General features: G+C 70.0%; 51 protein-coding genes, 1 tRNA gene, 1 other RNA gene and 2 pseudogenes (2 of these 55 only partly in view). 23 read left to right on the top strand and 32 right to left on the bottom strand.

Annotation, left to right across the window (positions count from 1 at the left end; genetic code table 11):
• From EL493_RS05205 to EL493_RS05185, 5 genes are all read left to right on the top strand, one after another.
• A protein-coding gene (locus tag EL493_RS05205) for an EamA family transporter (RefSeq protein WP_019044539.1) crosses the window boundary here: on the top strand, nt 1-883 show its 3' portion. It extends 47 nt beyond the left edge of the window; 883 of the gene's 930 nt are visible here — the last part of the coding sequence; the start codon falls outside the window, past its left edge; it ends in the stop codon at nt 881-883.
• 188 nt (nt 884-1071) lie between these two features.
• Nucleotides 1072-2832, top strand: coding sequence for a hydroxysqualene dehydroxylase (locus EL493_RS05200; RefSeq protein WP_030201841.1), 1761 nt, complete (start codon nt 1072-1074; stop codon nt 2830-2832).
• 97 nt (nt 2833-2929) lie between these two features.
• Nucleotides 2930-3559, top strand: coding sequence for a hypothetical protein (locus EL493_RS05195; RefSeq protein WP_019044537.1), 630 nt, complete (start codon nt 2930-2932; stop codon nt 3557-3559).
• A 102-nt stretch (nt 3560-3661) separates the two neighbouring features.
• Complete coding sequence (locus EL493_RS05190) at nt 3662-4897, top strand: MurT ligase domain-containing protein (protein WP_022566483.1); 1236 nt, start codon at nt 3662-3664, stop codon at nt 4895-4897.
• Nucleotides 4894-5610: a type 1 glutamine amidotransferase gene (locus EL493_RS05185; protein WP_022566484.1), complete on the top strand. Its 717-nt coding sequence runs from the start codon at nt 4894-4896 to the stop codon at nt 5608-5610. The genes EL493_RS05190 and EL493_RS05185 overlap by 4 nt, the downstream gene beginning before the upstream one ends.
• Here the strand turns inward: EL493_RS05185 and EL493_RS05180 are convergent.
• From EL493_RS05180 to EL493_RS33825, 8 genes and pseudogenes are all read right to left on the bottom strand, one after another.
• Nucleotides 5607-5981 (bottom strand): type II toxin-antitoxin system VapC family toxin, encoded by a 375-nt coding sequence (locus tag EL493_RS05180; protein ID WP_019044534.1) that lies wholly within the window; start codon nt 5979-5981, stop codon nt 5607-5609. The two genes, EL493_RS05185 and EL493_RS05180, sit on opposite strands and share 4 nt — an antisense overlap.
• Nucleotides 5978-6229 (bottom strand): type II toxin-antitoxin system Phd/YefM family antitoxin, encoded by a 252-nt coding sequence (locus EL493_RS05175; protein WP_019044533.1) that lies wholly within the window; start codon nt 6227-6229, stop codon nt 5978-5980. The genes EL493_RS05180 and EL493_RS05175 overlap by 4 nt, the downstream gene beginning before the upstream one ends.
• 56 nt (nt 6230-6285) lie before the next feature.
• Nucleotides 6286-7170, bottom strand: coding sequence for a bile acid:sodium symporter family protein (locus EL493_RS05170; protein ID WP_019044532.1), 885 nt, complete (start codon nt 7168-7170; stop codon nt 6286-6288).
• A 115-nt stretch (nt 7171-7285) separates the two neighbouring features.
• Nucleotides 7286-8356, bottom strand: coding sequence for a zinc-binding metallopeptidase family protein (locus EL493_RS05165; RefSeq protein WP_019044531.1), 1071 nt, complete (start codon nt 8354-8356; stop codon nt 7286-7288).
• Nucleotides 8357-8360: 4 nt separating this feature from the next.
• Nucleotides 8361-9257 carry a transglutaminase family protein gene (locus EL493_RS05160; protein ID WP_022566485.1) on the bottom strand — a complete coding sequence of 299 codons (897 nt, stop codon included), beginning with the start codon at nt 9255-9257 and terminating at the stop codon, nt 8361-8363.
• Nucleotides 9254-12358 carry a circularly permuted type 2 ATP-grasp protein gene (locus EL493_RS32910; RefSeq protein ID WP_019044529.1) on the bottom strand — a complete coding sequence of 1035 codons (3105 nt, stop codon included), beginning with the start codon at nt 12356-12358 and terminating at the stop codon, nt 9254-9256. The genes EL493_RS05160 and EL493_RS32910 overlap by 4 nt, the downstream gene beginning before the upstream one ends.
• Nucleotides 12359-12484: 126 nt before the next feature.
• Nucleotides 12485-15982, bottom strand: a complete 3498-nt coding sequence (locus tag EL493_RS33830) for a transglutaminase family protein (RefSeq protein WP_407938939.1) — start codon at nt 15980-15982, stop codon at nt 12485-12487.
• Nucleotides 15983-16207: 225 nt separating this feature from the next.
• A pseudogene (locus tag EL493_RS33825) lies at nt 16208-16393 on the bottom strand (transglutaminase N-terminal domain-containing protein); the annotation flags it as partial.
• A gap of 136 nt (nt 16394-16529) precedes the next feature.
• Here EL493_RS33825 and EL493_RS05140 point away from each other — a divergent pair.
• Nucleotides 16530-17171, top strand: coding sequence for a hypothetical protein (locus EL493_RS05140; RefSeq protein WP_019044527.1), 642 nt, complete (start codon nt 16530-16532; stop codon nt 17169-17171).
• On the opposite strand, the gene recR is transcribed toward EL493_RS05140, so the two are convergent.
• Nucleotides 17168-17776, bottom strand: coding sequence for a recombination mediator RecR (gene recR / locus EL493_RS05135; protein WP_019044526.1), 609 nt, complete (start codon nt 17774-17776; stop codon nt 17168-17170). The two genes, EL493_RS05140 and recR, sit on opposite strands and share 4 nt — an antisense overlap.
• On the bottom strand, nt 17776-18093 hold the full coding sequence (locus tag EL493_RS05130) for a YbaB/EbfC family nucleoid-associated protein (RefSeq protein ID WP_019044525.1): 318 nt from the start codon (nt 18091-18093) through the stop codon (nt 17776-17778). Before EL493_RS05130 ends, recR begins: the two co-directional genes overlap by 1 nt.
• A 250-nt stretch (nt 18094-18343) precedes the next feature.
• Between EL493_RS05130 and EL493_RS05125 the strand changes: the two genes are divergently transcribed.
• From EL493_RS05125 to EL493_RS05115, 3 genes are read left to right on the top strand one after another with little or no spacing between them, the layout of a single operon-like run.
• Nucleotides 18344-18901, top strand: a complete 558-nt coding sequence (locus EL493_RS05125; RefSeq protein ID WP_019044524.1) for a hypothetical protein — start codon at nt 18344-18346, stop codon at nt 18899-18901.
• A 42-nt stretch (nt 18902-18943) separates the two neighbouring features.
• Nucleotides 18944-19774: a MerR family transcriptional regulator gene (locus EL493_RS05120; RefSeq protein ID WP_019044523.1), complete on the top strand. Its 831-nt coding sequence runs from the start codon at nt 18944-18946 to the stop codon at nt 19772-19774.
• Entirely contained in the window at nt 19771-20124 is a 354-nt protein-coding gene (locus tag EL493_RS05115; RefSeq protein ID WP_019044522.1) for a VOC family protein, read from the top strand. Before EL493_RS05120 ends, EL493_RS05115 begins: the two co-directional genes overlap by 4 nt.
• Before the next feature lie 62 nt (nt 20125-20186).
• On the opposite strand, the gene EL493_RS05110 is transcribed toward EL493_RS05115, so the two are convergent.
• Nucleotides 20187-20621, bottom strand: coding sequence for an SRPBCC family protein (locus EL493_RS05110; protein WP_019044521.1), 435 nt, complete (start codon nt 20619-20621; stop codon nt 20187-20189).
• Nucleotides 20622-20796: 175 nt separating this feature from the next.
• On the opposite strand from EL493_RS05110, the gene EL493_RS05105 reads away from it, so the two are divergent.
• Both EL493_RS05105 and EL493_RS05100 read left to right on the top strand, forming a co-directional pair.
• Nucleotides 20797-22233, top strand: coding sequence for an FAD-binding oxidoreductase (locus EL493_RS05105; protein ID WP_022566488.1), 1437 nt, complete (start codon nt 20797-20799; stop codon nt 22231-22233).
• A complete protein-coding gene (locus EL493_RS05100; RefSeq protein WP_019044519.1) occupies nt 22230-23546 on the top strand; it encodes a class I SAM-dependent methyltransferase in 1317 nt (438 codons plus the stop codon). The genes EL493_RS05105 and EL493_RS05100 overlap by 4 nt, the downstream gene beginning before the upstream one ends.
• A 42-nt stretch (nt 23547-23588) precedes the next feature.
• Here the strand turns inward: EL493_RS05100 and EL493_RS05095 are convergent, their stop codons facing one another.
• Nucleotides 23589-27104, bottom strand: coding sequence for a serine/threonine-protein kinase (locus EL493_RS05095; protein WP_019044518.1), 3516 nt, complete (start codon nt 27102-27104; stop codon nt 23589-23591).
• 225 nt (nt 27105-27329) lie between these two features.
• On the opposite strand from EL493_RS05095, the gene EL493_RS05090 reads away from it, so the two are divergent.
• Nucleotides 27330-28205, top strand: a complete 876-nt coding sequence (locus EL493_RS05090) for an exodeoxyribonuclease III (protein WP_019044517.1) — start codon at nt 27330-27332, stop codon at nt 28203-28205.
• Nucleotides 28206-28323: 118 nt separating this feature from the next.
• Entirely contained in the window at nt 28324-28785 is a 462-nt protein-coding gene (locus tag EL493_RS05085; protein WP_126405568.1) for a hypothetical protein, read from the top strand.
• A 72-nt stretch (nt 28786-28857) separates the two neighbouring features.
• Here EL493_RS05085 and EL493_RS05080 read toward each other — a convergent pair whose 3' ends face one another.
• The 4 genes and pseudogenes from EL493_RS05080 to EL493_RS05065 all read right to left on the bottom strand — a co-directional run.
• Nucleotides 28858-31008, bottom strand: coding sequence for a 3-hydroxyacyl-CoA dehydrogenase NAD-binding domain-containing protein (locus EL493_RS05080; RefSeq protein WP_019044515.1), 2151 nt, complete (start codon nt 31006-31008; stop codon nt 28858-28860).
• Between the two features lie 39 nt (nt 31009-31047).
• Entirely contained in the window at nt 31048-32262 is a 1215-nt protein-coding gene (locus EL493_RS05075) for an acetyl-CoA C-acetyltransferase (RefSeq protein ID WP_019044514.1), read from the bottom strand.
• 189 nt (nt 32263-32451) lie between these two features.
• Nucleotides 32452-34149 (bottom strand): hypothetical protein, encoded by a 1698-nt coding sequence (locus EL493_RS05070; RefSeq protein WP_040872699.1) that lies wholly within the window; start codon nt 34147-34149, stop codon nt 32452-32454.
• Between the two features lie 350 nt (nt 34150-34499).
• Nucleotides 34500-35927 (bottom strand): annotated as a pseudogene (locus tag EL493_RS05065) (DNA polymerase III subunit gamma and tau); the annotation flags it as partial.
• 440 nt (nt 35928-36367) lie between these two features.
• On the opposite strand from EL493_RS05065, the gene EL493_RS05060 reads away from it, so the two are divergent.
• Both EL493_RS05060 and EL493_RS05055 read left to right on the top strand, forming a co-directional pair.
• Nucleotides 36368-37192, top strand: a complete 825-nt coding sequence (locus EL493_RS05060) for a hypothetical protein (RefSeq protein WP_019044513.1) — start codon at nt 36368-36370, stop codon at nt 37190-37192.
• A 76-nt stretch (nt 37193-37268) separates the two neighbouring features.
• Entirely contained in the window at nt 37269-38549 is a 1281-nt protein-coding gene (locus tag EL493_RS05055; protein WP_022566493.1) for an ammonium transporter, read from the top strand.
• A 3-nt stretch (nt 38550-38552) separates the two neighbouring features.
• Here EL493_RS05055 and EL493_RS32900 read toward each other — a convergent pair whose 3' ends face one another.
• Together EL493_RS32900 and EL493_RS05045 are read right to left on the bottom strand one after the other, a co-directional pair.
• Nucleotides 38553-39659 carry a neutral zinc metallopeptidase gene (locus EL493_RS32900; RefSeq protein ID WP_198040885.1) on the bottom strand — a complete coding sequence of 369 codons (1107 nt, stop codon included), beginning with the start codon at nt 39657-39659 and terminating at the stop codon, nt 38553-38555.
• Between the two features lie 52 nt (nt 39660-39711).
• A complete protein-coding gene (locus tag EL493_RS05045) occupies nt 39712-40623 on the bottom strand; it encodes a neutral zinc metallopeptidase (RefSeq protein ID WP_019044510.1) in 912 nt (303 codons plus the stop codon).
• Between the two features lie 277 nt (nt 40624-40900).
• Between EL493_RS05045 and EL493_RS05040 the strand changes: the two genes are divergently transcribed.
• The gene (locus EL493_RS05040) at nt 40901-42526 is read left to right on the top strand and encodes a DUF2207 family protein (protein WP_022566495.1); all 1626 of its coding nucleotides are present in this window, start codon (nt 40901-40903) and stop codon (nt 42524-42526) included.
• Nucleotides 42527-42571: 45 nt separating this feature from the next.
• Here EL493_RS05040 and EL493_RS05035 read toward each other — a convergent pair whose 3' ends face one another.
• The 7 genes from EL493_RS05035 to EL493_RS05005 all read right to left on the bottom strand — a co-directional run bounded on the left by EL493_RS05035 (nt 42572) and on the right by EL493_RS05005 (nt 47232).
• Nucleotides 42572-43003 (bottom strand): hypothetical protein, encoded by a 432-nt coding sequence (locus tag EL493_RS05035; RefSeq protein WP_019044508.1) that lies wholly within the window; start codon nt 43001-43003, stop codon nt 42572-42574.
• 74 nt (nt 43004-43077) lie between these two features.
• Nucleotides 43078-43296: a hypothetical protein gene (locus EL493_RS05030; protein ID WP_019044507.1), complete on the bottom strand. Its 219-nt coding sequence runs from the start codon at nt 43294-43296 to the stop codon at nt 43078-43080.
• Nucleotides 43293-43949: an RNA polymerase sigma factor gene (locus tag EL493_RS05025; protein WP_019044506.1), complete on the bottom strand. Its 657-nt coding sequence runs from the start codon at nt 43947-43949 to the stop codon at nt 43293-43295. Before EL493_RS05025 ends, EL493_RS05030 begins: the two co-directional genes overlap by 4 nt.
• Complete coding sequence (locus EL493_RS05020) at nt 43946-44182, bottom strand: hypothetical protein (RefSeq protein WP_022566496.1); 237 nt, start codon at nt 44180-44182, stop codon at nt 43946-43948. Before EL493_RS05020 ends, EL493_RS05025 begins: the two co-directional genes overlap by 4 nt.
• Before the next feature lie 30 nt (nt 44183-44212).
• Entirely contained in the window at nt 44213-45496 is a 1284-nt protein-coding gene (locus EL493_RS05015) for an ROK family transcriptional regulator (RefSeq protein ID WP_019044504.1), read from the bottom strand.
• 338 nt (nt 45497-45834) lie between these two features.
• A complete protein-coding gene (locus EL493_RS05010; protein WP_019044503.1) occupies nt 45835-46545 on the bottom strand; it encodes a hypothetical protein in 711 nt (236 codons plus the stop codon).
• Nucleotides 46546-46653: 108 nt separating this feature from the next.
• A complete protein-coding gene (locus EL493_RS05005) occupies nt 46654-47232 on the bottom strand; it encodes an HhH-GPD-type base excision DNA repair protein (RefSeq protein WP_019044502.1) in 579 nt (192 codons plus the stop codon).
• Nucleotides 47233-47309: 77 nt separating this feature from the next.
• Here EL493_RS05005 and EL493_RS05000 point away from each other — a divergent pair, with 77 nt between their 5' ends.
• Nucleotides 47310-48116: a methyltransferase domain-containing protein gene (locus EL493_RS05000; protein WP_019044501.1), complete on the top strand. Its 807-nt coding sequence runs from the start codon at nt 47310-47312 to the stop codon at nt 48114-48116.
• Nucleotides 48117-48156: 40 nt separating this feature from the next.
• Here EL493_RS05000 and EL493_RS04995 read toward each other — a convergent pair whose 3' ends face one another.
• The 3 genes from EL493_RS04995 to EL493_RS04985 form a co-directional block, all read right to left on the bottom strand.
• Nucleotides 48157-49449: an aminotransferase class I/II-fold pyridoxal phosphate-dependent enzyme gene (locus EL493_RS04995; protein ID WP_022566497.1), complete on the bottom strand. Its 1293-nt coding sequence runs from the start codon at nt 49447-49449 to the stop codon at nt 48157-48159.
• 165 nt (nt 49450-49614) lie between these two features.
• Nucleotides 49615-49709: signal recognition particle sRNA small type (ffs, locus tag EL493_RS04990), an RNA gene on the bottom strand.
• Nucleotides 49710-49735: 26 nt separating this feature from the next.
• Entirely contained in the window at nt 49736-50308 is a 573-nt protein-coding gene (locus tag EL493_RS04985) for a TetR/AcrR family transcriptional regulator (RefSeq protein WP_019044499.1), read from the bottom strand.
• Nucleotides 50309-50526: 218 nt separating this feature from the next.
• Between EL493_RS04985 and EL493_RS04980 the strand changes: the two genes are divergently transcribed.
• The 3 genes from EL493_RS04980 (at nt 50527) to EL493_RS04970 (ending at nt 52285) form a co-directional block, all read left to right on the top strand.
• Complete coding sequence (locus EL493_RS04980) at nt 50527-51438, top strand: hypothetical protein (RefSeq protein ID WP_019044498.1); 912 nt, start codon at nt 50527-50529, stop codon at nt 51436-51438.
• 67 nt (nt 51439-51505) lie between these two features.
• A tRNA-Ser gene (locus EL493_RS04975) sits at nt 51506-51593 on the top strand.
• A gap of 266 nt (nt 51594-51859) precedes the next feature.
• Entirely contained in the window at nt 51860-52285 is a 426-nt protein-coding gene (locus EL493_RS04970; protein ID WP_019044497.1) for a DUF5994 family protein, read from the top strand.
• Nucleotide 52286: 1 nt separating this feature from the next.
• Here EL493_RS04970 and EL493_RS04965 read toward each other — a convergent pair whose 3' ends face one another.
• Both EL493_RS04965 and EL493_RS33485 read right to left on the bottom strand, forming a co-directional pair.
• Nucleotides 52287-53735 carry a threonine/serine exporter family protein gene (locus tag EL493_RS04965; RefSeq protein ID WP_019044496.1) on the bottom strand — a complete coding sequence of 483 codons (1449 nt, stop codon included), beginning with the start codon at nt 53733-53735 and terminating at the stop codon, nt 52287-52289.
• 82 nt (nt 53736-53817) lie between these two features.
• Nucleotides 53818-53949 carry a hypothetical protein gene (locus EL493_RS33485; protein WP_019044495.1) on the bottom strand — a complete coding sequence of 44 codons (132 nt, stop codon included), beginning with the start codon at nt 53947-53949 and terminating at the stop codon, nt 53818-53820.
• A gap of 129 nt (nt 53950-54078) precedes the next feature.
• Between EL493_RS33485 and EL493_RS32185 the strand changes: the two genes are divergently transcribed.
• The gene (locus tag EL493_RS32185) at nt 54079-54723 is read left to right on the top strand and encodes a helix-turn-helix domain-containing protein (RefSeq protein ID WP_019044494.1); all 645 of its coding nucleotides are present in this window, start codon (nt 54079-54081) and stop codon (nt 54721-54723) included.
• A 265-nt stretch (nt 54724-54988) separates the two neighbouring features.
• The gene (locus tag EL493_RS04955; protein ID WP_019044493.1) at nt 54989-55453 is read left to right on the top strand and encodes a helix-turn-helix domain-containing protein; all 465 of its coding nucleotides are present in this window, start codon (nt 54989-54991) and stop codon (nt 55451-55453) included.
• A gap of 37 nt (nt 55454-55490) precedes the next feature.
• On the opposite strand, the gene EL493_RS04950 is transcribed toward EL493_RS04955, so the two are convergent.
• Together EL493_RS04950 and EL493_RS04945 are read right to left on the bottom strand one after the other, a co-directional pair.
• Nucleotides 55491-56954: a wax ester/triacylglycerol synthase domain-containing protein gene (locus EL493_RS04950; RefSeq protein WP_022566501.1), complete on the bottom strand. Its 1464-nt coding sequence runs from the start codon at nt 56952-56954 to the stop codon at nt 55491-55493.
• Between the two features lie 86 nt (nt 56955-57040).
• A complete protein-coding gene (locus EL493_RS04945; RefSeq protein ID WP_022566502.1) occupies nt 57041-57250 on the bottom strand; it encodes a DUF397 domain-containing protein in 210 nt (69 codons plus the stop codon).
• 419 nt (nt 57251-57669) lie between these two features.
• Here EL493_RS04945 and EL493_RS04940 point away from each other — a divergent pair, with 419 nt between their 5' ends.
• A protein-coding gene (locus tag EL493_RS04940) for a DUF309 domain-containing protein (RefSeq protein ID WP_019044490.1) crosses the window boundary here: on the top strand, nt 57670-57671 show a 2-nt sliver of it. It continues 484 nt past the right edge of the window; just 2 of its 486 coding nucleotides fall inside the window; the start codon is cut by the window's right edge — 2 of its three bases fall inside, at nt 57670-57671; the stop codon falls past the right edge of the window.

Below are 57671 nucleotides of genomic sequence, written 5' to 3'. Positions count from 1 at the left end.
GGGCTTGAACTTCCTGGCCATCCGGATCGGCCTGGACCATTTCCCGGCCTTCTTCTTCGCCGCGCTGCGCTTCGCCGTGATCGCGGTGCCGGTGCTGGTGTTCGTGCCCCGCCCGGCCGTGCGCACCCGGTGGCTGCTGCTCTACGGCACCGGGTTCGGCATCCTGCAGTTCGCCTTCCTGTTCACCGCGATGCGGACCGGCATGCCGACCGGGCTGGCCTCGCTGGTGCTGCAATCCTCGGCGCCGTTCACGGTGGTGCTGGGCGCGGTGCTGCTGCGGGAGCGGTTGCGGCCGGTGCAGATCGGCGGGCTCGCGGTCGCGGTGCTCGGCATGGTCGTCATCGGGGTGGACCGGCTGGCCACCGCGACCCTGCTGCCGGTCCTGCTGACCCTGGCGGGCGGGCTGGGCTGGGCGTTCGGCAATATCGGCGCGCGCCAGGCGGGCGCCGACTCACCCGGCTTCGATCCACTGCACCTGACGCTGTGGATGTCGGTGGTCCCGGTGCTGCCGCTGCTGGCGCTGTCGATGGCTGTCGAGGGGCCTGACACCGGATTCCGCGCGCTCGGCGCGGCCGTCTCCTCGGCCGACGGACTGCCCGCGCTGGGCGCGCTCGCCTACATCGCGATCCTGGCGACGGTGTGCGGATCGGGCCTGTGGACGTATCTGATGAGCCGCTACCCGGCGGGCACGGTGGCGCCGTTGTCGCTGCTCGTCCCGGTCGTCGGCATCGCGGCGGCGTGGGCGGTGCTGGGTGAGCGGCCGTCGGCGGCGGCGGTGTTCGGCGGGGTCGTCGTGATCGCGGGCGCGTTCGCCGCCACGACCACCCGGCGGTTCCGGCGCCCGTCCGCCCCGGTTGCCGAGCGCGGTCTCGTCCAGGTCTAGCGTCCAAATCGACCTCCGGGCAGGAAGGCTGTGGCTAGCATGTGACCGGTCGTGCGATGCGTTTCCCGCGTGACCGGTCGGTTTCGAGCTCGGCGAACGACATGCAGGTCGCATCAGCCAGGTCTTCGCCGCGCTCTAGAGTGAGAGCAAACAGCAGGCAAAACTCGAGCAAGGCAGCTGAACAACTTATGGCGGAACAGCGGTGTCCCGTTTCGCGGAGAACCTTTCTTCGCGGCACTGTCGCAGCGGGAGTGGCATCGGCGGGGGCCGTGGCGGGAGTGCCCGGCGTCGCGCTGAGCGCCCCGTCCGGGCGGCGGGTCGCGGTCCTCGGCGGCGGCGTCGCCGGGCTCACCGCCGCGCACGAGCTGGCCGAACGTGGCTTCGAGGTAACCGTCTACGAGGCGCGGGCCTTCGGCGGCAAGGCGCGCAGCATCCCGGTGCCGGGCACCGGCCGCGACGGCAGGCCCGATCTGCCCGGTGAACACGGCTTCCGCTTCTTCCCCGGCTTCTATCAGAACCTGCCCGACACCATGCGCCGCATTCCGGTCGCGGGCAACCCCGACGGCGTGTGGAACAACCTGCTCACCGTGCCCGAAGCCAGGTTCTCCCGCCGCGACACCGACGACATCCTGCTCGCGCTCCCCGACGGCTTCACCAACCCGACCACCCACCCCGACGCCATCCGCGAGACGCTGGCCGCCACCATCTCGACCATGTCGAAGATGCCGCCCGCCGAGGCCGTCTACTTCGCCAACCGGCTGCTGGTGTTCAACAGCAGCTGCGAGGCCCGGCGCTTCGGCCAGTGGGAACACACCTCCTGGCAGGACTTCGTGCGCGGTCACGAACGCTCGCACGAGTTCCGCGCGATCGTGTCCCGTTCGCTCACCAGCATCATGGTCGCGGCCAAGGAGGATCTGGCCAGCACCCGCACCATCGGCGGCATGGGCGAGCAGTTCCTGGGCAATCCGCTCGGCCTAGGCAACGACGGCGGCCTGGACCGGGTGCTGAACAACGCCACCAACATCGCCTGGATCAACCCGTGGGTGCAGCACCTGCAAGGCCTCGGTGTGCGGCTCGAACTCGGTGCCAGGGTCGAGGAACTCGTGGTGCGCGACAAGCGGATCGGCGCGGCCCGGATCACCGACGCGACTGGCAGCCGCACCGTGGAGGCCGACTACTTCGTCACCGCCATGCCGGTCGAGCAGGCCCGGAAACTGTGGTCGCCGGCCGTGCTCGCGCTCTGGCCGGAACTGGCCGCCACCGAGCGCCTGTTCACCGACTGGATGAACGGCATCCAGATCTATTTCCGCACCCCGCTCGGGATCTCGCGCGGGCACACCGCGTTCGTCGATTCGCCGTGGTCGCTGACCTCGATCAGCCAGAACCAGCTGTGGGCCAACAAGCTGTCGTCCTTCGGCGACGGCACGGTGGCCGACTGCCTTTCCATCGACATCTCCGACTGGAACTCCCCCGGCGTGCTCTACGGCAAGCCCGCCACGGCGTGCACGCACGAGGAGATCTACCGCGAGGTGTGGGCGCAGCTGTCAGCCCACCTGAACGACCGCGAACAACTGCTGCGGCCCGCCGATGTGCATTCGTGGTTCCTCGATCCGGGGATCACCTGGCAGGGCAGCCGGAACGCGAATGCCGATCCGTTGCTCATCAATACCGCGGGCTCGTGGGACGCCCGTCCTAACGCGCACGGATCGATCGAAAACCTGTTCCTGGCAGGCGATTACGTACGCACCGATATCGACCTCGCGACAATGGAAGGCGCGAACGAATCCGCGCGCGCCGCGGTGAACGCGCTGCTCGACGTCGCGGGCTCATCGGCCCAGCGCTGCCGCACTTTCCGGCTGCGCCGCACCCCCGAATTGGAGCCGTTGCGGCTGATCGACGCCGACCGGTACGCCAGAGGATTACCCAATATGTTCGACGACCCGATGTGATCCGGTGGAAACGAACAGAGCCACATTGCTTCTCGGTCCGGTTGGCCGCACAATAGCCAGCGACTGTTGAAACTTGGCGATAGCGGGGGGATTTCCGGTGATTCTGCGTGGGTGGCGCACGGCTGGCCCGATCGCCGCGGCGGCGGTGGCATTGAGCGCGTGCGGACCGGTCGGGCCGCCCGCGATCGACTTCGGTGACGCGGCACCCGCGGCCGCGCCGCTCGCCGCGACACTGCCCGCCACCGTCGAGAACTGGCCCGACGCCTGCGCCGTGCTCACCGACGCCGAGATCACCGCGATCCTGCCGCAGGCCACCGGCCTCACCCGGACCCCGCAGACCGTGCAGATCGTCGACGAATCGGTGCGCAATATCGCCCAGGGCGGCTGCCAGTTCGCCTTCGACCTCCCCGACCTGCGCGAGTCGGCGGGCAATACCAAGATCACCCTGACGTTCTCCCGGGTCGGCGAGGAGAACGCCGTCGCGGCCTACTACGCCGACATGAAGCGCTTCAGCGGCGACCCGGTGGCGCCCGCGGCGTGGGGCGCCACCGAGTGCACCTACGGCAAGATCATCGAGTCCTCGGTGGCCTGCTACCACCGCAACTTCGCCTTCACCGTCACCGGCGACTCCACCGTGGGCGGCCTGGACAGTCCGGCCCGCTTCCAGATCTGGCGCGACGAGGTCACCGCCGAAGTGGTGCGCACCCTGGTCTCGCGGATGGGCTGACACAGCCCGGCGGTGCGGCTTACGTCCCCGGTGCGGCTGGGCGGACACAGCTCACACCGCTCCCGCACGCGCCGCGCCAGGGCACGCACATAGACTCGCGGCGTGGCAGACATCTCGGTGCGTGGGCGCCTGGCTTTGCGAGCGGCGGCGGCAGCGTCGTGGGCATCGCAGAAGGCGGGCCGCGGCAAGGGTTCGATGATCGGCGGCCTGATCGCGTTGAAGATCGATCCGACGATCATGACGCAGCTCGGGCGCGGCAGGCGGACGGTGCTGATCACCGGCACCAATGGCAAGTCCACCACCACCAGGATGACCACCGCGGCGCTCGGTTCGCTGGGGCAGGTCGCCACCCAGGCCGACGGCGCCAATATGGACGCGGGCATCGTCGCGGCGCTGAGCGTGCACCAGGGCGTGCCGCTGGCCGCGATCGAGGTCGACGAGCTGCACCTGCCGCATGTGAGCGACGCGCTCGACCCGGCCGCCGTCGTGCTGCTGAACCTGAGCCGCGACCAGCTCGACCGCGTCGGCGAGATCAACATGATCGAGCGCAAGCTGCGCGCCGGGCTGGCCCGTCACCCGGACACCGTCGTCATCGCCAACTGCGACGACGTGCTGGTCGCCTCCATCGCCTACGACCACCCGAACGTCGTGTGGGTGTCGGCGGGCAGCGGCTGGGCGGTCGACTCCACCAGCTGTCCGCGCAGCGGCGAGCCGATCATCTGGGAGGGCGAGAACTGGCGCTCCACCGGCGCCGATTTCCATCGCCCCCAGCCCGATTGGTGGCTCGAGGGCGAAGACCTCTGCGGCCCCGACGGTTTCCGCGCCCCCCTGCACCTGGCGCTGCCGGGCCGGGCCAATCGCGGCAACGCGGCCCAGGCCGTCGCCGCGGCGGTGGCGCTGGGCGCCGAACCGGCCAAGGCGACCGATGCCACCGGCACCGTGCGCGAGATCGCGGGCCGGTACCGCACCGTCACCGTGGGCGAGCACGACGCGCGCCTGCTGCTGGCCAAGAACCCGGCCGGCTGGCAGGAGGCGCTGTCGATGATCGAGCCGACCTCGGCCGGACTGGTCATCGCGGTGAACGGGCAGGTGCCCGACGGCGAGGACCTGTCCTGGTTGTGGGACGTGCGATTCGAGCACTTCGAGGGCGTGCAGGTGGTGGCCGCCGGCGAACGCGCCACCGACCTGGCGGTGCGCCTCACCTACGCCGGGGTGGAGCACACGCTGATCCCCGACCCGCTGCGCGCGATCGCCTCCTGCCCCGCCGGGCACGTCGAGGTGCTGGCCAACTACACCGCGTTCCGCGATCTCAACCGCGACCTGGAGGGACGCGCATGAGCGAGTCGACTATTCGTATCGGCCTGGTCCTGCCCGACGTGATGGGCACCTACGGCGACGGCGGGAACGCGCTGGTGCTGCGGCAGCGGCTGCGTATGCGCGGCTACGACGCCGAGATCGTCGACATCACCCTGGCCGACCCGGTCCCGGACTCGTTCGACATCTACACCCTCGGCGGCGCCGAGGACTCGGCCCAGCGCCTGGCCACCCGGCACCTGCAGAAGTACCCCGGCCTGCAGCAGGCCGCCGCCAAGGGCGCGCCGGTGCTGGCGATCTGCGCGGCCATCCAGGTGCTCGGCAACTGGTACGAGACCTCGGCGGGCGAGAAGGTCGACGGCGTCGGCCTGTTCGACGTCACCACCTCGCCCCAGGCCACCCGCGCCATCGGCGAGGTGACCACCGCGCCCGTGCTGGCCGGCCTGTCGGCCCCGCTCACCGGTTTCGAGAACCACCGCGGCGGCACCCGCCTCGGCCCCGACGCCGCCCCGCTGGCCAAGGTGACCCGCGGCGTCGGCAACGGCGTCGGCGACGGTACCGAGGGCGTCGTCCAGGGCTCGGTCATCGGCACCTACCTGCACGGTCCCGCCCTGGCCCGCAACCCCGAACTCGCCGACCACCTCATCGCCCGCGCCCTCGGCATCCCCGCCACCGACCTCACCCCCCTCGACCTCCCCGAGGTCGACCGCCTCCGCCGCGAACGCCTCCGCGCCTAGAGCTCCAGCACGGCGACGTCGTAGCGCAGGCAATAAGGATCCCGGGTGACGAGCGTCAGCTCCTCACACCGGGCCTGCGCCACCAGGATCCGGTCGAACGGATCGCGATGGATCGACGGCAGCCGCGCGGCTTCGATGGTGTGCCGCGCGTCGATGGGCAACGGCAGGAACCCACTGCCGACCACTCGCTCGGGCAGGTCGGCCGGACCCGCCAGCTTGCCCGATGCCTGCTTCATCGCGATCTCCCAGATCGAGGCCGAGCTGACGTAGACATCCGGGTCGTGGTCGAGCCGATCGCGCAGGTCCGCGCCGAGGGCCGGATCGTCGGTGAGCCACCACAGGATGACGTGGGTGTCCAGCAGCAGGCTCATGCGTCGAAGTCGCGCGCGATCTCGGCGTCGGCCTCGGGCGAATCCCAGCCCGGGGACAACTCCAGCCGACCGCGCAACGAGCCGCGGCCCGTCCGGTTCACCCGACGCGTCAACGGCACCACTCTGGCCACCGGCGTTCCGGCACGACTGATCACAATTTCCTCCCCCTGCTCCACCCGCTCGATGATGCGCGACAGGTTCGTCTTCGCGTCGTGAATATTGAACTGCTCCGCCGCGTTACCTGCCATGACGCCTCCTTAGCTAAGAGGTTAGTCCGGTGTTTCGGGGCTGTCCACCGGCAAATTCACTCCGTCGCGGCGACCGTGGTTCGGGTGGGTCCGCGGGTGATGAGGAAGCCGAAGGCGGCGGCGAGGGGGAACATGAGCATGCCGTAGATGGCGGCGGGGACGGCCATCTCGGTGCTGTCGAGGACGCTCACCGCGATGGTGATGGCGATGGTGCTGTTGTGGATGCCGACCTCCATGGAGCAGGCGATGGACTGGCGGTCCGGTACGCCGAGCAGGCGGGGCAGGAAGTAGCCGACAGTCAGGCTGAGCACGCAGAACACCGCGGTGATGCCGCCGACCTGCACGAACGAGTCGGTGAGGGTGTCGGCTTCGGTGGCGACGGTCCCGAGGATCACCAGCAGCAGGGTCACCGCCGAGCCGATCCGCACCGGGCGGTCCATCCGGTCGGCGAAGGCGGCCGAGGCGCGCCGCACCAGCATGCCGATCGCGACCGGGACCAGCACGATCGCGAACACCTGCAGCACCTTGCCGAATTGCAGGCCGAGCGAGTCGCCCCCTTCGGCCGGATCGAAGTAGCCGATCGCGAAGTTGGTCACCAGCGGCACGGTGACCACGGCGATGACCGAGTTCACCGCCGTCAGCGAGACATTCAGCGCCACATCGCCCCGGAACAGGTGGCTGAACAGATTCGCCGTGGTCCCGCCCGGCGACGAGGCCAGCAGCAGCATCCCGACCGCGAGGATCGCGGGCAGATCGAACAGCAGCACCAGCCCGAACGCGACGATCGGCAGCGCGACCACCTGGCACAGCAGCGCGATCGCGACGATGCGCGGACTCTTCGCGATCCGGGTGAAGTCGGCGACGGTGAGCGAGAGTCCCAAGCCGAACATGATCACGGCCAGGGCCAGCGGCAGTCCGACGGAAACCAGGGGTGAGTTCATAGCCATCCTCATCGAGCGGCCCGGCGGCACCGGGTTTGAGACGCGCTGGTCTCAAAGAGAGAGGATAGGCAGGTGTGACCCAGATCGCAGCGAAATCGGGCGAATCGGGCGGCGGCTATCCGGCGATCGACACCGACTGCGCCGCCGAGTCGCTGCGTTCACACAGCTCGTGCACGAACCGCATCTTCTCCAGGACATGATCGGGCAGTACGAAGGGATACAGATCGTCGTGTCCCATCGAGCGGTTGACCATGTTCAGCGACCAGGCCAGCGGCAGCCACAACTCGATGATCTTGTCGAACCCGGCCCGTCCGACCTGCGGCCGATCCAGCGTGGCGCCGGCGGGCGCGAAGCCGAAGGCCGCCGCGGTGTCGAGGGTGTCGCGGATGTGCAGGTAGTGGGCGAAGGTCTCGGCCCAATCCTCGGCGGCGTGCATGGTGGCGTAGGAGGAGACGTAGTCGCCCTCCCAACCGGGCGGCGCACCGTCGGAGTAGTGCCGGTTCAGCGCGTCCTGGTAGTCGGCGAAGGGGTCGCCGAACAGGTCGCGGAAACGGCTCATCGCGTCGTCGCCGGTGACCAGCACGGTGAAGTAGTAGTGCCCGATCTCGTGCCGGAAATGCCCCAGCAGCGTGCGATACGGCTCGGCCATCTCGATGCGCAACTGCTCGCGGTGCGGGTCGTCGGCCTCGGCCAGGTCGAGGGTGACGACGCCGTCGATGTGGCCGGTGAGTACCCCGTCGGTGCGGCTGGACAGCAGATCGAAGGCCAGGCCGTGAGTGGGGTCGACATCGCGGCCGACGATCGGTAATCCCAGCTCGACCAGCTCGAAGATCAACCGCCGCTTGGCCGCCTCGGCCTCGGCGAAGGCGGCCAGGCCGTCGAGGTCGGCGTCGTTGGGCCGGGTGCGGGTCAGCGCGCACGACTCGCACAGCATCGGGCCCGAGCTCTGCGCGGTCGTCGACACCAGCCAATTGCACTGCGCCACATGCAGGTTGTCGCACAGCCGGAAACGGTCACCGTCGACCACGCCGCCCGCGTGATCGATCGCCGCGTCCCCGGGCGGGTCACCGATCACGACCAGCGCCCGCTCCCGCAGGCTGAAACCGAGCGGGCTCGAACACGACAGGCACACCGAGTTCTCGAAAGCCAGCTGCTGACCGCAATTGGGGCAGACGAAATCACGCACAGGACTACACCTCCACCGGGGCTACATCGACCGAGACCGTGATCGTGGACTGTTTGGCGTCGGTGTAGATGATGCCACGCAGCGGCGGCACATCCTGGTAGTCACGGCCCCACGCCACGGTCACGTAGCGCTCGTCCGCGAACTGGTCGTTGGTGGGGTCGAAGGCGATCCAGCGGCCGGTGCGGTCGGTCTCGTCGGTGCCGGGCAGCCACACCGCGGCCCACGCGTGGGTGGCGTCGACCCCGACCATGCGCTCCTTGCCGGGCGGCGGATCGGTGGCGAGATAGCCCGAGACATAGCGCGCGGCCAGCCCCTGCGACCGCAGGCAGGCGGCGCCGATCCGGGCGAAGTCCTGGCAGACGCCCTCGCGCGCGACGAACACGTCGGCGACGCTGGTGCTCACCGTGGTCGAGCCGGAGCGATACCGGAAGTCCTGGTGGATCCGGGTGTTCAGCTCGGTGACCGCGTCGAGCAGCGGCCTGCCCGGCGCGAAACTGCGCTCCGCGTAGGCGACGACCTCCGGGGTGATCTCCGGGGGCAGCAGGTCGAGGGTGAATTCGACGGCGAGCGGGCCGGTGCCGGTGCTCGGGCGCGCCGACTCCCACGCGATGTCCACCCCGTCGATCGACGCGGGCGGCACGCCGTCGACGTCGACGAGCGATTCGCCGGTGACCTCCAGCGTCCGATGTTCCGAGGTGACATGGAAATACGTGGTGGTATTGCCGTACACGTCGTTGCCCACCGAACGGTCCGACGGCACCGGGTCGATGTAGATGTCGTGCTCGAGCAGTCGCTGCCCGGTGAACTCGCGCGGCGTCAGATAGGCGCGGCCGTAGGAACTGGTGACTTCGTCGGAGTAGCGGTAGGTGGTCCGGTGCGTCACCTGGTAGCGCCTGCTCATCCGACCATCCTGGTGTTGCCCCACAGCGGCTGGATGCTCACCGGCACCGCGAGCTTGGTCGCCTCGAACGACTCCGACAGCTTGCGCAGCCGCAAGTGCACCCCTTCCAGCAGTTCCACCAGTTCGGTGCGCACACCGTCGGCGTCGGTGTTCTCCAGGTCCGCCGGGTCGACGCGGCGCAGCATGCGCTGGGCGTCGGCGAGCAGCCGCTGCGAACGCGACGCGCCCGCGCCGCCGGGCAGTGCCTGGAAGTCGGCTTCCAGCCGGTCGAGCTGGTAGATCAGCGAGCGCGGATTGCCCGGGTCGAACAGCAGCAGTCCCGCCAGCGCGGCGACATGGGCCGAGCCACGATGCCTGCGACGGTAGATCACGGCCGACTCGGCGGCGACCAGGATCGTGTCGGTGACCACCCGTTCCACCTCGGGCGGGCTGGCCTGGGACAGCGTGGCTTTCAGCAGTGAGGTCAGCGCGAGGCCGCGTTCGATCCGCTTGCCGATGTCCATGACGTACCAGCCGGTGTCGCGCACCAGCGACTCCGCGCCGATCCCCGACAGCGACAGCAGCGCGGCCAGCGTCAGCGAATGCACCGACGACAGCGCGGTCTCCTGTTCGGTACTGGCGCTGCGGAATTCGGCCAGCGCGCGGTCGACGGCACCGAGGATCATCCAGGTGTCGGCGGAGAGCTGGTCTCGCACCGCCCTGGCCGCCGACCCGTAGTGGTCCACGGCGTAGGACAGCGAGCCGGGCAGGTATCGGTCGCCGGTGAGGGTGGCCAGGTACTGGAAGCCCTCGGCGGACGCGCCTGCCACGACGCGTGGTTCCGCGCTGACCGGCTTCCCGGTTACCTTCGGCCGGGCGGCGGACTTCTTCTGCCCGTCGCGCGGACGTGCGCCGTCGTCGTCAGCCGACTCCGGCGCCCGGTCGGCAGCGCTGCCGGTGGTCCGCAGAGCACGTGCCAGCGCACTGGTCCCGGCACGCTCCCACGCGGCGGTGTCCTCGGAATTCTCTTCCGCCGCAGTGGAATCCGGCGCGTCATCGGCGCGCCGAGCCGAATCGGCGTCCTTCCCGCCGACACCCTGGTCACCGGAATCGCTTCGCGCCGCGCCGCGATCGGCCCGGCTGCCATCGGAGCCTGGTCGGGCCGATCCGGTTGCCCGGCCACCCGCACCTGGATCGACCTGGCCGCCGTCGGAGCCGGGGCCGGCGCTGCGCGCGGAGGCCCCTCCGTCGCTCGACTGCACCTGCACGAGCGCGCCGCCCGAGCTCGCCACCGTGGCCAGCACCGATTCCGGCGCGTTCGTGCCCGTGGTCACCGAGAGGGCGCGCATCAGGATCGGCAGCGCGTCGGCGCCTTCCAGCCAGGGCCGGTAGCGGTAGTCCTGGTAGACGTCGTGGGTCGCGGCCAGCAGCCGGACCATCGCCTCGGCGCGCTCGCTGTAGCGGCCCATCCAGAACTGGTCGTTGAGCACGCGCGGCGAGCTGATCGCGTCGACGACCGGGATCGCCCGGCGCAACCGCTCCTCGTGCGGCACCTCGGTCGCCACGGCGGGCGCGGGCGCGGCGCGCACCCACACGTCCTTGGCCGCCACCTTGATCACGCTGCGGGTGGGTTCCAGCCGCATCCGCTGCTGACCCAGCCCACCCGACATGGCCGTGTAGCCCCCGCGCCGGGCCAGCGAGAACAACCGCATGCCGACCGGCGCGGGCGCCAGCCCCGCCTCCCCTTCCACGGCCGGGGCCACCGAGAACTCGGCGGGCTCCTGCCCCACCCACTTCCAGCGCTCCGTCTCGATCCGGGCGGCGAGTTCGTCGCGTTCGGCGGCGGCCAGGCTGGGGCCGAAGATGGTCGACCCGTCGACGGCCGAGCGGATCACCAGGTCACCGAGGTGGGTGACGAGGTGCGCGCGCTCGGTGTCGTCGCCACCCCAGTAGGCGGGCGTGCCGTCGAGCAGCAGATCCTCCCCGAGCACCGACCGCGCGATCCGGGGCAGGAACGCGCTCAGCGCGGGCGATTCCAGTAGCCCACTGCCGAGGGTGTTCACCACCGTCACCGCGCCCCGGCGCAGCACCTCGACCAGCCCGACCACGCCGAGGCGCGAATCCGGCCGCAGGTCCAGCGGATCGGAGAACTCGGCGTCCACGCGGCGCAGCACCACGTCGACCCGTTCCAGGCTGCCCAGCGAGCGCATCCACAGCGCGCCGTCGCGAACCACCAGGTCGGCGCTCTCGACCAGCGGGAAACCCAGCATCTGCGCGAGATAGGCCTGGTCGAACGCGGTTTCGGAGTGCGAGCCCGGGCTCAGCACCACCACGACCGGCTCCTCGCCGTCGGCCAGCTCCGGCGCGGCTTCCTCCAGCATCAAGCGCATGGCCCTGGCGAACGGGGTGAGCGGGCGCGGGCCCGCGTGCTCGAACGCCTCCGGAATGGCCGAGGCGACGACGCGACGGTCGGCCAGCGCGTAGCCGGCGCCCGAGGGGGCCTGCGCCCAGTCGGCCAGCACCCGGAACTGCCCGTCGCTCCAGCGGCTGATGTCGCAGGCGTGCAGGAACAGCTGGTGCGTGCCGGGAATGGTGATGCCGTGCGCGGCCCGCACATACCCGGTGCTGCCGAAGACGATCTCCGGCGGCAGCAGCCCGGACCCGATCAGCCTGCGTGGACCGTAGACGTCGGTGAGTACCTCGTCGAGCACCAGCGAGCGCTGTGTCAGGCCGCTCTCCAGCCGGGTCCAGTCGTCGGCCGAGACCAGTAGCGGGATGGGGTCGAGCCGCCACGGCATCGGGGTCGCCGTGTCGTCGCCGAGCCCGACCTCGGTGTAGGTGACGCCGTCGTCCTCGATCTGCCTGCGCACCCGGTGATCGATCCGGCCGAGTCCGCCGATGCCCTGGTCCACGAAGTCGGCCGAGAGTTCCGACCACATGGAGCGCACCCGGCCGCGACCGTCGACCAGCTCGTCGTAGTAGCCCTGGGTCGGCCTGCCGCACTCGTCGAACCGCGAGCCCGCCTTGCTCTCGGCCCGATACCGGGCGAACTGTTCGGCCGCGTCAGTGGCGGCGAGGACGCCGCGTCGTTCGCGGCCCGTCGTGTCCCGTCGGTCAGGCACCGTCGCTTGCTCCTTCGTCGCCTACGCAACGGCACCTGACCGACGGGACGGCCGCGAACCGGCCGCTACGCGACCGTCCCCGCTTCGAGATCGGGGAGTGCTGTGGTTGGGCGAGGTTGATAGTGGTCACTGGTTGTCGTGCGCACCCCACACGGTGCGCGCGCGACGTAGATCCAGGATGCCCGGCGCGCCGACATCGGTCGACTGCGCCGCGATCCTCGCACGGAGTTCGGCGGGGTCGAGCGGATTCACCGTATGTCCCGCGGCCTCGAACCGGCGATTGCGACGCGACTGGGCCGCCACCGCGTTGACGGGCGCGTCGTCGTAGGCGCGGCCGCCGGGGTGCGCCACGTGATACGTGCAGCCGCCGTGCGAGAGGCCGGTCGCGGCGTCGACCAGGTCGAAGACCAGCGGCGCGTCCACGGTGATGGACGGGTGCAGCGAATTCGGCGGCTGCCAGGCGCGATAGCGCACGCCCGCGACCTGCACGTCGGCCTTGTCGGTGGCCAGCAGCGGTACCGGCATGCCGTTGCAGGTGAGCACGAACCGCCCGCGATCGGCGCCGACCAGCCGTACCTGCAACCGCTCGACCGAGGAGTCGACATAGCGCGCGGTGCCCTGGCCGGTGGTCTGCTCACCCAGGGTCAGCCAGGGTTCGATCGCGCCGCGCAGTTCCAGTTCCGCGTCGCCGATCATCGCGGTGCCGATGCGCGGGAACCGGAACTCGGTGAAGGGATCGAGCCAGCTGGTGTCGAAATCGACGCCGTGCGCGCGCAGGTCGGCGGCGACCTCGGCGATATCGGCTTCCAGGAAGTGCGGCAGCAGGTAGCGGCCGTGCAGATTCGCGCCGTGACGCAGCAGCGGCGCGCGGTAGGGCCGGTCCCAGAACATCGCGACCAGGCCGCGGACCAGCAGCGACTGCACCATGGCCATCTGGAAGTGCGGCGGCATCTCGAAGCCGCGCAGTTCCAGCAGGCCCAGCCTGCCGCGCGCGGAGTCGGGACTGTAGAGCTTGTCGATGCAGAACTCGGCGCGATGGGTGTTGCCGGTGAGGTCGGTCAGCAGGTGACGCAGCGCGCGGTCGATATGCCATGGCGCCGACTGGATCTCGGCGGGCGCCGGTTCACCGCCGGTCTGCTCGGCGGTGAGGCGGGCGATCTCGGCGAAGGCGATCTCGAGTTCGTACAGCGCGTCCTCGCGGCCCTCGTCGGCTCGGGGCGCCTGCGAGGTCGGGCCGACGAACCGGCCCGCGAACAGGTACGACAGCGCCGGATGACGCTGCCAGTAGGTCAGCATCGACACCAGCAGATCCGGCCTGCGCAGCAGCGGCGAGCGCGCGGGCGTCACCCCGCCCAGGGTGATGTGGTTGCCACCGCCGGTGCCGCCGTGCGTGCCGTCCACCTCGAACGACTCGGTGCTCAGCCGGGCCAGCCTGGCCTGGGCGTACAGGGTGCTCAGTACGTCGGCCTGCTCGGCGAACGAGCCCGTCGGCATGATGTTGACCTCGATGACGCCGGGATCGGGGGTCACCGAGAAGGTGTGCAGCCGTGGGTCGTTCGGCGGCGCGTAGCCCTCCAGCACCACCGGCTGATCGAGTGCGACGGCCGCCGCCTCCACCTTCGCGACCAGGTCGAGGAAGTCGTCGAGTTCGGCCAGCGGCGGCAGGAACACATGCAACCGGCCCGCCCTGACCTCGGCGACCAGCGCGGTGGTCGGGGTGAAGTCCGCCGGTTCCAGTTCCGCGGGCGGTTCCTCGCGCGGCGCCCGCAGCGGTCCCTGGAACAGCGGATCGGCCTCCGGCGGCGCGGGAGGCGTGTGCCAGGACACGGAGCCCAGCGGAAGCCGCAGGCCCGCGGGCGAATCGCCGTCGGCCAGCACGATCCGCCCCGGCCCACCGTCGTCCCGGCCGCGGCGCAGCTGCCAGTCCGCGCTGGCCCAGCCCGCACCGTCGGCCCGCCGATGCAGGGGCAGCACGAAGGCCGCCGGATCGTTGACGGCCTCGTCGAGCCGCCCGAGCAGCGTCCGCCGGGCCACCGGCGAATCCGCCGCCGGATCGAGATCGTCCACCGGCGGCTCCCCGACCGGCGCGGTCACTGTGGCGGCCAACCGGGCCAGCGGATCCTCGAACGCCGGACGCACCTGCGTATCCGGCAAGCCGAGCGCGCCCGCGATATGGGCGACCAGCGATGCCGCCGCCTCCACCGCCGCCTGCGCACTGCGCCGCGCCGCACCCGCCACCGCCGATTCGACCACCGGCGCACCCGCAGACCCAGCGGCATTCTGCGGCTGCGACTCCGTCGTCTGCTCGCCCGCCGTCGGCATAGCCGAGGACTCGACCGCCTCGGTGCGCGATTGCGTCGCCACCTCCTCGCCTGCCACCGGCTCGTGCGTGGCAGCCGTTGATCGGCCGACCGTCTCGGGTTCGCCGCTCGGCGCGGCCGCAGACCCACCCGTCGCAGTGCGCGGCGCGACTTCAGTCGTCTGCCCGCCCTCCGTCGGCACAGCCACAGACCCGGCTACCGCAGTGTGCGGCGCGACTTCAGTCGTATGCCCGCCCGGCGCCGGCACAGCCACGGACCGTGCTGCCGCAGTGTTCGGCCGCGATGTCGTCGCCTGGGGCGCGGGTTGGTCGGCTGGAGTGGACTCGGCGATACCGTGCGTGGCCGACGCCGCGGGCTCTGCTGCGGTCTCGGGCCGAGCCTGGCCTGGATCGGCTGACGGCGCGGCATCCCCGCCCGGACGCGGCTCGCCGTCCACCGGCGACCACGGGTCGGCGAGGAGGTCCTGGCGGGTCCACACCGGCTCGCCGTCGGCGCGCCAGGCGATGGCGATCTCCCAGCGCGGCAACGGTTCTCCGGGGTACCACTTGCCCTGGCGGTACTGGACCAGGCCGGTGGGGGCATAGATGGCGCGAAGGCGGTCGGACAGGTCGACGGCGCGTTCGCGTTTGTGCGGGCCGTCGGCGTCGGTGGTCCACTGGGGGCTCATCTGGTCGTCGATGGAGACGAAGGTGGGCTCGCCGCCCATGGTGAGGCCCACGTCGGCGGCGGCCATCCGCTTGTCGATCGCGGCGCCTGCGGCGGTGATCCGCTCCCACTGGGAGTCGGTGTAGGGCAGGGTGACTCGCGGGTCCTCGTGGACCCGGCGGACCACATTGGTGAAATCGAGGGTGGCCTCGGTGATCCCGGTGGCGCCGGTGATCGGCGCGGCCGCGCCGGGGTGCGGGGTCGCCGCCAGCGGGATGTGCCCCTCACCGGCGAACAGCCCGGACGTGGGGTCCATGCCGATCCAGCCCGCGCCGGGCAGATACACCTCGGTCCAGGCGTGCAGGTCGGTGAAGTCGGCGCTCGGCCCCGACGGACCGTCCAGTGACGGGGTGTCCGAGGTGAGCTGCACCAGATACCCGGACACGAACCGCGCCGCCAGCCCCAGCTCCCGCAGGATCCCGACGAGCAGCCAGGCCGAATCACGGCAGGAACCGAGCCGGGTGCGCAGGGTGTGGTCGGGTGTCTGCACGCCCGGTTCCATCCGCACGGTGTAGTCGACGGTGTTGCGCAGGGCGTAGTTCAGTTCCACCAGGTAGTCGATGGACCGCAGCCGCCCCTGCGCGCGATGCACCCGCACCCAGTCGCGCAGCGCCTCCCCCGGCCCCGAGCCCGGCCCGTCCTCGTCGACCGGACGCAGATACGGCTCGAGGTCGGCGGCCAGCGCCGCGGGATAGGCGAACGGGTAGTACTCGGCGTAGTCCTCGACGAAGAAGTCGAACGGGTTGACCACCTCCAGGTCGGCGATCAGCCCGACGGTGATCGACAGCTCCCTGGTCGGCTCCGGGAACACCAGCCGCGCAACGAAATTGCCGAAGGCGTCCTGCTGCCAGTTCACGAAGTGCGCGGCGGGCGTCACCTCGAGCGAATAGGCCTCGATCGGGGTGCGCGAATGCGGCGCGGGCCGTAACCGCACCTCGTGCGGATGCACCTCGACGAGACGGTCGAAGGAGTACGCGGTCCGGTGCTCGAGTGACACCTTGATGCCCATGCTTGTAGTTGACCACACCCCACCGGCGCGGCGCGGGCTGACGAAACCGGAGTTTCCCGACGGGCACCGAGTCGAAACCCGCAGGCAACACTGCCTGCCCGACCAGCGCGAACCGACCGCCCCGTAGGCTGACCGGGTGAGCTACGACCACATCCTCTTGCCGTCCGGCGTCGCCACCTCCGTCGACGAGGTGGACGCGTACCTGGCCGCCCAGGAAGGTCAGCCCGAGTCGGCGGCGATCGTGGAGATCGCCACCGAACTGAACGCGCGCAACGCCGAACTACCCGTGGACGACTCGTTCCTCAGTGTCGAATCCGTGGGCGGCGCGAACGGCTCCACCCTCTACATCCCGTCCCCGTACGACGCGATCGGCTTCGTCCGCACGCTGCTCTTCGACCTGGCCACCCCGCGCGGGTACGCCGTCTACGACCCGCAGCTGTCCTGGCTGATCGACCCCGCCGGGCACGTGCCGATCGCCGTCACGCACGGCGGCGCGGGCGAATTCCCGTACCTCACCGAGGAACTGGCGCACCGCTGGGTGGCCGGGCTGGCCGACCCCAACCCGTACCTGATCGTCGAGCGCGGCGAGCAGCGCTACATCCAGACCTACCGCGACCCGGGCGGCCCCTACACCCTGGAATACCGCGACGGCTCGCCCGACCGGCACTACGGCACCACCGTCGAGGATCCGGCGCAGGTGGCCCGCATCATCTGGGACTGGACCACCGAGAACCCCGACGCGGGCGCCGGGGTGAGCTGGACCCGGGTGGAGTTCTAGAGCGCGCGCCTGCCGGACAGGGCGCGGCCCAGGGTCAGCTCGTCGGCGAACTCCAAGTCCCCACCCATCGGCAGGCCCGAGGCCAGCCGGGTGACGGTGAGTCCGGGGAAATCGCGCAGCATGCGTACCAGGTAGGTGGCCGTCGCCTCGCCCTCGGTGTTCGGGTCGGTCGCGATGATCACCTCGCTCACGTCCACGCCGTCGTCCTGGTTGCCGATGCGGGTCAGCAGTTCCCGGATCCGCAGCTGGTCGGGCCCAACGCCGCTGAGCGGATCGAGCGCACCGCCGAGCACGTGGTAGCGACCACGGAACTCACGGGTGCGCTCGATCGCCTGCACGTCCTTGGGTTCCTCGACCACACAGATCATCGTGCGGTCGCGGCGCGGGTCGGCACAGATCCGGCACAGCTCGCCGTCGGCGACAGTGCCGCACGACACGCAGAACTGCACGCCGTCGCGCACCTTCTGCAATGCGGCCTGCAACCGGTCGATCTCCGGCGGCTCCACCTGCAACAGGTGGAAGGCGATGCGCTGTGCGCTCTTCGGACCGACGCCGGGAAGCTTGCCCAGCTCGTCGATCAGATCCTGAACCGGCCCCTCATACATCAGAAATCAGGCAGACCGGGCATCGAGCCGCCGCCGAGGCCCTGCGAGAGCGGGCCGAGACGCTCGGCGGCCAGCTTCTGCGCGTTGGCCATGGCGTCGTTGATCGCGCCGATCACCAGGTCCTGCAGCCCGTCGACATCGGACGGGTCGACGACCTTGGGGTCGATCGTCAGCGACTGGACCTCGCCGCTCACCTTGAGGGTGGCCTGGACCAGACCGCCGCCGGCCTGACCCTGCACTTCGGACTCGGCGAGCTCGGCCTGCGCCTGCATCACCGCCTGCTGCATCTGCTGAGCCTGCGCGAGCAGAGCCTGCATATCGAACTGACCACCATCGGGTTGCACAGCACGTCCTCTCTAGAAGTTCGTCCGCGTCAAGCGTAGTCCTCACGCGCCGCCGGGATACTCCCACACCCGGTGCCCGCACGAGGCATACCGACCGGGTCGTTATCCGTGACCTTCGCGGTAACAGCTTGGTTGCTGCCTGCTCGCGAACGATCCAGCCGCGACCACCCCGCCTAGGATCGGACGGGGTCGGGACCTGGTACGGCAAACCGAGGGAGAACTGATGAGTGTCATCCGCGCGTCCCTGCTCGCCACGGCCGCCGGCCTGCTGATCATCGGCCCGGCCACCGCGCACGCCGACCCCGTCGCCGCGGTCGCCGACTACGGCGGCGGCTGCGTGGTCGACCCGGGCAACTCCGCGGCGACCTTGGATTCGCTGCGTTTTCGCTGCAACGTCACCCAGCAGGACCAGATCTACCGCGACGCGCGCGACGGCGCCGTGCCGACCGGCGTCACCAACGGCTGGGTGACCCGCCCGCCGCAGTTCGCGCCGCAGGCGGCGGCCCTGTGGATCGGCAAGGTCTTCCGCACCGGCCCCGACGGCGGCACCCTCACCAACCGCGTCACCGGCGCCGGCATCGAGGCGTTCCCGGCCGACGTCTACCGGGCGCCGTCCATCCTCGACGGCGGCCCCACCTGGGCGCTGAACTACGCGCCGTCGCCGACGCCGCAGGTGTACGACGAGATCCGCGAGATCGTCCCGGGCGTCTGGTTCGGCTACTCGTGGTGGCGCGAGAACGACTGGCCGCTGATGGCCGCCTTCGTGCTGGCACCCGCGTGAGTTGTTGACTCTCCTCCCGCTGGAGGGTGTTGGCTGGTTCGTATGACAGCCACCGTGGCGATCGGCGAGTTCGCCCGCCTCACGCACCTGAGTGTCAAGACCCTGCGCTACTACCACGAGATCGACCTGCTCGAACCGGTCGCGGTGGACGCAGGCACCGGATACCGGCGCTACGCCACCGACCAGGTGGAACGCGCGCACCTGATCCGCAGGCTGCGCGATCTCGACATGCCGCTGCCCGAGATCCGCACCGTGCTCGCCGCCGCCGACCCGGCCGACCGCGACGCCACCCTGCGCGCCCACCTGGCCCGGATGGAGGCCGAGTTGCAGCGCACCCGCGAGGTGGTGGCCTCGCTGCGCGCGCTGCTCACCGCGCCCGCGCCGCCGCTGCGGGTCGACTACCGGGTCGAACCGGCGTTCACCGCGCTCACGCTCACCGAGGTCGTCGACCGCACCGCCATCGCCGACTGGTGCGGCACCGCCTTCGAGCGGCTGTACACCAGCCTGCTCGCCACCGGAACCACCCCGGCCGGCGTCGCGGGCGCGACCTATTCGACCGAGTTCTTCACCGAGGCCGCGGGCGCGGTCACCGCGTACGTCCCGCTGCCGCCCGGTGCGGCTCTCGTTCCACCCGCCGGACTCGGGATCACCGAATTCGGCGCGCAGCGCTTCGCCATCGCGGTGCACACCGGCGCGTTCGAGGACTTCGACCGCACCTACGGCGCGCTCGGCAGCCACGTCGCCGAGCACGACACCCTCGCACCCGGCGAACCGGTCCGCGAGCGCTATCTCGTCGGACCCGACCTCACCGACAACCCGGCCGACTACCGCACCGAAGTGTGCTGGCCCATCACCGAAGGAGAAAACCGATGACCCTGGCCCTCGGCAACGTCACGTTCGATTGCCACGACGCGAGCGCGCTGGCGCAGTTCTACGCCCAGCTGCTCGACCGCCCCGTCGACCCGGAGGCCTCGGCGTTCTTCGCCACCGTCGGCAAGACCGCGGGCACGCTGCCGGTGCTCATGTTCATCCAGGTCCCGGACAAGACGCCGGGCAAGAACACCGTGCACCTGGATTTCGCCTCCGCCGAATGGCGCGACTACGCCGAGCGCGCGATCAGCCTGGGCGCCAAGCACATCGGCGACTTCGACGAGTACGGCCAGCAGTGGATCACCCTGGCCGACCCGGAGGGCAACCTCTTCGACATCGGCAAATCGGAGTAGAACGCGTCGAGGGCCGTACCGCGATCCACGCGGTACGGCCCTCGACGGCAATTCCGGCCCGGTCAGGCCAGTTCGCGCTGAAGGTTGCCCAGCACCTCGGCCTGGATCTTCTTCAGGCCGAGCGGGGCGAAGATGCCCTCGAAGATGCCGGAGATGCCGCCCGCACCGGTCCAGGTGGTGCGCAGGGTGACCTGCGAACCGGCGCCGTCCGGGGTGACGGTCCAGGTGTTGACCATCGAGGAGTTGGCGTCGCGCTCGGTGAGGATCGAATCCGACACCGTGACCTCGGCGCGCACGTTGCGCGAGCGCTTCTCGGTGGCCTGCAGCGTCCACTCCACCACGGTGCCCGCGCCCTTGCCGCCCTCGACGACCTTGTAGTCGCGGTAGTGCGAGGAGAGGATGCGCGGACGGACCGTCTCGTAGTCACCGATCGCTTCGAGGGCGCGCTGCGGATCCGCGGCGACGACGATCGAACTGCTGGCGCTGACCTGTCCCACTGTTGACTCCTTGTCGGGGTGCGATATCTCGACCGGGTTACATCCTGCCCTGCCGCTTTCCGGATCGCCCGACCAGGTTGGGCGAAAAGGGAAACATGTGCGTGACATTTCGTCGTGGCGTAGGACTATCCGGTGGCTCGGCGGGCACCGTCGTACTAGCGTCGAACGGGTGGCAGTGAGTCTTTTGGGTAGGGCCGGCCACGAACCGGCCGCACGCGAGTCTGGATACGCCGCGCACCGGGAGGGTGTGGAGCGACTGCTGGCAAGCTATCGCGCCATCCCGCCCGGTGCTGTCGTGCGCTTGGCCAAGAAGACCTCCAACCTGTTCCGGGCCAGGGCGGCCAGCAACGCCCCCGGCCTGGACGTCTCCGGCCTGGGGCGGGTGATCGCGGTGGACCCGGTGGCCAGGACCGCCGACGTCGCCGGGATGACCACCTACGAGGAACTGGTGGCGGCGACCCTGCCCTACGGGCTGGCCCCGCTGGTGGTTCCGCAGCTCAAGACCATCACCCTCGGCGGCGCGGTCACCGGCCTCGGCATCGAGTCGAGCTCGTTCCGCAGCGGCCTGCCGCACGAATCCGTGCTGGAAATGGACGTGCTGACCGGCTCCGGCGAGATCATCACGATCAAGCCCACCGGCGAGGGCGCTGATCTGTTCCGGGGCTTCCCCAACTCCTACGGCACCCTGGGCTACACCGTCCGGCTGAAGATCGAGCTGGAGCCGGTCAAGCCCTTCGTCGCCCTGCGCCACGTGCGCTTCCACGATCTGCGCGCGCTGGAAGCCGAACTGGAACGCATCGTCACCGAGCGCAGCTACCAGGGCGAACAGGTCGACTATCTCGACGGCGTGGTCTTCACCGCGACCGAGAGCTACCTGACCCTGGGCAGGCAGACCGACGAACCGGGCCCGGTGAGCGACTACACCGGGATGGACATCTACTACCGCTCGTTGCAGCACGCCGACGGCGTCGAGCGCGACCGGCTGACCATCCACGACTACCTGTGGCGCTGGGACACCGACTGGTTCTGGTGCTCCCGCGCCTTCGGCACGCAGAACCCCAAGATCCGCCGGTTCTGGCCGAAGTCGCTGCGGCGCAGCAGCTTCTACTGGAAGCTGGTCGCCCTCGACCGCAAGTACCACTTCGGCGACCGGATGGAGGCCCGCAAGGGCAATCCGCCGCAGGAGCGGGTCGTCCAGGACATCGAGGTACCGGTGGGCCGCACCGCCGACTTCGTCGAATGGTTCCTGAAGGAAATACCGATCGAACCGATCTGGTTGTGCCCGTTGCGGTTGCGTGAGACCGCGGGCGCGCCCACCGGCGATCGCCCGTGGCCGCTGTACCCGCTCGAGCCGGGACGTACCTACGTCAACGTCGGATTCTGGTCCGCCGTCCCGACCGTGGCCGGAGCGCCGGAAGGAGCGGCCAACCGCGCGATCGAACAGGTCGTGTCCGAACTCGACGGGCACAAGTCGCTGTACTCGGACGCCTACTACGCCGAGGACGAGTTCGCCGAGCTCTACGGCGGCGCCACCTACACCGAACTGAAGAACCGTTACGACCCGGACCAACGACTGCTGACTCTGTATTCGAAGGCGGTGCAACGCAAGTGACGACATTCAAGGACCGATCCGAGGTATTCGCCGAGCTGGGGAACCGGCTCAGCATTGCCGAAGTGTTCGAAACCCTCATCGACGGTGACATCCCCATCCGCCTGACCGCCTACGACGGCAGCGGTACCGGGCCGGAGAACTCGCCCTTCCGCCTCGACATCAAGAACCCACGCGGCATCAACTACCTGGCCTCGGCTCCCGGCGACCTGGGGATGGCGCGGGCCTACATCGCCGGCGATATGGTCGCCGAGGGCGTGCACCCGGGCGACCCGTACGACATCTTGAAGGCCATGCAGGCCATGAAGTTCCACCGGCCCTCGGCGTTGTCGCTGGTCACCATCGCGCGCTCGCTGGGCTGGGAGCGGCTCAAGCCGATCGCGCCGCCGCCGCAGGAGACCCTGCCGCGCTGGCGCCGGATCGCGCTGGAGGGCCTACGCCACTCCAAGACCCGCGACGCCGAGGCGATCCACCACCACTACGACGTCTCCAACACCTTCTACGAGTACGTCCTCGGCCCGTCGATGACCTACACCTGTGCGGTCTACGGCGACCCGGACTGGACGCTGGAGCAGGCCCAGGAGAACAAGTACCGGCTGATCTTCGAGAAGCTGCGGCTGAAGGAGGGCGACCGGCTGCTCGACATCGGCTGCGGCTGGGGCGGCATGGTCCGTTACGCGGCGCGGCGCGGGGTCAAGGTCATCGGCGCGACGCTGTCGGCCGAGCAGGCCGCCTGGGCGCAGCAGAAGATCGCCGAGGAGGGCCTGAGCGAGCTGGCCGAGGTGCGCCACAGCGACTATCGCGACATCCCCGAGGGCGAGTTCGACGCGGTGTCCTCGATCGGGCTCACCGAACACATCGGCGTCCACAACTACCCGTTCTACTTCGGCTACATCAAGGACAAGCTGCGCGACGGCGGCCTGTTCCTCAACCACTGCATCACCCGGCCGGACAACACCCGCACCACCAAGGCCGGCGACTTCATCGACCGCTACGTGTTCCCCGACGGCGAGCTGATCGGCTCGGGCCGCATCATCTCCGAGATCCAGAACATCGGGCTCGAGGTGCTGCACGAGGAGAACCTGCGCGAGCACTACGCGCTGACCCTGCACGAATGGTGCAAGAACCTGGTCGAGAACTGGGACGCCTGCGTCGCCGAGGTCGGCGAGGGCACCGCCAAGGTGTGGGGCCTGTACATGGCCGGGTGCAGGCTGGGGTTCCAGCGCAATGTGGTGCAGCTGCATCACGTGCTCGGCGTGAAGCTGGGTTCGGACAACGCCTGGACGGTGCCGCTGCGCCCGTGGTGGCAGCCGTAGGTTCGCGGTGAGTCCCGGGCGCGCTCCGGCGCACCCGGGCGCTCAGCCCAGCAGTTCGTCGAGGAAGTGTCCCGGCACCTCGTTCAGCAGTGGATGCGGCTTGCCGTCGTGCGACTGGGTGCGCAGCACGTGCAGCAGCCCGACCACGCCGGGCCCCGCGTCCAGCAGCGGCCTGGTCCAGCCCAGGTCGGCGCAGGTCCGCAGCACCGGCAGCACCAGGCCGGTCGCCTCGCCGACCCAGCCCGCCGCGGCCAGGCATTCGGCCAGCAGCAGCGTGGCGTCCAGTTCCGCGCGGGGTCGTTCCTGGTCGAGCAGGCGCGCGTAGAGCACTCTGGCGTGGCGCGCCGCTCGGTCGTCGGCGCGCAGCCGCTGCTCGGTCAGCAGGGCCCTGATCTCGGCGTATTCGCGCGCCTCCGCGATGAGCACGGCCGCACCGGACTTGCGGCGGCTGCCGTTGCCCGAGACGTCGGCGGCGAAACGCTCGGCGTCGCCCGCGGGCAGACCCAGCCGGGACCGTTCGGCTCGCACGTGCGCGTCGAGCCGGGCCAGGCCGTTCTCCGCCGCCACCCGCGCGCCCTCGTCGAGCCGGGCCGCCGCCGTGTAGTTGTCGCTGAGCGCGGCCTTGACCCTGGCCCCGATCACGAAGGTGGCCACCAGGAAGTCGACCGGTCCCACCCGGGTGACCAGCTCGTGGCTCTCGTCGAGCAGCCGGTCGGCCTGGTCGAGATCGCCCCGGCGGTAGGCCACCTCGCCCAGCAGCGCGGCGGCCACCCTGGCGGCATCGGAGCGGGGGCCGGCCCGGTCGCGCGCGGTCTCGTAGGCCAGTTCGAAACACTCGGTGGCGGTGGCGATGTCGAGCTGCTCGTAGGCCGCGTCGCCGCGCGCGCACAGCCCGAAGACCGGGCCGAGCGGGTCCTTGGAGCGCACGTGATAGTCGGCGGCCCAGTCCTGCATCTGGATCACGCCGTCGAAGTCGAACTCGCACAGCCGCACGAACGACATCAGGTTGGCGGCGGTCGAGACGACCCAGGTGGGCAGGTCGTCCGGCTGCTCGAGACACGCCTCCAGCCTGCTCGCCACCTCGGCGGTGTCGTCGTGCGCCACCCGGTCGGCGGCATCGAGAACCGTGGCCGCGCACCGCTGTTCGGCCAGTTCGGCCTCACCGCCACTGCGCGCGAGCAGGTTGGACAACCGGCCGAGCGCCGAGCGGGCGGTGCCGGTCTGCTGCAGGTTCATATTGGCCCTGGCCACCGCCATCAGCAGCTTGGAGCGCGAGGTCACCTGCTGCACCGGCAGTTTCGAGACGCTGCCGAGCAGCGTCGCCAGCCGGGAGCGGTCGATCAGGTCCATGCCGCCGCTCTCCAGCAGGTCGGCGGCGAGCTTGAGATCGGTCGCGGCCAGCGCGTGGTCGACCGACTTGCGCAGCAGCTGATGCTCGGCGTACCAGCGAGCGGCCTTGCGGTGCAGCACCTTCGAACGTCCGGGATGCACCCGCTCGAGCCTTGCCCGCAGATGCTCGGCGAACAGAGGCTGCATCCGGTACCACTCGGGGTCGTGCTCGATCCGGTGCAGGAACAGTTCGCGCTGCTCGGCCTGTTCCAGCAGCGCCGCGCCGTCGGGGACGTCGGCCAGCAGTGTCGCCAGCGAGCCGTTGACCCGCTCCACCACCGAGATGGCCATCAGGAATTCCAGCAGCTCGGGCGCGATGCTGTCGAGGACGTTCTCGGCCAGGTACTCGCGCATGCCGTGCCCGCCCTCGGCGAGCGAACTCAGCAGCTGGATCGGGTCGGTCTTGCCGCGCAGGGTCAGGCTCACCAGCTGGATCGCGGCGGGCCAGCCCTCGGTGGCGGTGTGGATCTGCTCGACCTGCTCGTCGGTGAGCGCGAACCCGTTGCGTTCCACCAGGATCTGGCGGGTCTCGGCCTCGGTGAGCCGCAGTTCGGCCGCACCGAGCTCGACCAGCTCGTCGCGTACCCGCAGGCGGCTGATCGGCAGGCCCGCCTGGTCCCGGCTGGTCACCACGAAGCGCACATGGTGACAGCCGTTGTCGAGCAGCGTGGCCATCGCGCGGTGCACGCCCGGATCGCTCACCCGGTGCCAGTCGTCGACGACGACCACCACGCTGTGGCCGCTCGCGTGGATTTCGTCGATGAGGGTGGCGATCACGAAGGCCGACCCGTCGCCAGGCCGTTCCTCCAGCACCTGTTCCAGGCCGGCGCCCACGTCGGGCCGCACCCGCCGGATGGCTTCGAGCAGGTGGGCCAGGAACCAGACCTCGCTGTCGTCGTCCTGATCGATCCCCAGCCAGGCGACCGGGATATCGCGGGAGACCAGATCGGCCCGCCACTGCGCGGCGACCGTGCTCTTGCCGAACCCCGCGGGCGCGTGCACCAGGGCCAGCCTGCGGTTGCCGCCCGCCCGCAGCACATCGAGCAGGCGCTGACGCGGGAACGGCGCGCGCGCCGGCGTCGGCGGTCGGAACTTGGTGGCCGCCGTCGGCGGCAGGGTGCCGCCGGTACCGCCGGTCCGCACCGGCACCGAGGCGCCGGCCGGTTGCAGGGTGAGCGGCCAGCTGCGACGCGCGGTGACGGCCTTGAGCGCCTCGGGCGTCCCCGCGTCGACCTCGGCCTCGGCGGTGTCGAGCAGGGCCATCTCGTCGGGCATCTGCCCGTGCGCGCGCTGCACCTCCCGCAGCATCTCGCCGAACTCGTACGCCGAGGCCGGACGGTCCTCCGGATCCGGCGACATGGCCTGTTCGATCACCGCGGCGACGTCGTCGGGGATGTCCTGGGCCCGCAGGTCGGGCACCGGCTGGGTGGTGATCCGCAGGAACTGGGCGACCACCTTCTCCCCCGCCTGCCGTTCGAATGCGGCGTGCCCGGTCAGCAGGGCGAACAGCGTCGCGCCCAGCCCGTAGATATCGGACCGCACGGTCGGTTCATGCCCTTTGAGCACCTCGGGCGCGGTGAACGCGGGCGAGCCGGTGATCAGGCTGCTCGACGTCTGGAAGCCGCCGGGAATCCGGGCGATGCCGAAGTCGGTGAGCTGCGGTTCGCCGTAGCCGCTGATCAGCACGTTCGCCGGTTTCACATCGCGGTGCAGGATGCCGGCCCGGTGCGCCGACTCGATCGCCGCCGCCAGCTTCACCCCGGCGCGCAGGGTGTCGGCCCAGGTCAGCGGCCCGCGATCGTGGATCAGCCGCTCCAGCGAACCACGCGAACAGTAGGGCATCACGATCAGCGGCAGGCCCGTCGCGGTGACGTCGACCTGCAGGATGTCGACGATATTCGGGTGCCCGGACAGCCTGCCCATGGCCTGTTCCTCGCGCAGGAAACGCTCCCGGCTCTCCTGGTCGATCTCCGAGGACAGCACCTTCACCGCGACCACCCGGTCCAGCGCGGGTTGCAGACACCGATAGACCACGCCGAATCCGCCGCGCCCGATCTCCTTGGCGCCGGTCAGCCCCATCGCCTCGAGCTCGGCGACCACCGTCTCGTCGACCTCGCCGGGAGCCTGCTGGCGTTGCGTATTCGCAATGCCCGTCTGCTGCGGATCCATGTGACCACCTCACACATCGAATCGGCGTCACCGGCGTATCGGTCGGCGTGCGACCTATCGGGCGAGTACCCGAAAATCCGCACATATCCAAGCTAGCGCGATATCGCATCCATCGGGTGGAGATTCGGCGCTGTGGCGGCCACGGTTGGCCGACACCGCAGTTCGGCGGCGCACGGGCGGTCCCCGGCCCGCCGGGAGGTGAGCGGTTCGGGCACAGTGTTGCGCATGAGTTCGCCGGTCGTCGATCCGTTCACTGTCGCCACGTTCAATGTCAACGGGATTCGCGCGGCCCGGCGGCGTGGGTTCGACACCTGGCTGCGCGCTCGGTCGGCCGATGTCGTCGCGCTGCAGGAACTGCGTTGTCCCGCCTCGGAAGTGGGATCGTTCCCGGGCTACTCGGCGGCTGTCGACGTCGGTTCCGTGGCAGGCCGGAACGGGGTGGCCGTGCTGACGAGAGTTCCCGCCGCCGCGGTACGGACGTGGGTGACCCATCCGCCCAGGGCCCGCGGACTCGGCGAGTTCGCCACGCAAGGCCGCTACCTCGAGGTCGATCTGGCCGACCGCGCGGTGACGGTGGCCTGCCTCTATCTCCCGAAGGGCGGACTACCCGCGCATCTGCAGCGTCCGGGATCGATGCGCGAACAGCCCGACGGCGGTCTCAAATACGAGCGCAAGCACCGGTTTCTCGCGGCGTTCGCCCGGGAACTGCGGCGGAACCGGCTCGCTGCGCTCGACGCGGGACGCGAGTTCCTCCTCGTCGGCGACCTGAACATCGCCCACACGCAGCACGACGTGACCAATTGGCGGGCCGCCCGGACGATGGACGGCTTCCTGCCCGCCGACCGCGAGTGGTTCAGTACGGTGCTGGGCACCCGCAGGCTCGTCGACGTGGTGCGGCGGGTGCACGGCGATCGGCCGGGGCCGCTCACCTGGTGGAGCTGGGCGGGCCGGTCGTTCGTCAAGGATGTGGGCTGGCGAGTGGATCACCAGCTCGCGACACCGAAGCTCGCCCGCCTGGCCACGGCCGTCGTCGTGGACAAGGAACCATCACCCGAGGAGCGCCTCTCCGACCACGCGCCACTCGTGGTGACCTATGGGTGATTCGGGGCCGAAGCCGCAGTGGGTAGAGTCGGCGGGGTGTGCTCGGGGGAGCTCACGGCTCGGAAGGGCCGACGACGGGGGAAGCATCGATGACGTCTCCGATGAGGGATCCGTTGCCGTGGGGGCAGCCGACGGATGCGGCGGAGGTCAGCTCGTATCCGCAGGAGATCGCACCGCTCGGTCCGCCGCCACCCACACGATCGGCGGGCTGGCTCGTGGTGGTGTGTGGTGCGACCCCATCGACCAGAGCGGAAAACTCGCCGGACTCGGCTGCCGGTACGCCGCCGAGCTGGAACTGTCCGCCGAAGCGGGCGGTGTGCGATTCCTCCAGTTCATCCTGGCGATGCCCGACGCCGCTACCGCCACGACCGCCGCGGCCGAGATCGACGACACGGATCTGAAGGCGCGCCCTGGCTCACGGATCGAGAACTACGCGACGGGCAAGTGGAAAGCTGGTGCGCAGGACCAGTTCGTCGTGATCACCATGGTGACGGCGACCGCGGCGGTCGATACAGCGCTGGTGAACAAGTATCTCGGCTATCGCCACGCCGACATCCTCGGCGCCATCGCCTTCCGCTGACCAGCCGGCAACGGCGGAAGCCCGCCACCGAGACGGTGACGGGCTTCCGAACCGGCCGGAGCCGGGTACCGCTTACTTGCGCAGGGAGGCCGGAACCTCGAAGCGCGGGCCGAACTTCTTGGCCAGCTCGTCGGCACGGGCCACGAAGGCCTCCTGGCCGCCCGGGTAACCGACGATGAACTGGTGCACGCCACCGGTCCAGGCCGGGAAGCCGATGCCGAAGATCGAGCCGATGTTCGCGTCGGCGGTGCTGGTGAGCACGCCTTCGTCGAAGCACTTCTGGGTCTCGATGGCCTCGGCGAACATCATCCGGTCCTTGAGGTCCTGGAAGGTGACACCCTCCGGGAGCTCACGGCTGGAGTTGTAGAGCGAGCGCAGCTCGTCCCACAGGCCGGTGGCCTTGCCGTCGACGTAGTCGTAGAAGCCGGCGCCGCCCGCCTTACCCTTGCGGTCGTACTTGCCGACCAGGGTGTCGAGGACCTCGGCGGTCTTCGCGGAGGCGGCGTTGAGCTCGCCACCGGCCGCGATGATGGCCTCGGCGGTCTCCTTGTAGATCTTCTGCATGGTGGTGAAGTTCAGCTCGTCGCTGAGCTTCAGCGGCGCGGCCGGGTAGCCCGCCTGCAGACCGGCCTGCTCAACGGTCGAGGGGTCGACACCCTCGGCGACCATCGAGATGGCCTCGTTGATGAAGGTACCGATCACGCGCGAGGTGAAGAAGCCACGGCTGTCGTTGACGACGATCGGGGTCTTCTTGATGGCGAGGGTGTAGTCGTACACCCGGGCCAGCGCCTCGTCGGAGGTCTTCTCGCCCTTGATGATCTCCACCAGCGGCATCTTGTCCACGGGGGAGAAGAAGTGGATACCGATGAAGTCCTCGGAGCGCTTCACACCGTCGGCCAGCAGGGTGATCGGCAGGGTCGAGGTGTTCGAGCCGAGCAGCGCGTCGGCGTCGACGATGTCCTCGATCTCCTGGAAGACCTTGTTCTTGAGCTCGGGGTTCTCGAACACGGCCTCGATCACGAAGTCGACGCCCTTGAAGTCGGCGGCGTCCGCGGTCGGGGTGATGCGAGCCAGCAGCGCGTCGGACTTCTCCTGGGTGGTCTTGCCACGGGAGAGGGCCTTGGCCTCGATGGCCTCCGAGTACGCCTTGCCCTTCTGGGCGTTGGCGAGCTCGACGTCCTTGAGGACGACCTCGTAACCGGCCTTGGCCGAGACGTAGGCGATGCCCGCGCCCATCATGCCCGCGCCGACGACGCCGATCTTCTTGATCTCACGCTTGGGCACGTCCTTCGGACGCGAACCGCCACCGTTGATGTGGTTCAGGTCGAAGAAGAACGCCTGGATCATGTTCTTCGCGACCGGACCGGTCAGCAGGCTCGTGAAGTAACGGCCCTCGATGGTCAGCGCGTTGTCGATGTCGACCTGCGCGCCCTCAACCGCCGCGGCCATGATGGCGCGCGGAGCGGGCATGTTGGTGCCCTTGATCTGCTTGCGCAGGTTGGCCGGGAACGCGGGCAGGTTCGCCGCAAAGGCCGGGGTGGACGGGGTGCCGCCGGGGATCTTGAAGCCCTTCTTGTCCCACGGCTGGGCCGCCTCGGGGTTGGCCGCGATCCACGCCTTGGCGGCGGGCAGCAGCTCCTCGACCGAGGACACGACCTCGTCGATCAGGCCGATTTCCTTGGCCTTGGTGACGCGGTGACGCTGACCCTGCAGCAGCACCTGCATCAGCGCGCCCTGCAGACCGAGCATGCGCACGGTGCGGGTCACGCCGCCGCCACCGGGCAGCAGGCCCAGGGAGACCTCGGGCAGGCCGATGGCCGAACCCTTGACGTCGGCCGCGACGCGGTAGTGGGTCGCCAGCGCGATCTCCAGGCCACCGCCGAGGGCGGCGCCGTTGATGGCGGCCACGACCGGCTTGCCGAGCTGCTCGAGGCGACGCAGCGGGGCCTTGACGCCCTCGAGCATCTTGACGACCTCGGCCGCGTCGTTCGGGCCGACCTTGAGCATGTTCTTCAGGTCGCCGCCGGCGAAGAAGGTCTTCTTGCCGGAGGTGATGACGACACCGGCGATGTCGTCCTTCTCCGCCTCCAGGCGGTCCACGGTCGCGGCCATCGAGGAGATGTACGCGTCGTTCATGGTGTTGGCGCCCTGGCTGGGGTCGTCGATCGTGAGGACGACCACGCCGTCGGCGTCCTTCTCCCAGCCGATGATGTTGTCAGTCATAGTTTTTCGTTCTCTCCTATGAGAAGTTTCGGCCGGGGATCAGACGCGCTCGATGATGGTGGCGACACCCATGCCGCCGCCGATGCACAGGGTGACCAGGCCGTAGCGCGCGTTGCGGCGCTCCAGCTCGTCGACCACGGTGCCGGTGATCATCGCGCCGGTGGCACCCAGCGGGTGGCCCATCGCGATCGCGCCGCCGTTGACGTTCAGCTTCTCGTCCGGGACGTTGAGGTCCTTCTGGAACTTCAGCACCACGGAGGCGAACGCCTCGTTGATCTCGACGAGGTCCATGTCCTCGATCGTCAGACCGGCGCGGTCCAGTGCCTTCTTCGCGGCCGGGGTGGGGCCGGTCAGCATGATGGTCGAGTCGGCGCCGGAGGTGGCGGTCGAGACGATGCGGGCCTTCGGGGTCAGACCCGAGTTCTTGCCCGCCTCCTCGGAGCCGATCAGCACCAGGGCGGCGCCGTCGACGATGCCCGAGCTGTTGCCACCGTGGTGGACGTGGTTGATCTTCTCGATGTAGGTGTACTTCTGCAGCGCGACCGCGTCGAAGCCACCCAGCTCACCGATGCCGGCGAAGGAGGGGTTCAGCTTGCTCAGGTCGGCGGCGGTGGTGCCGGGACGCATGTGCTCGTCGTTGTCCAGCACGACCAGGCCGTTGATGTCCTTGACCGGGACGATCGACTTGGCGAAGTAGCCGCCGGTGGTGGCCTTGGCGGCCAGCTCCTGCGAACGCACCGCGTAGGCGTCGACGTCATCGCGGGAGAAGCCCTCGATGGTGGCGATCAGGTCGGCCGAGATGCCCTGCGGCACGAAGTAGCCGTCGTAGTTGGTGGCCGGGTCCAGCGCCCAGGCGCCGCCGTCGGAGCCCATCGGCACGCGCGACATGGACTCGACACCACCGGCGATGACGAGGTCGTCGAAGCCGGAGCGCACCTTCTGCGCAGCCAGGTTCACGGCCTCGAGGCCGGAGGCACAGAAGCGGTTGAGCTGGAAGCCGCCGACGGTGTCGGGCAGACCCGCGGTGGTGACGGCGACGCGGGCGATGTCCATGCCCTGGTCACCGACCGGGGTGACGACACCCAGGATCAGGTCCGAGATCTGGTCCTCGTCGAGGTTGGGGAAGCGGCCACGCAGCTCCTGGATCAGACCAACAGTCAGATCGATCGGCTTGACCGAGTGCAGCGAGCCGTTCTTCTTGCCGCGGCCGCGCGGAGTGCGGATGGCCTCGTAGATGTAGGCCTCTGTGGTCATATCGGAGTGTTTCCTTCCTTGGGGTGCGGTGGCCGCACGAACGCCACGACCGATCGTCTCGACGCCGTACAAATCCCGGCAAGCACCAGCGGAGCATAGAACCATGCCCATCCGGTGTTCCCGGCCACCCGTTCATACTACCGTGGTGTGCGAACTCCCGTTAACTTAACGTGGTCTGACGGGTGGCTGTCAACCATCCAGACTCTTCGCTCCGAGCTCCTCGCGCAGCAACGCGAGAGCGACCTCGTCCGGGTCCTGCCGATCGCCGGGAGCGACCGGCACCGCGGCGGCGGCCAGCATCTCTTGCTCTTCCTCCGGCGTCGGCGGGCCGAGCACCACCTCCGCCCGCGCGGAATCGCCACCCGACCGGCCCGAATCCGGGCCGTAGCCCTCGTCGGGACCGGGGTCGTCGGGTAGGTCGGGGAAATCGGGCGGCGGAATATCGTCGTCGGAGCCGGACCTGGCCTGGCCCGCCGGACGGCCCGGATTTCCGTTGGCCTGACTCGGCCGGGAGAACTTCGGCCTGCCCGCCGGCTTGGCCTCCCCTGGCGCTCCACCCCGGGCGGCACCGCCCGCGGGCTTGGCCGCCTGCGTCGGCCGCGGCGCGGGCGCACCGGTCTCCCAGCGCACATCCAGCTCACGCCCGAGCACCGCGCGCACCGCCGACCGCACCGCCTCGATATTGCGCGGATCGGACAGCCGCTGCGCCAACGGCGGGCTCTGGTGCGCGAACACCACGACATTGCCCTCGGCCCGCGACACCGCCGCCCCCGACAACAACGCCTGCAAGGTGGGCCCGAACTCCCGCACCTTCCCCTTGATCTCCGCCCACGCCCCATCGACCAGCGCGACGAGATCCTCACCGGACGCGTCACCACCCTGCGCGGCCGCCGCCACCTGCGGTTCGACGACAGCCTGCTCCTCGACGGGAACCGCCTCCCGCGCCACCGCACTCGGCCGCCGGAACTGCGGCTGCCCAGGCGCGTCAGCCGCAGGCTGCGCGGCCGCCGCCTGCTCCGGAGCGAACGCCCGCCGCGGCTCGGAATCCTGCGGTTCCCGCTGCTGCGCCCCCGAGTCCTGGGCTGCTGCCGCACGCCGCGACTCCAGCTCACTCGCCTCCGGCACCCCAGATGCGTGCTGCGCCGAAGACTGCGACTGCGACGCGGCCGACTGCTGCGGTGCGTCGGCCCGATGCAGCGCGCCATCCTGCTGCGCCGAAGCCTGAGCGGCAGCCGATGCGGCCGGCTCCTGCGCAACGTCCTGCTGCGCCGAGAAGGGCTGCCGCGGGTCTGCGGCCTGCGGCGAAGACGACTGCCGCGGGTCCGCACCCTGCGCCGAGGGCGACGGCATCGAGTCTGCGCTCTGCACCGAGGACGGCTGCCGCGGGTCCATACCCTGCGGCGAGGGCGACTGCATCGAGTCCGCGCCCTGCGGCGAAGACGGCTGCTGCGCGGCGCCCGATTGCCCCGATGCGGGCTGCGTGGTGATCGAGTCCGCGCCCTGCGGCGAAGACGGCTGCTGCGCGGCGCCCGATTGCCCCGATGCGGGCTGCGTGGTGATCGAGTCCGCGCCCTGCGGCGAAGACGCCTGGTGCGCGGCGCCCGATTGCCCCGATGCGGGCTGCGTGGTGATCGAGTCCGCGCCCTGCGGCGAAGACGCCTGGTGCGCGGTGCCCGATTGCCCCGATGCGGGCTGCGTGGTGGCGGGCATCGACTGGTCCGGCGCGAGCTCCTGGCTGGGATAGGCGGTGCGCGAGGGCGAATCGTCCTGGTGCGCTACGCCTTCCGCTTCGCGAACTTGCTGCTCGGCGCTGGGGCGACCCGTCTCGAGCCCACGCGCCGCGGACGAATCCGGGCCGGTCGAGGGGGCGGGGCTGGTTTGTGCCATCGACCCGCTGACCGTCGAAGAAGGCTGGGCGCCAGCGTTTTCCGAAAGCGGGGCGGCGGTCGACGATTGCGCGCTCGACTCGCCGGACAGCGGTGTGCCGGCTGGACGACGCCCAGCACCGACTTCCTCCGCAGGCTGCGTGGTGAACGGCTGACCCGCCGAAGCACCATCGACCGGCGGCACCTGCGCGCGTTCACGCTCGCCGCCGACCGGGAGGCCGCCCTGCGTCGTTACGGCGGACGCGGCGCCGGTCGGCGCCTGAGCGGGCGTACCCGCAGGTGGCCGACCCTCGCCCGCACCCACGGGTGACTGGTTCTGGTCCGCCGGCGCGGCCCCAGCCGTTGGGTTCGCACCGGCGGAGGCCACCGCCTGGCTCGCGCCGGCAGCCGCCGACGGCTGGTGCGCAGGCTCCTGGATTGCGGGCCCTGGGCCGCCGGGCCGGGCCGCCGGCGCGGTGGAACCTCCTGCGGCCGCTTCCTTTTCGGCGCGGGCGGCGGCCAGTAGTTCGGCGCCGCGGCGGCGGTTCTCGCCGCCCGCGGGGCGGGGGACGGGGCGGATGGGCGTTCACCTCGAGCTTCGCCCGCGGCGGGGCCGGGGCGGGCGGGGGGCGGGGGGACGGCGCCGCCGGCGAAGCCGCGCTCCAGGCGTTCCAGGCGCTGCAGGGTCGCGGACTCGGCATCGGAAACCGAGGGCAGGAGCATGCGCGCGCAGACGACTTCGAGGAGCAGGCGCGGGGCGGTGGCGCCGCGCATTTCGCCGAGGCCTTCGTGCAGGAGTTCGGCGTAGCGGGTGAGGGTGGCGGGGCCGAGGCGTTCGGCCTGGTCACGCATGCGCTCGATGGCGTCGCCCGGACCGGAGACCAGGCCGCGCTCGGCGGCGTCGGGAACGGCGCGCAGCAGGATCAGGTCGCGCAGGCGCTCGAGCAGGTCGACGGCGAAACGGCGGGGGTCGTGCCCCGCTTCCATCACGCTGTCGACGGTGCCGAACAGCGCGGCGCCGTCGTCGGCGGCCAGCGCGTCGATCGCGTCGTCGATCAGGGCCACATCGGTGACGCCGAGCAGCGAGACCGCGCGCGGATAGGTGACGCCCTCGGGCCCGGCGCCGGCCAGCAGCTGGTCGAGCACGCTCAGACTGTCGCGCGGGGAGCCGCCACCGGCCCGGATGACCAGCGGATACACCGCCTCCTCCACCGGCACGTGCTCCTGCTCGCAGATCTTGCCGAGCAGGCCGCGCATGGTGGCGGGCGGCAGCAGCCGGAACGGATAGTGGTGCGTGCGCGAGCGGATGGTCGGCAGCACCTTGTCCGGCTCGGTGGTGGCGAAGATGAAGATCAGGTGGGCAGGCGGCTCCTCGACGATCTTGAGCAGCGCGTTGAAGCCGGCAGTGGTGACCATGTGCGCCTCGTCGACGATGAACACCCGGTAGCGCGATTCGGCGGGCGCGTAGAACGCGCGATCGCGCAGCTCGCGGGTGTCGTCGACACCACCGTGACTGGCCGCGTCGAGCTCGATGACGTCGAGATTGCCGGCGCCGCCCGGCCCGAGCGCCACGCACGAGGCGCAGACGCCACACGGCCGCGAGGTCGGGCCTTCGACGCAGTTCAGCGAGCGCGCGAGAATGCGGGCGGACGAGGTCTTGCCGCAGCCGCGCGGTCCGGAGAACAGATACGCATGGCTGATCCGTCCGGTGTCCAGCGCGGTACTCAGCGGGTCGGTGACATGCTCCTGACCCACTACCTCAGCGAATGTCGCCGGTCGATATTTCCGGTACAGAGCCACGGCCCACAGGCTACCGCCGGACTCCGACATCTCGATGAGCGGCCGACGCGTGATCGCATCGCCGGAACATCAGCGCCCAAACGTGACATGAATCACAGTTCGAACTCGGGTCGGGAGAGACCCGATAAAGCCCATCGACCAGGCGCAACAGGCGAGCTATCGAGTGTTGAGCACAAGCGAATGGGGACGAGTCCGCACCAACGATCCTGGTTGCGGCGGAAATACGGACTCGAACCCCGGTTGCGGGCCAGTTTTAGGAGGTAACGAAACAATGAATCGTGATGACATCGGCGCAAGCGGCTGGCTACCGTGGATATCGGCAACTTCGGTGGCCAAACCTTCATCAGGTTGGTGACCCCGGCCGGTCCCTCATCCCGACCGGGGCACAACCTTCACGCACCGTATCGCTCCCCCACCGCCGACCGGAGGAACGTTTCACCGTGCTGTCGTGTGATGACATCGCAGCCGCTTGGCTCGCCCACACCGATTTCGCCGGCGACCACGCCGCGGTCGGTCTGCTGAGCCGGGCGATCAGTCCCCAGGACTTCGACATCAAGCGAGATTCGCTGCCCGTCGCCGCCGCCGCTGATCCGGCGACCGCCGCCGCCATCCTCCAGCTGCTCGAACGCGGCCAGGTCCCGACCATGGCGGCCATCCGCACCCTCACCGCGCAGAACGAGATGCGCCGCGAGGCCGAGCGGATCGAGCGCCTCGGCAGGCGCGCCCAGCGCAGCATCGACGAATTCGGGCGCATCCTGGCCCGGCTCGCCGCCGCGCACTGGTCCGAACACGACATCGGCCCCACCCGGCGCGACATCCTGGCCGACGCCGAGGTCTCCCAGCTCATCGCCGATCGCGTCGGCGAGATCGCGCCCTCGGCGGTCAAGCACCTTTGGCTGATCGAGCGGGCCCAGCGCGCGGGCTGGATCGCCTCGAACGCCAACCCCGGCTCGCTGTGCCCGGCCCGGCGCTGGCACACCACCAAGTACGGCAACCGGGTCTCGCAGAAGCCGGTGAACATGATCGGCAAGCTGGTCGCCGGTTTCGTCGCCGAGCACACCGCCACCCGCGGCAGGGCACCGAGCTGGGCGGCGCTCGCGCGCGACCTGCGCGACGACCGGGGCCGCCGGGTCTTCTTCGACGTGGCCGACGCGCACGCCCAGCGGCGCTGGCTGGTGACGGCCGAATGGCTCGCCGACGGCGAGGAACTGCCGGTTCCCGGGCGGCGCGGATCCAGGGCCCTTGCGAAGGAAAGTCGCGGCTGAAACCCGCCCGACCTCGGCACATGCGGTGAGCATTCGGTAATTTCCTTGCAACGCATTCACGCAAGAGGAGTTACCCGTGCCCGCAACGATCGACCCTGCGGCCACCGCCTGGCTACTAGCGGCCACCGCCATGGTGCTGCTGATGACGCCGGCGCTGGCCGTCTTCTACGGCGGCATGGTGCGCTCCACCGGCGTGCTGAACATGCTGATGATGAGCTTCATCGCCATTCCGCTGGTGACGGTGGTCTGGCTGGTCGCCGGGTACAGCCTGGCCTTCGGTGACGACGCGGGCGGCGGCCTGATCGGCAATCTCGAGCACGTCGGCCTGGCCGGGATCAATCCCGATTCGGTCCGCGGCACCATTCCCGAGCTGCTGTTCGTCACCTTTCAGCTGACCTTCGCGATTCTCACCGCGGCCCTGGTCTCCGGCGCGATCGCCGACCGCGCCAAGTTCTCCGGCTGGATGGTCTTCGTCCCGCTGTGGACGCTGGCGGTGTACGCGCCGATCGCGCACTGGGTGTGGGGTCCGGACGGCTGGCTGCTCGGTTTCGGCACGCTCGACTACGCGGGCGGCCTGGTCGTCGAGATCGCCTCGGGCGCTTCGGCGCTGGCGCTGGCACTGGTGCTCGGTCCGCGCATCGGCTTCAACATCGACGCGATGCGTCCGCACAACCTGCCGTTCGTGCTGCTCGGCGCGGGCCTGCTGTGGTTCGGCTGGTTCGGTTTCAATGCCGGTTCGGCGCTCGGCGCCACCGGTACCGCGGCGGCGGTCTTCCTGAACACGCTGGTCGCGGGCAGTCTCGGCATGCTGGGCTGGCTGATCGTGGAGCAGGTCCGCGACGGCAGGCCCACCACCTTCGGCGCCGCCTCGGGCGCGGTGGCCGGCCTGGTCGCGATCACCCCGTCCTGCGGCGTGATCAACACCCTCGGCGCGGTGGTGGTCGGTCTGGCCGCGGGCATCGTGTGCTCGTTCGCCGTCGGCTGGAAGCACAAGGCGGGCTACGACGATTCCCTCGACGTGGTGGGCGTGCACTTCGTCGGCGGCATCGTCGGCACGATCCTGATCGGCCTGCTCGCCACCGAGGTGATGACCGGCGGCGTGAACGGCCTGTTCTACGGCGGCGGATTCGCCCAGCTCGGCAAGCAGCTGGTGGGCGTGCTCGTGGTCGCGGCCTACGCGTTCGGGGTGTCGTTCGCGCTCGGCAAAGGCATCGACAAGGTCATCGGGTTCCGGGTCAGCAAGGAGGACGAGACCGCGGGCATCGACTTCGCCCTGCACGCCGAGACCGCGTATGCCGAAGGCGTGCACGGCAGTTCGCCCCGCCGGTTCGGCGAGGGCCACTACGGCGGGCACTGACCGCTAGCTGACCTCGTCGGCCGGGGCCAGCCAGGTGTTGCACTCGAAGTTGCGGTTCTTCGAGTAGCCCTGGTTGTACCAGTTGCCGTTGTGCTCGGGAGTGCCGTGATCGCGGTGGCGGCCGTTGCCGTCACCGCGGTTGTAGTTGTGCTTGACCGCGGCGTAGCCCTCCTGCGAGGTCCACGAACCGCCGGCTTCCGCCGAGCCGACATACATTCCGCCGAAGCAGCTGGCCTGCAACTCCATCCGGCGTGAGGTCTCCAGCCCGCCCGTCGACATGGCGCCCTGTTCGCGGCGCTGGTTCGACGACGCCTGCAGCAGCCCGGTGAGTCCCTGCACGTGGTGGCCGTATTCGTGGGCGTAGACCGACAGCGCTTCCATCGGCGGGTACGGCGTGTTGTTCAGCACCAGACCCGCGGTCGACATGTAGATCGTGCTGGACGCGCTGCAATAGAAGGCGTCGCTGCTGGAACCGCCGCACGGCGAGGACAGCTCGGACGGGTTCACCGCCACGACCAGGCCCGGACTGCGGAACGGCAGGTTCGCCTTGGCGAGGTTGGTCCGCCACATCTGGTCCAGGCACACCTGGGCCGCGGCGAAGAACGCCTTGGCGGTCGCCGCGTCGGTCGACCAGCGCGGCAGGTCGCAGTCCATGTTGGGCAGGTAGGCGGTGTTGTCGCCGAACAGCGGATGCTGCCCGAGCGCGATCACCGGTTGCGGCCCCGCGGGTTTCGTGGTGGTCGGCGCGGTGGTGCGTGCCGAGGTCCGCGGGGTGGTCGAGCTGGCCGGCGCCGAATTCGTGGTCGGCGCGGCGGAATTCGAGCTGTAGGTGAAGCTGGGTGTGGTGGTGGCCGCGGTGTTGTCGCGCGCGGTCTGGTCCGACAGCGTCACCGCGGCGGTCAGCAGCGCGCCCACGATTCCGCACACCGTCAGCACGGTGAGCAGGGCACCGAACCCGCCACCACCCCGGCGCGGCGGCGGCCGGTATCCCTGCGGCGCGTACCCGTACGGCGGCGGCAGCGGCCGCCCGTAGGCGGGCCGGCCGTATGGCGAGGGCGCCTGCTGCCCATACGGATACGGCGACGGCATCGGCTGCCCATAGGGCGGCATCGGATTGCCGTATGGCGGCTGGGGTGGATACATCACGTCTTTCCGGAAACGCTCAACTCACTTCGCCGGCCGGAGCCGTGAAGGTGTTGCACTGGTTGGTGCGATTGTGTTCGAGTCCCGACTCGAACCACTGCCCACCGTGCTCGGACGTCCCGTGATCACGCATGTCACCCGGTCCGTCGCCGCGTCCGTAGGAGTCCTTGGTGGCCACGGTGACCTGGGCCGCGCTCAGCGAGCCGCCGCCCTTCGAGGACGCGATGAACATGCCGTCGAAACAGTTGGCCTGCAATTCGACTCGGCGCGAGAGCTCGAGGCCCTTGGGCGAGCGCGCGCCCGCGTCGACGCGTTCGCTGTTGGCCTTGCGCAGGATCCCGGACTGGGCCTGCACGTGGTGGCCGTACTCGTGCGCGAACACCGACAGGTACACCACCCAGTTGTCGCGGAACTGGTCGGTCTGCAGCTGGCTGATGGGCATGTAGATGGTCTTGTTCGCCGCGCAGTAGAACGCGGCGAAATTGCTGGTGGAGCCGGTGCACGGGGTGGTGATTCCCGCCGTGCTCGCGGTGATGCTCAGTGTCGGCGACTCGAACGGCAGGTTGTTGGCCGTCAGCACCGGCTTCCACGCCGCCTCCAGGCAGCGGGCGGCGGATTCGAAGAACGCGCGCGCCTTCTCGACCTGGGTGCTCCACGGCGCGTAGTCGCAGGACGCCGGGACCAGGGTGCCGTTGGCGGTGGTGAGCAGCGGGTTGTCCGCGGTCGCGGCGGGCGCGGTGCCGGGCTGGGGCGTGTAGGTGGTGCTCGGCTTCGGGCCGATGGCGCCGATGCCGACGTCGATTCCGGTGTTGACGGCGAATTTCACCAGGCCACCGACGACCAGGAAGACGATGACGAGCAGCAGCGAGGTGACGCCGCCACGGCGTTTGCGCGGCGGTGGGGTCGGCCTGCCGGGCGGACCGTAGGGCATCGGCGGCGGGCGGTAGCCGGACGGCGGGCCGTAGCCCTGCCGGGGCGAGTAACCCTGTGGATAACCCTGCGGCTGTGGATATCCGGGCTGACCGTATCCGGGCTGCGGACGATACCCCGGGTGCTGTCCATAGCCAGGGGGCGGCGGAACCGGTCGCCCACCTGGACCGACCGGGCCATAACCGTACGGTGGTTGAGTCACGCCCCCGTACCCCCTCGTCTCGTGAGTCGCCGACAGCCGCTGACGCAGAATAGCAAGCTGTCTAGAGTAAGCAGCCATGCTGACTTTTCGGGGGGGCGCCGCAGGCGCGCTGCTGCTCGCTTCGGTGGGCTTGCTCGCGGCCGCGCCGGTTGCCCACACGGAGCCCGCGCCCGACGGCGTGACGATCACCGCCGATCTCACCCTCACCGAAGACGGTGTGCTCGAGGTCACCGAGACCGTCGGGGTGCCCGCCGACGGCAATTTCACGATGTCGCTGCCGCTGCGTCTCAAGGTCGGCGACGATGTCGAACGCGTCTTCAAGGTCACCGATGTCACCGCGAGCGGCGCTGGCACCGCGACCACGGTGAACGACCAGTTCGTCGTCGAGGCGAAGCCGGGCGAATCCAAGTTCACCTACGCGGTGCACAACACCGTCTCCGACATGCCGGGCACCCAGGTGTTCCACTGGCTCGGCGTGGTCAACGCCGACATCGCCGAGCTGGACGTCTCGGTGATCAGCCCCAGCTATCAAATGGGCATCGTGGACTGCAAGCTCGGCCCGGCGGGCAGCGCCAAGCCGTGCGCCGACGTGCACACCGAACCCGACGGCGTGCTGTATCTGAGCCAGCGCGACATCCGCAAGGGCGACGCGATCGATCTCACCCTGCAGCTGCCGCCCGGCACCGTCCCCGCCAACGCCGATGTGCGTGGCGGCGATTCGGACAACTTCTTCGCCTTCACCACGCCGGTGCTCGCCGCGTTCGGCGCGCTGTTGGTGGCGCTGGCGGCCATGGTCGGCTACGTGCTGCTGGCCCGCAAGCGCGCCGCCGCGGCGACCGCGGGTACCGAGACGTTCGAGCCGCTGGTCCAGCAGGGCGGCCGGGTGGACTTCGTCTCGCCCGACGGGGTCCTGCCCGGCGAGGCCGGTCTGCTGCTGGACGAGCACGTCGACCCGGTCGACATCGCCGCGACCGTCGTCGACCTGGCCGTGCGCCGCTACCTGTGGATCACCCCGGTGAACGCGCGCGGCGAGGACGACTGGCGGATCAGCCGGGTCAACGCCCCCGACGACCAGCTGCGCGACTACGAGCGCACCGTCTACGACATGCTGCTACCCGAGGGCACCGACACCGTCGCCGTGCGCGAGCTCCGCGCGCCGGGCCGGATGCAGCTCGAACCTGTCCGCGCCGCGATGGTGGCCGATGCCGTCGCGACCGGTGCCTTCGCCGATCCGAAGCAGCGCGCGCTGCCGCGCTGGATCGGTGGCGCCCTGATCGTGCTCGGCGTGATCGCCACCGTCGCGCTCGCGCTGACCACCGGCCACGCCCTGGTCGGTGTCGCGATCGCCCTGGCCGGTGTGGCCGCGGTGCTGCTGCCCAACTACCTGCCCACCAGGACCACCCTCGGCGACAATGTCGCGGGCCGGGTGCGCGCCATGCAGCGTGGCCTGGATTCGGTGGCGCGCGAACGGATCGCGCCGATCGACCAGGAGACGGTGTTCTCCCGCGCCCTGCCGTACACGGTGATCAGCGGCCGGGCCGACAACTGGATCCGCGCCTTCCGCGACATGGATCCCTCGGCCGACTCCCAGCCCGGCCTGTACTGGTTCGCCGGCTACGACCGTGATCGCAACCTGCACCGCTTCGCCGCCCAGTTCCCGTTCTTCATCACGGCACTGGAAGGCGCCTTCAACCCCCGCTGACGAATCCGGTGCCGCCGCTTCGGTATCGACGCGGCGGCACGGATCTCAGCTGCTCCTGGTGGGCAGCCCGGTCGGGTAGGCCCAGGCCAGGCGGGTCAGTACCAGCGCCGCGGCCAGCAATCCGAAGTCGCGCAGGGCGATATCGCCGTAGCCGCCGACGATCAGCAGGTTCACGATGATGCCGCCGAGCCAGGCCGCGACCAGGGGCGCGCCCAGGCGCGGGAACACGAGAACCGCGATGCCCGCGACGATCTCGATCACGCCGACGATGCCCATCGCCGTCTGCGCGTCGCCAGGGACGAGGTCGTCGACGAACGGGGCCAGGTAGCGGGTCCAGTCGTCGGTGAGGATGTTCGCGAACTTGTCCAGCCCGAACAGGATCGGCAGGAGGCCGAAGCCCAGCCGCAGTGCCCAGAACGCCTGGTAGCCGGGGTCGGTGGTGACGGGGGCATGGGTTCGATCGGGGTGCACGGTCATCTGTTTCTCCTTCGCGGAAACCGGGTGCCGACCCGGAACGGGTCGCCCTGTTGGTGTCCGCGGCGGAGCGGTTCTTACCCCGGGAGCTCGATCAGTTCCCGCAGTGTGCGCGCTTCCTCCGCGCACGCCCCGCAGCCCGCCAGGTGGGTGCGCATGGCGAGGTCGTCGTATCGCGGGTCGGCGCAGACGCTTTCGACGTATTCGTCGAGGCGCGCGAAGCACTCGTCGCAGGACAGGTACGGGCTGGTGTCGGCCACCAGGCTCGCGATCGTCTCAGCGTGCGGATCGGTCATCGGGTGCTCCGATCGGGACTGATGTCGAGATGGCCGTGGTCGATCAGGCTGGCGCGCAAGCGTTTCCTGGCGTCGTGCAGTGTCTTGTACAGGGCGTTGCGCGTGCTGCCGAGCCGCTCGGCCAGCACGTCGATCGGCACCTGCTCGACCACCAGCGCCAGCAGGATGTAGCGCTGGTGCGGGGTGAGGTCGCGGGCGATCGCCGACTCGACCGCACGGGCCAGCTCGGCGCCGGCGAGCACCGCGTCCGGGGTGGGTGCTCGGTCGGCGGCCAGGGCCACGGCGTCCGGCAGCGGAATCTCGCGGTGCCGCCACGCCTGCCTGCGCACGGCGACACCCGCGTGATGCACGCCGAACTTGTAGGCCCAGGTGGTGAAGCGGCTGCGGCCCTCGAACGTGGGCAGCTTGCGCAGGACGTCGAGCGCGGCGTCGTCGGCGCACTGCTGCGCCAGATCCTCCAGTTCGCCCGCACTCGCCCCGGGCAGCAGGTCACGCAACCGCCAGACCTGGTGCCGGGTCGCCCGCAGCAGCACCTCGCGCAGCCGGGCGAGCGCGTGCCGACCCGCCGGGCCGTCGTCGGTGAGGTCGGCCTGCCACTGTTCGTCGGCCTGGGGACGCGCCACGCCGGAGGTCGCGGGGTGCACAGTGCTCACCGTACCGGCTCCACCGTCGGCAGCGGCGCCACGATACGCACCGCCAGCTCCGGTGGGCAGCCGCGGTCGACCAGCTCGAGCAGGGCGTGCAGGTCGATGCCGGGATCGGCGACGACGGCCGCGGCCAGTGGTGGCGGAAATCCCGACACCACCAGCCAGCGGCTCCGCCATCGCCTGACCTCGGCAGACAGCGCGCCATCGGCGGCGGCCCGATGCATCAGCGAAGAGCTCATGCACCATTGGTGTCGGCGGGCGACCGGTTCTTACCCGGCGCGGCGGATGGCCGTCAGCGGGTCGGCGTAGAGGGCGCTCAGGGAGGTGACCACGGCGGCGAACTCCTGGACCTTGCCGCCGAAACCGCTGATGCGGATGTCGGTGGGCGGGAGCTGGGTGCTCTGGGTGAAGGCCCTGGCGACGTGCGGGAGCGCGGGGCGGTAGCCGGTGAAGGCCTGGCCGCCCAGGACCACCCGGTCGGGGTTGAGCATGTCGCGGACCAGCGCCACCGTCTGGCCGAGCATGGTCGCCCGCTCCGCCAGCAGTTCGCGCGCGCCGGCCGAACCCGACTCGGCCGCGCGGTAGAGGTCGGCGATGGTGGTGCCCGCGGTGCCGTTGTGCGCCGGGATGATGCCGCGGCCGACCGCCCTGGCCTGCAAGGCCCGGTCGCCGACGGTCACTTCCAAGCAGCCACGTCGGCCGCAGGTGCACTGCACGTCCGAGCCGGTCGGCAGGTGCGCGATGGAACCGGGGCCGTTGTTGGGCGTGTGCACCCGGCCGTCGAGGGTGACGGCGATGCCCGCGGTCTCACGGACGTAGAAGTACAGGCTGCTGCCGTTCTGGGTGGCGGGCAGTTCGGTGTCGGGCTCGGGCCTGCGCGCGTCGAAGGTCGGCAGCAGCAGCTCCGAGGCGGCCATCGCCTCGACGTGCGGCGCGACCGACACCGGCAGTTCCAGCACGTCGCCGAGCACCTGCCCGATCGGCGCGCCCTTCCATTCCAGCTTGGGGTGGTCGACCACGCCGGTCTGCGGGTCGACGCGGCCACCGATGGCGACACCGGCCCACAGCGGGGTGCGGCGGTGCCAGCGCTGCAGGAACGCCTTGGCACTGCGCGCGACGGTGGTGACGGCGAACTCCTGCCCGGTCTGCGGGGTGGCGATGGCCAGCCCGCCGAGGATGCGCCCGCGCAGGTCGGCGGCGACGATCTTGGTGGCGGCCGCGCCGATGTGGATGCCCAGGGTCAGGTAGGCGTCGTGGTCGATCTCGAACGGCACCCGGGGGCGCCCGACGGCGCCCGCCGCGGTCAGGTCGGGCCGCTCACGCAGCAGCCCGGCCGAAAGCAGCGACGCCACTTGGCGATTCACGGTGGCGATGCTCAGACCCGTTGCCCGCGCGGCATTGTCGCGTGAGACCGGACCGGAGGCGGCGGTGCGCAGCACGGCGGCGGCCGGGTTGTCGCTGCGGCGCAGCTCAGGGGCGACGACGGGGCGGGAGACCCGAGGACGACCGGCGCCCGCCCGGGTGACGGGGCGATCGATGATGGGAGTAGACATATGAAGTTCCTTGCTGAAATCCCGTTGTCCCAACGGAATTGCCGACACGTCTGGCGTGGCAGCTGGCGAGCCGGAGACGGCCCAGCTGCGGCATCAGGAACGACAAAGTTCACGCGTCAACGGCAACCGCAAGCCCAGAGCGGCGGTCACGTAGGTGACCCGCTGGGCGCAGAGGTGGTTGCCGGACATAACAATCAAGTTAACACCTAATCCGGACCCATCCAAGCCGAACCGGCGGATTGTGTCGCGCCGCACAGCGTTTGCCCAGGTCACGGGACTGCCCCGGTAGCGCGAAGCGCCCCACCCGGAAACCGGATGGGGCGCTGCGTCAGGGGTTGCTACTTCGCCGGAGGGGTGAAGGGAGCGTTGATGGTGGTGAAGTACTGGATGGCCGCACCGATCGCCACGGGCGCGGTGATGAAGATCTGACCGGCCAGGGTGCCCAGGGCACCGATCGCCAGGATGCCACCGATGCAACCCACCGCGGCGGCGGGCAGGAACGGGCCGAACAGGCCGATGATGGTGGCCGAGGCGACGGTCGCGCCGACGATGCCGCCCAGGACGCAACCGACGGCGCCGCCGGCCAGGCCACCGACGAGGGTGCCCACCGCGGCACCGGTGGAGATGGTGGAGGTCAGCCGGCTCCAGGCCGCGACCTCACGGTCGTATTCGGTCTTGAACGGCGCCTTGTCCTCGAACGGCAGGGCGACCGGCTTGTACACGGCCTTGGCCGGGTCCAGCTGCGGGGTGAGCACCGCCTTGTTGCCGGAGATGTCGGCCGCGATGGGCAGCTCGAAATCGTCGAGGCGGAACGAGAGCGGGGTGGCCGCGACGGTGGTGCCGTCGGCCGCCTTGACCTTGAAGGCGCCCTCTTCCACGACCAGCGAACCGGCGTCGGTGGTGATCACCGAGGTGCCGTTCACTTCCTGCGCGGAGAAGTTGATGGGCGCACCGGTCTCCTGGGCCGGAGCCGCGACGGAGGTGCCCGCGGCGACACCGGTCGCCAGGGTCAGGAGCGCCGCGACCACGGCGAGCTTCCTCATCTTCATAGAACTGCCAATCCCTCATCGTGTTTGTCGAGCTTGTTCGAGAAGCAAGCTTCGAGCAGACGCGGTTCGCTGACGAGGGAAAAACGCACGCAGATCGTAACTAGGAATTCACGGAGCGGACTTCGCGGCGGCTTTGGCCTGCTTCTTGAATTCCCGTACTTCGGCGAGGGTTTCGGCGTCGACGACGTCGGCGACCGAACGCCGCGAGCCCTCGTCGCCATAGTTTCCGGCCGCTTTTCGCCAGCCGGTGGGACGTACGTCACGTTGCTTGCCGAGCAGGGCGAGGAAGATCTTGGCCTTCTGCGCCCCGAAGCCGGGCAGGTCCTGCAACCTGCGCAGTACTTCCTTGCCGTCGGGGTCGCCCGCGGTCCAGATATTCGCTGGTACGCCGTCGTAATGCTCGATCACGTACTGGGCCAGCGCCTGGGCGCGGCGGGCCATCGACCGGCCGTAGCGGTGGATGGCGGGCGGGGTGGCGGCGAGTTCCTCGAATTCGGCCGGGTCGGCTTCGGCGATCCGGCGCAGGTCGAATCCACCCATTCGCTCGGCGAGTTTGCGCGGCCCGCGAAACGCGTGCTCCATCGGGTACTGCTGATCGAGCAGCATTCCCAGCAGCAATGCGAAATCATCGGTGCTGAGAAGTTCGTCGGCCTCGGCTTCCTGCGCCAGACACAGCGTACGAGTCATACATTCATCGTGACACATTTCACGTAGCCTCTGGATCCATGCTCCCGAGGACTACAGCTCCGACGATGGCGGTAGGTATGACCGACTACACCCCTCGCCCTGACCGCTTCGATCAAGCGGGCCAGGACCAACTGATCGACGCCCACGACCTGGAGGTCACCCAGCCCGGGATGCGCAGGCTACGCGCCTGGAGTCACGACGCGCTGGCTCTCCAGCCCGGGGAGAGCGCGCTCGACATCGGCTCCGGCACCGGATCGGAGGTGTTCGCCTTCGCCGACGCCGTCGGCCCCACCGGGACCGCCGTCGGCGTCGAACCCGATCCCCACCTGATCGCCTCGGCCCAGCGGCGCGCGAGCGAACGCGGCTCGACGGCGAGCTTCGCCACCGGGGACGCCTACGGCCTGCCCTTCGGCAACGACAGCTTCGACGCGGTGCTCTGCGAACGGGTGTTCCAGCACCTCACCGCGCCGGCCAGGGCGGCGACCGAACTCGCGCGCGTCCTGCGGCCGGGTGGCCGCGTCGTCGTGGTCGACAGCGACTGGGCGACCGCGATCGTGCACCCCGGCGACCCGCGGGTGGTGCGCGCGGTCATCGAGACGCTGATCTCCTCGACCACGAATCCACTGTCCGGGCGCAGGCTGCCCGGTCTGCTCAGCGGCGCCGGGCTGGTCGTCGACGAGATCGGCTCGCACGCGCTGGTCCAGGACCGCAGCGTGGGCGCGGGCGCCCTGGTCAGCCGGATCGCCGGGCTGGCGGTGCTGCGCGGGGTGATCACGCCGGCCGAACGCGATCAGCTGGTGGCCGACCTGCAGGCCGGCGCCGACCGCGGTGACGTGCACATCTCGGTGACCATGTTCGGCGTGCTGGCCCACAAACCCCGCTGACCGGGGGCCGGGCGCGCGGACCGCGCGCCCGGCCGTCGGCTCAGTGCTGCTCGAGCAGCTTCTCGGTGGCGGCCAGCAGCACGCAGGTGGCCAGCCCGTCCATCGCCTTCTCCAGCTCCGGCAGCTGCGGGAAGGAGGGGGCGATGCGGATGTTCTTGTCCTCGGGGTCATTGCGGTACGGGAACGCCGAGCCCGCCGCGGTGAGGGCGATGCCCGCGTCCTTGGCCAGCGCGATCACCCGGGACGCGGTGCCTTCGAGCACGTCGAGGCTGATGAAGTAACCGCCCTTGGGCTCGGTCCAGGACGCCACCTTGGAGGCGCCGAGGCGGTCCTCGAGGATCCGGCGCACCAGCGCGAACTTCGGCTCGAGCAGCCTGCGGTGCTTCTGCATGTGCTCGCGCACGCCCTCGGCGTCGGTGAAGAAGCGCAGGTGGCGCAGCTGGTTGAGCTTGTCGGGGCCGATGCTCTTCTTCGAGGCGTGGCTCAGGTACCAGTCCAGGTTCGCCTTGGACGCGCCGAAGAAGCTCACGCCCGCGCCGGCGAAGGTGATCTTGGAGGTGGAGGCGAAGACCAGCGGCCGGTTCGGGTTGCCCGCCGCCGCGGCCATGCCGAGTACGTCGAGCACCGGCGCCGCGGTGTCGGTGAGCGGGTGCACCGCGTACGCGTTGTCCCAGAACAGCCGGAAGTCGGGCGCGGCCGCCTTCATCGAAACGAGTTCGCGGACAACCTCTTCGGAGAACACCGCGCCGGTCGGGTTGGCGTAGTTGGGCACCGCCCACAGACCCTTGATCTGCGGATCGTTCGCCAGCAGCGTCGCGATGGCGCCGGTGTCGGGGCCGTCGTTGTTCATCGGGACGGTGATCATCTCGATGCCGAGGGCCTCGGTGATCGCGAAGTGGCGGTCGTAGCCGGGGGCCGGACACAGCCACTTGATCGTCTCCTCGGCGGCCCAGCGGCGCGGCGAGTCGGGCGTGCCGTAGAGCATCGCGAAGACGATGTTGTCGTGCATGAGCTCGAGGCTGGCGTTGTTGCCCGCGATCAGCTGCTCGACCGGGATGCCGAGCAGCTCGCCGAAGATGGCGCGCAGTTCCGGCAGGCCGTCGAGTCCGCCGTAGTTGCGGCAGTCGGTGCCCGCCGCGTCGCGGAAGTCGCCGTCGCCCGGCAGGGAGAGCAGGGACGCGGATAAATCGAGTTGCTCCGGCGAGGGCTTACCTCGGGTGAGGTCCAGCGTGAGCTTCTCGGTCTTGAGCGTCGCGTAATTCGCGGTCTGGGACTCGTGCTCGGACACGAGTTCCGCGTGGCTCATCAAACCGATCTGCGTTTGCCGGGGCATCCTGGGCAGCCTTTCGAAGCAGCAAGGTGGGGGTGCACGCTGTGCGTGCCGACACCCGCAACGTTACCCGGCGTTTGCTCGGAATCGGTGGGGTATCCGGAGCCGGATCGGGCTCGCACGCTGCGAAGGTGCGGTGGCGGACGATCCGGCGGGGGTCCCCGAAAAATAAGGGGACCCCGCGCACCCGGCAGAGCCCGTTGACCCTTGCTGCCTTCCGGCCCTGGGGGAGTTCACAGGATGCGCGCCGCGCGGGATCCGTCGGCCAGTGTAGCGGTTCCCGCGCGGTCTAGCGATCGGGGGGATCGAAGAGCACGTCGGCGGCTCGGGCGAGCACATCGAGTCTGCTGCGGCCCTCGTGGTCGGCGGCCAGGAAGTGCCCGCCGATCACCGCGCAGAAGGCGAGCAGACTGCGCGCCTCCACCTCGTCGGGATCGGAGAAGAACACGCCGATCGTCTCGCGCAGCAAGGCTATTCGCGCGTTGTCGACCCGGCGCAGCCGCTGTGCGACGGCGTCGTCGCGACGGGCCCAGGCGCGGATGGCGAGGTCGATCGGCAGCAGCCGGTCGCTGCTGAAGGTGAGCACGGCGGCCAGGCGCGCCTTGGCCTTCGGGTCCGCGCTCACGGGTTCGACCCGCTCGAGCACCTGGTCGACGGCCTCGCGTTCCCATTCGTCGAGCAGTTCGGTCAGCAGCGCGTCGCGATCGGCGAAGTACCCGTAGAACCCGCCCTTGGTGACGCCGATCCGCTTGGCCAGCACCTCCACCCGCACCGCGTCGACGCCGGATTCGGCCAGCACCGACAGGCCTTCCTCGACCCATCTCGACCGTGGCGTTCGCGCGGTGCCCACGACGTGTTCCACCTCATATCGTTCGACGACAACCGCGCCGGGGCGGCCCGATTGCTCAGTGTAGGCAGCGAAGCGCAGGTCAGTGGATGCCCGTGCGCGCGCGGGGCTGGCTACGATCGTGGCGAATACGACGAGGGGGGACTCCCCGCGACTCGGAAGTAGGGGTTTGTCGCGTGACCGGTCCGAACACACCACCTCCTGAGGGAGGCATACCGCCGTCCGATCCCACCGTGCACTGGTGGGAACGGCCGGGCACCGACGCTCCGCCACCGGCGCAGGCGGATCCGACGATCCTGCGCGGCGACATCGGCGGCGCCTACACCGCGCCGCCGCAGCCGTATCAGTCCGGCCCGTATCAGCAGGCCAACCCCTACGCGAACGCCGCGCCGCCGAATCAGCCGCCGCCGAACTACTACGCGCAGCCGCAGCCGTACGCGCCGATGCCGCCGCAGCAGCAGTGGGGCGCGCCGCCGCGGCCGCCGTCCTCGGGCAACAAGGCGGTGTGGTGGATCATCGGCGGAGCCGTCGCGGTGGTCGCGGTGCTGGTCGTCGGCCTGGTCGCCGTCGCCAACAGCGGTGACGACGACGGCCCGAGCAACCCGTTCGCCCCCGACTCCTCCGAGTGGGCGGGCGACTACCAGTTCCAGGACGGCAAGAACGCCTGCGACCTGGTCGATCTCACCGTGCTGAACCAGTGGTCCAGCACCCGCGAGACCACCACGCACACCGAGCGCGGTCCGTCGGAGTACATCGGCGGCGGCTCCTACGACTGCGATGCCAAGAACAAGGAGTCGGGCCGCACCGGCAACGAGGCGAGCCTGTCGCTGGAGGTGGAGTTCAAGACCAGCGGAGGGACCGAATCGGACTACTCCCGCTGGAAGGGCTACGACACCAGGACCACCGGCAAGGGCTACGAGAACGGCCCGGTCAGCGGCATCGGCGCGGAGGCGTACTACGCCACCAAGGAGCAGACCTACAGTTCCATCCCCAACGACTACAGCTACGTCGTCGGGGCGCACGACAGCAATATCTCGGTGAAGGTGGAGATCGAGGTCTCGACCATGCGCGGCTTCGACCGCGCCGCCATGCAGGCCGCCGCCGAATCACAGGTCCGCAAGGTCCTGGCGGCTCTGAAGAAATAGCAGGTAGGACGCCTGCCGAGGGGGCCGGTTTGGCATCGGCCCCCTGGCACCCGCTATGCTGCTCCACGGAGGATTCGCCTAGTGGCCTATGGCGCTCGCCTGGAACGCGGGTTGGGTTAACGCCCTCAGGGGTTCAAATCCCCTATCCTCCGCCACAGCAGGGCCCTGATCGGTTCGCCGGTCGGGGCCCTGTTCGTTTAATCGGTGGATCTGTCGGTGGGCTTCCGTAGAGTGAGGCCCGACAGCACGGGGGGACCGTTCCATCGCCACCACGCCCGCCGCCGGCGCCGCTCGAGACGAGTGTGCGTGCCGACGCGGCGGAGTGGGTATCCATCCTCATGCCTCGTCCGTAAACGGACGGCGCGCGCCGGTCGATATGTCATCGACGGGCGTTCCAGACCTCAGAAAGACATCATTCGTAGTGAACACAGCACCTGACACGAGCATCGGCCGCGACGCGGCCGGGCCGATCCGGCTGATGCTGCGAGATCGCCATGCCACCACCGGCGCGATCGACGGCGCCTGGTGGCCCCGCACCGACCAGCCGATGACCGAGCTGCACCAGCTGGTGCAGGCGGTGTCCCCGCGGATCGGCAAGCTCGCCCGGCTCGGATTCGACTGGAACGCGGTCGAATCCGGTTCCGCGGCCGCCAGTGCCCAGCCCTCGCGCATCATGCACCTGGTCGGCAGCAACGGCGCCGCGCTCGCACTGCTCGTCATCCCGGCCGCCACCGAGGCGCCCGCCGCGCGCAGCCAGATGCGCTGGGCGGCGGGCAAACCGCGCATCCAGGACCCGGCTCCCGCCGAGACGGCGGCCGACGGTCCGCGGCCGCTCGTCCAGACCTAGGTCAGCGGTCGCTGGTGTAGGTCGGATCGAAGTCGCGCGGGGCGCCGCGGCGGCTCAGCAATCGGTCGAACCATTCACCGAGGACGACACCGGCCGCCAGCGCGCAGCCGACGCCGAAGGCACCGAGGATCTGCCCGAATCCGAGCAGCGTCTCGTCCTCGAGCAGGGCGTACAGCCCGCGGTACACCTTCAGACCCGGCAGCAGCGGCGTGATGCCCGCGACCGCGACGACCAGCGGCGGCGTGAGCGCCTCGCGCGCCATCAGACCACCGGCCAGGCCGACCAGCGTGGCCGCCATGCCCGAGGCGACCACGGGGCCGAAGCCGATGTCCTGCACCACCAGGTAGGCCACGGTGCCCGCCGCGCCGCTGAGCCCGGCCGCGAACAGCGCCCGCCGCTCCGCGTAACAGGCCAGGGCGAACGCGATCGCGGCCACCGCACCGGCGCTCAGTTTGAGCGCGAGGAATTCGGTGTCGCGCCCCGCGCCCGCCGCGATCTCGGGCACCTTGATCCCGAGCAGGGTCGAGATCCGCAGTGCCAGACCGATACCGGCGACGATGCCGCCGGTCATCATCACCACTTCCAGCATTCGCGCCGCCGCCGTGATCGGCGCGCCGGTGATGGCGTCCTGCACCGAACCGACCAGCTGCTGCCCACTGAGCAGCACCGTGATTCCCGCGGCGACGATCAGCGCGGCGTCGGCGCGCCAGTGCTCGCTGACCGCCGAGAGCGCGATCGCGGGCGTGGCCGCGAGCACACCGCCGACGATGTGCTGGAAGAAGATCGGCAGACCCAGCTGGTGCAGCGCCCGGTTCACCACGTCGATCAGCGCGGTGGTGGCGAAACTGATGACGGCCAGCAGCGCCCCGCCCCCGAGCAGCACCGCGATCGCCGCGGCCAGCAGCGACCAGCCCGCCGTCGACACCCAGCGCGGATACGGGTGTGACCCGTGGACGATCTCGTCGAGCGCCGCGTGCGCCTGGTCGACGGGGACCACCTGGGTGCGGATCCGCCGCGTCAGCCGGTCGACGGCGGCCAGCCGGGTGAAGTCGAGCGAACGGTACTTCACCACCCGCATGTCGCTGGCGGGCGGCAGCAGCGCCCCCCGGTCGGCCCAGATGCGGATGGCGTCGAAGGTGACGTCGATGTCGCAGTTGTGCAGACCGTAGGTGGAGGCGATGAAGCGGACCTGCGCCGAGGTGTCGACGACACCGGTGCCCGCCGCCAGCACCACCTCCCCGACCCGGACCGCGAGATCGAGCACCTGCGCCACTTCCGCGTCGTCGGTCAGGTCGATCGGCTGCAGCGGCGTGGGGGCGATGGGAATGTTGTCCGCGGTGGCGCGCCGCAACGGCAGCACGAACGGCCTGCGCAGCCGCCAGCGCCCCCGCAGACCTCGGCGTTCGGTGATCGTGTCGCCGTCGCCTTCCGCTTCCGGGTCCACACTCATACTGTCGACGGTAATGGCGTCGGGAGTGGGTTCGCCGTCTCGCAACGAGTTCGTCAACGTGTCGAAGTGGACGCGGCGTGGCTCAGATGTCGTCGATCAGGCCGGTGCTGTAGGCGGTCGCGGCCAGGTGCTGCAGGCAGCGCGGACCGCACCCGTCGTGCTGAGTCAGCACGAAACGGGCCTGCTGGAGCGAAGAGATGGGAGAATCGGCCACGCAGTCGGCATGCGCGACGCGCCAACGGTCTTCGTGCCGACGGGTGGCGGCGCGCGACGACGGCGGGTCTGGTGCGGATGTTTCCAGCAGGGTGTGACGGTAGGGGCCGGCGATGGAGGCGATGACTGTATGAACACCGGGACGGGGAAGGTGATCCAGGAGCGGCGGCGGCTGCTCGGGCTGTCGCAGCCCGCGCTCGCCACCGCGATCGGGGTGAGCTCGCGACAGATCACCCGGTACGAATCGGAGGAACAGTCGCCGACGCTGCCGGTGGCGATCCGGTTGGCCGACGCGCTGCAGATCTCGCTGGCCGAGCTGGCCGGCATCGTGGACAACCGCATCGATCTGGCGGGCCGCTGGTGGGCAGCCTGGCAGAAAGCGGCGAATCACGGCGACGAGGTCGAGGTAACGCCGGTGACCATCCGGCACGAGGGCGACCATCTGCTGATCGATTCGGCCGCCGAAGCCGCTGCGGCGCAGGACGACCCGGCCGCCCAGATGCGGGGCGAGATGCGGGTCTGGGACGGCGACGCGCTCACCGGCTGGGTACGCGGCATGGACATCGCCCGCCCGATCGGCACGATCTACTACTCCCTGCACCCCCAGGGCGCTCATGCCGTGGGCTCGTGGACGACGAAATCCGGCGCCGACGGTGTCGTGCGCGGATGGAGCGCCCTGGCCAGGGAGAAGTCCGACGCGGAGAAACTCCTGTCGGAATTGGTCCGCACCGACGGCACGGTGGAGTCGTGGCCGGGGAGCGCACGCTCGGCCTGAAGCCGTCGCCGGATGTCGCTGACGCTCGGCCGCCCGCTGTCGGCGGGCGGTGCGAGCAACAGGTAGCGGGTCAGTGCCCCGAATACCAACAGGCCCACAGCAATCCACAGGTAGATGTCCATCTGTCCCCTCCGAACCGGTCGATGCAGCACGGGTGGCGCGGTATGGTGATGTCTAAGCCGCCGCAGCAAAGTATGGTCGCCGTCAAGACCTTTTGGACAGCGAAAAGCGTCTACAAACGTCTACAGTTCGCTACGGTGGGTCCATGTCCAGTCGGGGCGAGCAGGGGAACGGCGAAACCACCGTCGTCGGGGCACGTTTGCGACAACTCCGTGAGGAATCCGGGCTGTCCCTATCCGCGCTCGCCACGCGCGTCCCGTACAGCCGGGCGGCGCTGGGACACTACGAAACCGGCACGCGCGCAGCGCCGTCCGAGGTGATCGCGTGGTACGAACGGGTACACGCCGAATCGGTGCCGGTGCTGCCCGCCGCCCGCAGGCGTGATCCACGCGCGGCCGACACTGCCCTCGCCGCGGCGATCGCCGCCCGGCACGGCGCCGCCCGGCCGCTCATCGAGATCGACCACCCGCACCAGGCCGGGACCAGCTATTTCTGCCCCTTCCGCATCGACGGCGTGATCGAGGGCGCCGCGGCGGGCATCGACCCGGCCACGGCGGTGCACTCGGCGTTGCGGGCCGTCGGCATCGAGCTCGACCGCCCACGCCCTTGAACGCGCGCCGCTACCTCGTGCCGCGTTCGGACGGCGCTCAGCTCGACGCCGCCGGGTCGGCGCGACCGGTCTCCGGATGGTGCGCGGCGACGACGGCCGCGAGCGCTTCGGCGAGCAGCTCCAGATAGCGGTCCGGATCCGCCAGGACCGCGACATCGAAATGCACCGACAGCGCGATGGTTTCGCCGATCCCGTGCACGCCGTGGGTCAGGTGCATGACAGTGCCGAGCGCGGGAAAGCCACCGGTGAACAGGACCGGAGCGTCGGCGAAGGCGAGATCGGCCGCCCCCCGGTAGACGCTGGAGACCACGGTGTTGCCGTCCAGCGCGTCCGGGACACTGTCCAGCTCGGCCCGCGCTACGTCACGTGCGGCCAGCGCGGCGGGCACCATGTCACCGACCCGATTCTGGCTGTCGAGCAACGGATTCAGCGCGCGCTCGCGGCGGGACGCGAGGTCGTCTGCGATCAGGGCGGCCCGGCGGGCGAGGTCGGGTTCGTCGATGTGCAGGTCGATCGACAGGCCGCGGTAGTGGTTGTGCGCGGTACTCGCACCGGGCAGCGCCATCGGCAGGGCGGTGCCGAGCCGGGCGGGCCGCGCACCGCGTTCGCCCAGATAGCGCGACAGCGCCTGGGAGATCGCGGTCAGGGCGACGACGGTGACCGTGCGGCCGGGCACCCGCATACGCGCGGCGTCGACGACGAGCATCCGCACCCGATGGTCGAACACGCCCACCCGCTCGGCCGGGTTCAACGCGCTCGGCGCGAACCCCGTTGTCGCCGCGGGTACCTCGCCCCGCGCGGTGCGCTCGGCCAGTTCCCGCTGCGCCAGGTACGCGGCCCGGCCACGCCAGGCGGTGCGGACGACCCGCTGGGGAAAACTCAGCGCCCCAAGAACTCTCACGCCGCCTGTTCCTACTGACCGTACACAGATCCGCCCCCGGTAATCCACAGGTTGTGCCGGAGTTTTCACAGGCTTGACCGGGGGATTTGCCGAGTTGTCCACAACCACACCGGAACCCCTGGGGATAACTTCGGATGCTGTGAACAACTGTCGAGCGAGGGTCGCCGCCCGCGTGCCGTCGGCCAGCGCGTGTGACACCTGGAGCACTGCCACGAGCACCGGCCCCGTCGCCGCGGGCGCGTCGAGGACCTGACGGAAAACATGGACACGCCAAGCGCTTTCGGTGGCGTCCACCGCCGTACCGAGCAGATCACCGACCCGGTCCAGGAGCACCGGCCAGCGCAGCCCGGCAGGCCGGTGGTGCACGAATTGCTGGGACGTGAATTCGGCGGGCTCCCATCGCGGATAGTCGAGGTTGCCCGGAATCTCCCGGACCCGGATCCGCAGTTCCGGAATACCCGCGGAACGCGCGCCGAGGAAAGCGCGGAGTTCGGCTGTGGTGGTGACCGTTTCGGCGAAGCAGTAGAGCAGGAACACATCATTGGCGGAGCGGCGCGACAACCAGAACATCGTCGCGTCGCGCGGGGCCATCGTGGTCATGCGGCTCACCCTAGGTCACCATAGAGAAGGCCCCGAGTCCTACCGACTCGGGGCCCGTGCTGCCTTCTCGAGGCGCATGGCGCGGTTCAGCCGCGCGCGAACTCTCCCGCGGTGACGTCGTCTAGGAACGCCCGCCACTCTCCCGGTCCGAAGGCCAGCACGGGACCGCGACCGCGGTCCTTGGTGTCGCGGACCGCGACATTGCCGCCGGCGAGAAAGGCCACTTCCACGCAGTTCCCATCGGGTCCGCTGTAGGTGCTCTTCCGCCACACAGCGTCCGTCACATCAACCTCCACGGCACTTACTCCTTTGCATGATCGAGAACGGGATTACTCCAGGAATCGTTGCAATATTCCGATATCCGGCGCGATCGACGAGTTACTTCGTGGCACACAGAGCACTGCCACACGGCGCGCGCAACCGACCGGCACGAACCAGCGCATCGAGGCGTTTCCGCCTCCGGGGGCTGCCCCCGCGGATGAAACCCTAGCAGGTCTTCCGCAAGTTTGCGGATGAGAATTTGCTTTCTCATTTGAGTTTGCCAAGCTTGCGAAGCTTCACGTTTGCGGGAGCATTGCCGGAGGGTCTTACCCATTCCGGATCCGGCTGACACATCAGCTTTTACCTCCGTGTGATTAGTCCGTGATACGTCAATTTCCCCACCGTCCCAACCGTCACTCGAACACCATGGGCGCCCGGCGTGGATCATGGGGGAAT

The organism is Nocardia asteroides (assembly GCF_900637185.1).
In the GTDB taxonomy this organism is placed as follows: Bacteria; Actinomycetota; Actinomycetes; order Mycobacteriales; family Mycobacteriaceae; genus Nocardia; species Nocardia asteroides.
The sequence above is the reverse complement of the archived record's forward strand: the minus strand, read 5'-3'. Positions and strand labels throughout refer to the sequence as shown.

Excerpts from the sequence above, each read along its gene's own strand:
- EL493_RS05200 (WP_030201841.1), top strand. The coding sequence starts at position 1,072 with ATGGCGGAACAGCGGTGTCCCGTTTCGCGGAGAACCTTTCTTCGCGGC.
- EL493_RS05185 (WP_022566484.1), top strand. The coding sequence starts at position 4,894 with ATGAGCGAGTCGACTATTCGTATCGGCCTGGTCCTGCCCGACGTGATG.
- EL493_RS05180 (WP_019044534.1), bottom strand. The coding sequence starts at position 5,981 with ATGAGCCTGCTGCTGGACACCCACGTCATCCTGTGGTGGCTCACCGAC.
- EL493_RS05175 (WP_019044533.1), bottom strand. The coding sequence starts at position 6,229 with ATGGCAGGTAACGCGGCGGAGCAGTTCAATATTCACGACGCGAAGACG.
- EL493_RS05170 (WP_019044532.1), bottom strand. The coding sequence starts at position 7,170 with ATGAACTCACCCCTGGTTTCCGTCGGACTGCCGCTGGCCCTGGCCGTG.
- EL493_RS05160 (WP_022566485.1), bottom strand. The coding sequence starts at position 9,257 with ATGAGCAGGCGCTACCAGGTGACGCACCGGACCACCTACCGCTACTCC.
- recR (WP_019044526.1), bottom strand. The coding sequence starts at position 17,776 with ATGTATGAGGGGCCGGTTCAGGATCTGATCGACGAGCTGGGCAAGCTT.
- EL493_RS05130 (WP_019044525.1), bottom strand. The coding sequence starts at position 18,093 with ATGCAGGCTCTGCTCGCGCAGGCTCAGCAGATGCAGCAGGCGGTGATG.
- EL493_RS05125 (WP_019044524.1), top strand. The coding sequence starts at position 18,344 with ATGAGTGTCATCCGCGCGTCCCTGCTCGCCACGGCCGCCGGCCTGCTG.
- EL493_RS05120 (WP_019044523.1), top strand. The coding sequence starts at position 18,944 with ATGACAGCCACCGTGGCGATCGGCGAGTTCGCCCGCCTCACGCACCTG.
- EL493_RS05115 (WP_019044522.1), top strand. The coding sequence starts at position 19,771 with ATGACCCTGGCCCTCGGCAACGTCACGTTCGATTGCCACGACGCGAGC.
- EL493_RS05095 (WP_019044518.1), bottom strand. The coding sequence starts at position 27,104 with ATGGATCCGCAGCAGACGGGCATTGCGAATACGCAACGCCAGCAGGCT.
- EL493_RS05090 (WP_019044517.1), top strand. The coding sequence starts at position 27,330 with ATGAGTTCGCCGGTCGTCGATCCGTTCACTGTCGCCACGTTCAATGTC.
- EL493_RS05080 (WP_019044515.1), bottom strand. The coding sequence starts at position 31,008 with ATGACTGACAACATCATCGGCTGGGAGAAGGACGCCGACGGCGTGGTC.
- EL493_RS05075 (WP_019044514.1), bottom strand. The coding sequence starts at position 32,262 with ATGACCACAGAGGCCTACATCTACGAGGCCATCCGCACTCCGCGCGGC.
- EL493_RS05070 (WP_040872699.1), bottom strand. The coding sequence starts at position 34,149 with ATGGCACAAACCAGCCCCGCCCCCTCGACCGGCCCGGATTCGTCCGCG.
- EL493_RS32900 (WP_198040885.1), bottom strand. The coding sequence starts at position 39,659 with ATGCCGCCCTATGGGCAGCCGATGCCGTCGCCGTATCCGTATGGGCAG.
- EL493_RS05045 (WP_019044510.1), bottom strand. The coding sequence starts at position 40,623 with ATGCCCTACGGTCCGCCCGGCAGGCCGACCCCACCGCCGCGCAAACGC.
- EL493_RS05040 (WP_022566495.1), top strand. The coding sequence starts at position 40,901 with ATGCTGACTTTTCGGGGGGGCGCCGCAGGCGCGCTGCTGCTCGCTTCG.
- EL493_RS05035 (WP_019044508.1), bottom strand. The coding sequence starts at position 43,003 with ATGACCGTGCACCCCGATCGAACCCATGCCCCCGTCACCACCGACCCC.
- EL493_RS05030 (WP_019044507.1), bottom strand. The coding sequence starts at position 43,296 with ATGACCGATCCGCACGCTGAGACGATCGCGAGCCTGGTGGCCGACACC.
- EL493_RS05020 (WP_022566496.1), bottom strand. The coding sequence starts at position 44,182 with ATGAGCTCTTCGCTGATGCATCGGGCCGCCGCCGATGGCGCGCTGTCT.
- EL493_RS05015 (WP_019044504.1), bottom strand. The coding sequence starts at position 45,496 with ATGTCTACTCCCATCATCGATCGCCCCGTCACCCGGGCGGGCGCCGGT.
- EL493_RS05010 (WP_019044503.1), bottom strand. The coding sequence starts at position 46,545 with ATGAAGATGAGGAAGCTCGCCGTGGTCGCGGCGCTCCTGACCCTGGCG.
- EL493_RS05005 (WP_019044502.1), bottom strand. The coding sequence starts at position 47,232 with ATGACTCGTACGCTGTGTCTGGCGCAGGAAGCCGAGGCCGACGAACTT.
- EL493_RS05000 (WP_019044501.1), top strand. The coding sequence starts at position 47,310 with ATGACCGACTACACCCCTCGCCCTGACCGCTTCGATCAAGCGGGCCAG.
- EL493_RS04995 (WP_022566497.1), bottom strand. The coding sequence starts at position 49,449 with ATGCCCCGGCAAACGCAGATCGGTTTGATGAGCCACGCGGAACTCGTG.
- EL493_RS04965 (WP_019044496.1), bottom strand. The coding sequence starts at position 53,735 with ATGAGTGTGGACCCGGAAGCGGAAGGCGACGGCGACACGATCACCGAA.
- EL493_RS32185 (WP_019044494.1), top strand. The coding sequence starts at position 54,079 with ATGAACACCGGGACGGGGAAGGTGATCCAGGAGCGGCGGCGGCTGCTC.
- EL493_RS04955 (WP_019044493.1), top strand. The coding sequence starts at position 54,989 with ATGTCCAGTCGGGGCGAGCAGGGGAACGGCGAAACCACCGTCGTCGGG.
- EL493_RS04950 (WP_022566501.1), bottom strand. The coding sequence starts at position 56,954 with ATGACCACGATGGCCCCGCGCGACGCGACGATGTTCTGGTTGTCGCGC.